Origin of the sequence: Solitalea agri (assembly GCF_023914155.1) — a bacterium.
GTDB lineage: Bacteria > Bacteroidota > Bacteroidia > Sphingobacteriales > Sphingobacteriaceae > Solitalea > Solitalea agri.
On the sequence record NZ_JAMWYS010000003.1, the window covers coordinates 115343 to 173013 of the forward strand.

The following is a 57671-nucleotide window of genomic DNA, read 5'->3' on the forward strand; positions in this document are numbered from 1 at the left end:
CTGCTTACAAAGCCATTATGCTTTAGCTCCAGGAGAATAGCTTCTAAAAACTTTTTAGGAAGCTGTTCATTTTTGGCTATGTCCGCAATCAGCATTGGCTGATTAGAATTGTTTTTTGCCAAAGCTACTAGCGCTTTAATCGCGTATTTTGTCTTTTTAGATAACAATTTCTTTAGCGTTTTATAAGGTTAATAAATGCAAAGTAACCAAATGTATCCCAAATAAGAAAAAAATACTTAGTCGATTAATTTTATAGTTTGATTTTTTAGGAATATTCTTACAAATATTTTCCTATCATCATTAAAATAATGCGCAGTGATACAAGAATAACCACAATACCAACCACTAACATTATGGTTTTAACAGGCAATTTACTTGATAATCGGGCGGCTATAGGGGCTGCAATAGAACCACCTATAATTAATCCTGCAATAACCTGAAAATGATCCAGGCCTATCATTAGGATAAATGTAACGGAACTGGCAAATGACACAAAGAACTCTGTTAAATTCACCGAACCAATTGTATAACGGGCATTTCTTCCTCCGGCAATCAATGTTGAAGTTACAATTGGCCCCCAACCACCTCCACCTACTGAATCCATAAAACCTCCAAACCCAGCTAACCAACCAATTTTCTTCAGTTTTTTCTTTGCTTTTGATTTATTGATCACCTTTCTGATGATGATAACCCCTAAAACAAGTGTATAACAAGCTACAATTGGTTTCATTACATAGGCATAATCCTGCAATGAAGAAAGAATATAAGCACCTGCAATCGCTCCTAAAACTCCAGGAATAACCAAGGTTTTAAATAACTTGTTGTTTACATTACCAAATTTCAGATGACTGATACCTGAAACTCCCGTAGTGAAAATTTCTGAAGCATGCACACTGGCACTAGCAGCTGCGGGCGTAATACCAAAAGACATTAAGAATGTTGTGGCACTTACACCATAGGCCATTCCTAAAGCTCCATCAATCATCTGTGCAATAAATCCACCAATGATAAAAATAAATATTTCAGAGGTTACATGGGTTTGTGCCCAGTTTCCAACAGAAGTAAAATTATCAATAGTAGCATATTTACCCGCTAAAAAACCTAAAACCACCAGACCTACCGCCGAAAACACATAAGTTAACACGTTTACAATCTTGCGTCTTTTAGGGGTTTCGGGTTGTGTTCTTACCGCCAAAACAGACGTAATATCATTTAATTGACGTACCTTGTCAGCGAAATCTCCATTAAGTTTCTTACGGATAATCTCCATGTTGCTCAGCACATCGTCTATTTCATATGGGAATGCATCATTCAATAACTCTTTTACTCTTTTAGCAATAGTTGGTGATTTACCATTGGTTGAAATTGCTAGTTTCAAACTACCTTTCTGAACAACCGAACTCAGATAAAAATCACAATGTTCAGGTGTATCGGCGGCATTTACTAATACATTATTGCGCTGCCCTAGTTGGTAAATCTCCTCACTTTTAGCCCTATCGTTTACTGCAGCAATTACAAGATCTTTACCATCAAGATCCGTTTCTTCGAATTCTTTAATTCTAAATGGAATTTCATATTCTTCCAAAAACTCTTTAACCTCTTGATTAAATTCTTTGGAAATCACTTCGATTTGAGCATCTGGACTATTACTCACTACTGCCCGAAGTTTCTCCAGTGCTACATTTCCTCCACCTATTATTAAGGTATTTAATTTCTCAAGTTTTAAAAAAACCGGAAAAAGATTGTTTCTTGGACGATCATGCCCGATATATGGATGATGCGAAGCCGATTCTTCTGCTTGATTTGTTTTTTCGATTTCTGCTATTTCCATCCTTGTTCAGTCTTAAGTGATGCTAATTGCTCAAACAAATGAGAATTTCGGCCCAAACGAACCACTTCTCCAATAATTATTATTGCGGGATTTGATAACTGTTGTTCCTTAGCCATTGTTACCATTGATTCAATAGTGCTGTAACCCGCCTTTTCGTTTGGTAATGAACCATTTTGAATAATGGCCACAGGAGTATCCTGTTTATTATTCGAACTAAATACTGCGGCAATTTCAGCCAGCTTGTGCATACCCATTAAAATAATTACGGTAGCTGATGATTGCGCAGCATGAATAATATCCTTTGACAGCTCACCAGCTGCAGTAGTTCCGGTTACCACCCAAAAACTTTCATTTGTACCACGAGCTGTAACAGGTATTTTTTGAAGCTCAGGAACTGAATAAAAAGAAGAAATACCAGGAATAACAACGGTTTCAATACCAAAAGCCTCGGCGTAATCGATTTCTTCATAACCTCTCCCAAAAATAAACGGGTCACCTCCTTTTAATCGAACAACATGCCCTCTTTGAAAAGCTTTTTTAACGATCAATTGATTGATTTCATCCTGTTTCATTGAATGCTTACCGGCTCTTTTTCCTACAGATATCAACTCTGCATGTTTAGAAGCATATTTCAGTAGTTCTTCATTTGCCAGTGCATCAAACAATATTACATCAGCCTCCGCAAGTGCTTTAAAACCTTTTATGGTAAGTAGGTCCGGATCACCCGGACCTGCGCCAACCAAAGTAAGCTTAGGGAATATATTATGAGTTTTTTGCATTTCTCTTTCTTTTAGCATGAGCCTATTGTACTAAAGCACCCTCGCGATATTCTTTCACCAAATCGGTAAAGCCACGTGCCTGATCTAAGTAATATGCTGCAAAATCAGCTGAAGGCTCAGTTTTGTTAATTTGATACACTAGCTCTTCAAAACCAACCTGCAGTTTCAACTTGCCTGCACTTACAAAATTCTGGTCGAAGTCTCTAACTATACCGCTCTGCGTATTTGTTTTCACCCCTTCTGAAGTCAATAAAGCTTTTGCCGTATTGATGAATGAGGTATATGCATAATAAATACTATCGGAATAGTCTGCTTTTTCGAATGAATCTTGAGCATTTGCCAATTTCTCTTCCGAATCGAGTAATAAAGTAGCTACTAAATCAATGGTTACGCCAGCACACTCACCCACTCCTATGGCTTGTACATAAGGAGCAGTTTGTCCCCAATCGATAAAATCATCATCAGTAACCTTGTTTAAATCAGCTAATGGATTTAACAAGTCATAGAAATAAATTTTCCCTTTGCGTTGATAGTAGCTTAGGAAATACTCACCATTTTCTCTATTTTCTTGGTAATCATTCAATAAATAGCGTAATACATCAGGTCCTCTTTTACTTGGTACTTTAATAACTTTATCTGCAACAGAACCTAAACCATCCCCCAGAACACCACCACCGATCAATACCTGCAAAGCTGGTAAAACCAGTTTATCTTTCTTCAGACTAGAGCCATGAAATCCAATTGCGGCCATGGCATGCTGTCCGCAAGAATTAATACATCCGGAAATTTTAATGGTAATATCATTACTGTAAACAAACTCCGGATATTCTTCAAAAACTACCTTTTCAAGCTCTTTAGTAATCTCCGTTGAGTTTGAAATTCCCAGATTACAAGTATCAGTACCCGGGCACGAAGTAATATCAGCAGTGCTCTCAAAGCCTATTTCAGCCAAACCTAGCTGTTCAAGTCTAAAGAACAGATATGGCAAATGCTGAGCAGGAACATATTTTAATATTATCCCTTGAGTATTAGTTAACCTGATTTCATCAGCTGCTAATTCTTTAACTACCTCAATTAATTTACGAGCAACAGGAGTTTTAATATCGCCGTTTATAATTTTCAGACCTACAGCAAAATAACCTACCTGCTTTTGTTTATAAACATTTGTAGTAAGCCATTTTTCATATTTTACCCAATCAGAAATTTCAAAATCAGGTAAATCAATTACTGAAGGTGGCTGAAGTTCATTTTTAACAGTTCCATCTATTTCAAACACCTTGGTTTTAATCGCAATTCGCTCTTCTTCCACCAGCTTCATAAAACCATCAAAACCAAGATCTTGCAAAAGATATTTCATACGAGCTTTATGGCGTTTAGTGCGTTCTCCATAACGATCAAAAACACGTAAAACAGCTTCAGAAAAAGGAATGATCTGATCAACTGGCAAAAACTCATAAGCTATTTCAGCAAGATATGGCTGTGAGCCCAATCCTCCGGCTAACATTACTTTAAAACCCCTGATCTCTTTACCATCCACAATTTTTATCTTCGGAATAAACCCAAGGTCGTGCATAAATGTAAAGGCGGTATCCGATTCAGAAGATGAAAAGGCAATTTTAACCTTACGCCCCATTTCCTGGCAAACTGGGTTCCTAAGAAAATATTCAAATGCTGCCTGAGCATAAGGCGATACATCAAATAACTCAGCCGGATCAATACCAGCCATTGCCGACGCTGTTACGTTTCGAACAGTGTTTCCACACGCCTCACGCAAAGTAATATCGTCCTGCTCTAGCTCGGCCCATAATTCAGGTGTACGATCTAAGCTTACATAGTGAATTTGAATATCTTGACGAGTAGTAATGTGCAAGTTACCACGTGAATATTCATCTGAAACCTGACAGATACGCTCTAGTTGCGCCATACTTACTTTGCCATAAGGCAATTTAATACGCACCATTTGAACTCCTTGCTGACGTTGGCCATAGACTCCTCGCGCCAAGCGTAAACTGCGGAATTTCTCTTCATCAATCTTCCCCTCTCTGTATAAACGTATTTTTCGTTCTAATTCAATAATATCACGTTCTACAATCGGGTTCTCAAGTTCTGTCCTAAAGCTTTGCATATCCTATTTATATAGTCTATAGATTTTATGGATTATAATACAATTATAAGGCCTTTATTTGATTAATCAAAATCGAATGTGGAAATATAACAAGAAAGGACTTGTCTTTTTATTAAATCATTAATAATATGTATAAATATTTAACACATTATTAATTACAAAAAGAATCTAATATATTATTTTGATTAAGGAAGGGAAATGGAATAAATAATTGACCGTAGCAAAACGTCTTCAGAATATAGGGAAATCTGAACACAAAGAGTTTTGTTTTGAAATAATAAATTTAAAAAACCATAAGGTTTAAAACCACAGTTGTTAAAATACCGGCTAACAATAAGATATGTCGTTCATCAAATTCTAGTTTAACTTCAATAGTAACTTCTTCGCCTTTTTTTAAAGCCTGAACTATTTCTCTGAAATTTCTCATGCCCTTTTGTACGAGCATAAAAAATAAAAGTTGTCTTTTAGATGTAAAAAACTGCATAACAACAACTTAGACTCAAAAGAACTAACCCTTAAAAAAAGCATAATCGATATTATTCGATTATGCTTCTGTTATCAACCAATCGTAATTAATTACGCTCACGTAATTAAAAACATCTTTATATAGATGATCCGAAGTTGATCAAGCTTAGCGCTTTTCTACTCCTCCGGAATTCAATTTATTTATTAAGCAATCCATCAAATGAAACCGCTACATAATACAAGCCACCTAGGGTAGGCCCACCTGCATATTGCAAATATTTGTGGTTGAAAAGATCAGTACCACCTACTTTTACCAATGCTTTGGCCTGAGGAATAGCTAGCGAAACCTGGGCGTCAAAGTTATGGATAGCATTTATCTGCCCTGTAACCAATGGGCTTTCCCATAAAAACGAGGTTTGCCATTTATAAAGAATGCTGAATCCTACGTTTTTAATCACTTCACGATTACCGAATGATACATTACCTGACCATTCAGGAGTATTAAAGCCTGTTACAAATATGTCGGACTTATCATTCGCTTTCATTTTATTGTAACTTACATTACCTCCAACCGTATATTTTTTATAAAAATTGTACGTCAATCCTAATGCTGATCCATAGTTATTGTAAGTATTTTTGGCATTGGTATAAACACGATAACGGTCTTGGCCTTTACTTGCAGCATTTCCGCCTGTACCAGGATTTGGGTCACGGTTTCTGTCTACCATAGCCAAAACAGCAGCATCCGATCCAACTGTTTCACCTTTAGGAACATACACCTGAACCTGACCTAAAAAGCCTGTATAATTATTTGTATAAGCATCAAAATCCACTACTACCTTATTGTCGAACAATATGCTCTTATAGCCTATTTCAAATGAGTTAATCCGCTCAGGACTAGCATCAGGCAAATTTGCTACTTTTAATAGATCCCTGTTTGCCAAAGCTGCGGCATCAGTATTTCCTGCTGCTTTAACAGCTGCATTAAAGTTAACTACTGATGATTGAGTGTAACTATTATCTAAATATCCAAGGCCTTCGTTAATGTATGGCAAACTACCAACCCGTTTAACCCTTCCGTTATTCACATATGATAGTGCTTCAAACAATGCAGGGAACCGGTACCCTTGTTGAAACGTTACCCTGATATTATGCTTTTGGGCAAGGGTATAAACAGCAGCAATACGTGGGGTCAATTTCGGATCAAACTCTGGATTATAATCAGCTCGTAATGAACCAAATATTTTTAATTTATCTTGAAAAAAGGTTTTTGTTACCTGGGCAAAACCTCCAAACTTTTTATAAGAAACATCATTACCAAAACTTCCATCTGGTAACGGTTTATTACGCTCTTCAATTGAACGAGAGAAATCTACAAAGTTGTTTCCATCAGGAATTATATCGTAAAAACGAGCATCTGCTCCAATTAATAAATTGAAATATTTAACTTGTTTTGATAAATCCCATTGGCTTTCTAAATTATACATACGGCTATTTTGAACCAAAGCTGCACCACCTGTTTCAGGTGCATCCGGAATAGTTGCTGATTTAATGTCCCAATTATTAATTGAAATGATTTTATTTTTCAAATCCTGAAAAGCCTGTGTTCCAGCCTGAACCCTACTTGCATCAGCAACCTGACGAGCATATTGAGTAGCTTCGGCTAAAATATCAGAAGTTAGCGCTCCTCCATGTTCTGCAGTATAATTAGCCAAGGCGGCTTTATATTTAGCACCCCAAACACTTGCACTACCTCCGCTGTATAAATCCATGTTATCAGCCAATGGTTTTACGTTAAATGAATCTCCCGTATCTTCCAATGACAAATATCCTCTTACCAGGAAGTTACTTCCCTTCACTTCCAATTTGTGATTTTGGACGATCACATTATCCAGTTGGATTTTATTTCCGCGTTGAAAAACACCGTCCATTTTACCAATACGGTATGAATAGGCAGCTTCTATTTTATCATTGATTCGATAATGCAGGGCTGCGTCAAATTTCAGATTATCCACTTTTGGGCTTACCAAATCCTTTTCCCAGTAACCTGTTCTTGCCACTGTTAATGTTTGATTAGCCTTTCCATCAATAGTTAATCCGGTAATAGATACGGTATTACTTCCTGCCAAAGCATCATCTCCATATTTATTCCAGCCATCAAATACGGTATTATTAGGCCCATCCAACACAGGATAACCAGGGTTAGCTGTTTTTAAATTATTCGGATTTTGATCTAAGCGGGTATCTGACAACCAATCAACCCCTTGCATATAACTGGCGTTAATCTTAAATGCCCATTTATTATTAAATGCCTTAGCATAACGGATTGCTGTTTCGGTTAAATTGCTTATATCTCTACCTGTACCGTCTCCTACGTGGTTTAACCCTGAGCGATTATAAATGCTCAATCCTTGATAAATAAAAGGGCTTTTAGTTAACAGGTTAGACATACCATTAATGGCATTCATACCATACAATGCTGAAGCTGCTCCTGGAGTGATTTCCACACTTTGAATATCCAATTCAGTTGGACCTATCGCATTTCCGAGTGGAACACCTAAAGTAGCTGCCTGCATATCTACTCCGTCGACCAATTGCATGAACCTAAAGTTATTCGGGATGTTAAAGCCACGTGTATTAGGCACTTTAAAGGTTAAACTCGAGGTAGTCATCTGAACACCCTTTACATTCTCCAATGCATCATAGAATGTTGGAGCAGGTGATTGCTTAATGGCCCGTATATCCAGCTTTTCAATCGCTACCGGAGATTTCAAAATACTCTCCTCCACCCTTGATGCTGTAACAACAACCTCATTTGCTTGAATATTAATACTAGAAAGATTGAGAGCTATCGATTCATTAAGACTTTTAACTTCAAATTCTTGTGTTTGAAAACCGACTAATGAAACCTGCAATACAAATGGAAGTTTTTGGCGTGTTTTTAACTCAAACTTCCCTTCATTATTGGTTGCAGTTCCTGAATTTGTTCCTTTAATGTGAACTGAAACGCCACTTAAGGCATCATGGGAATCTTTATCTTTTATTGTCCCACTGATCACTATCGCATCTTGGGCGAAAACACCCAGCGAAATGGTCAAAAGAATAGCTACTAGTAATGATTTTTTCATTCTATTAAGTATAAGTTGATTGTTAATAAGTTGATTTACAGAAAACTGTTAAACGCCTCTGTTACAAAGGATGGATCTTTGTCAGCAGCAACAACAGGATAGTTTATAATATTGCAGTTGATTGTTTTTCATCTTTAAGCTTCTTATAAAAACAAATATATATAAATTCTACAGATTTAGTAGACTATTTTAAAATTTTTTTAGGGTAATTTAAAAATCACCCTAAAAAACCGTTTTTAAGCGATTTGAAGCTTAGAAACTTCTAATGCTTGTTCAATATCATGCAAAATATCGGCAATATGTTCTAAACCAATTGACACTCGAATAGCACCCTGACTTATACCCACTTGCAGGCGCTCCTCTTCGGTAAGTTTCGAATGCGTACTTGAAGCCGGATGAGTAGCTATAGAACGAGTATCGCCCAAATTAGCTGAAATGGAGAACATCTTCAATGAGTCCATAAATTTACTTGCGCGCTCGTATCCACCTTTAACAACAAACGTTACAATCCCCCCTCCCGCTTTCATTTGCTTTTTAGCAATTTCATATTGCGGATGAGATTTTAGTAATGGATACTTAACCAATTCTATTTCTTCATTTTGTTCTAAAAACTCAGCCACTTTCAACGCACTTTCACAATGACGATCCATACGAACGGCAAGTGTTTCAAGACTTTTCGACAAGATCCAAGCGTTAAATGGCGACATCGCTGGCCCTGAATGACGGGCGAATGCTTCAATTTCACCAATTAACTTATTGCTACCCAAAATTAAACCACCAAGAGTTCTTCCTTGGCCGTCTATAAACTTAGTAGCAGAATGTATTGATAAATCAGCGCCTAATTTTATCGGTTGTTGTAAATATGGAGTAGCAAAACAATTATCAACCACCAATAAAGCATTATGCTTTTTAGAAAGCTTCGCAAGCCATTCCAAGTCAATAATATCAATACCTGGATTAGATGGCGTTTCAACGAATATCAATTTGGTATTCGGTTGAATTAGGGATTCCCATTCTTCCGGCTTATCTAAATCGGCATAGGATGAAGTTATACCCCATTTTGGAAAAATATTAACCAATAACTGGTGAGTGGAACCAAAAATAGAGCGGCTCGACAGCACATGATCCCCTGATTTAAGCAAAGCTGCAAAGGTGGTAAATATAGCTGCCATTCCTGTCGATGTAGCCCAACCGGTTTCAGATCCTTCCAAAACAGCCATTTTCTCAATTAATTCAGAAGTATTTGGATTTGAGTAACGACTGTAAATATTCCCTTCACGCTCATTGGCAAATAAAGCACGCATATCCTCTGCGTCATCAAACTTATAACTAGAGGTTAAATAAATAGGTGCCGAATGTTCTTTAGCTCCTGATCGCTCTGCTTGAATTCTTATAGCGTTGGTTTCAAAATTTGACATATATTCTTATAAATGAGTGAATGATTGTTTGTAAGGAATACAAAATGAACACAACAGCTCATTGCTATTAAGCATAAGCGTGTAAATACTCGGAAATGAAATTTTTGCTGTGATCATTATCGTGTAATTTTTATAGTTCCTGAATCAACTGATTCAGGCAGGAATTGGCACCTTTCCATTTTGGCGGTTGCCAGAGGGTCATAGAGCCTGTTCTCTCGCCTCTTCTGTATAAGAATTACAATTACTTAGAACAAGTAAAGGAGTAATTCAAAGTGTTTGCAAAGATAAAAGCCTTATTCTAAACCGCAAACAATATTTTAGAATTAGGATTATTAAAACTCCCTCCCTTTTGGAGAGGGTGTGAAAATCTTTTTAATTCAATTTATAGCTATAGCTCAATTTGGCAGATTTACCTAAAATTTGAGCTACAGAACAATATTTATCAAAAGTCAAAGCCAATGCACGTTCAATCTTATCGGTGTTTAAATCACCAAAAAAATGATATTCTACATTAATTACTTCAAATAACGATGGAACCTCTCCTTCTACTCTCTTCGCATCAATATTAATTTTAAGATCTTTTAAGGGCTCCTTTTGCTTAGTAAGAATAGAAATCACATCAATAGCACTACATCCTCCTAAACCAGCTAAAAGTGTCTCCATTGGACGAAAACCTTTATTCTCACCCCCTATTGCTGGATTAGCATCCATTGATAAAATATTCCCTTGCTCGTTAACAGCATCAAAATGATAAGCGTTATTTCTACGTTCTAATTTGATATTCATTCTTTATTCAGATTATGGGTACAAAGATATTTAGAACAATGAATTATTGATAAGTGTTAATAAATTCAATCATTAAAAAAATTACATTCTTCAATCTTCGACCTCAGTTTTTAGCACTTTATCTACAAAATAACACCGGCTGCAACAGTACTCTTTGTGCCCTCATCTATAATAATAAATGATCCGTTCACTTTGTTTTGTTCGTAAGAATCAAAAAACAATGGCTGAGCCGTTTTAATCTGAACCTGGGCAATATCATTCAATTTTAATTGCTTACGCTCTGTATCTTTTTCTAAAGTGCTGGTATTTACTATGAATTCAACATCTTTCAACATTGCTTTTACGCGATTATTGCTGTGTTGAATAATGTATTTACCTCCAGGTATAGACGCAGTAGTGTCCATCCAGCACAATTGTGCAGTGAACTCTTTTTCAACTCTGGGTCCGTTTCCGGCTTTAGCAATAAGATTTCCGCGTGTAATATCAATTTCGTCTTCTAATAGCAATGTTACAGACTGTTTTGCTTCGGCAGTTTCTAAATTACCGTCGAAAGTGGTGATTTGCTTAATTTTAGAAGTTAAGCCTGAAGGAAAAGCAACAACCTCATCTCCTACATTAAATTTACCGCTGGCTACATTACCGGCATAACCGCGATAATCATGATATTCTTCAGATTGAGGGCGAATTACATATTGAACAGGGAAACGAGCATCGGTAATATTAACATCCTGATTCACCTGTACGTTTTCCAAATATTCAAGCAAGGTTGGACCATTATACCAGTCCATGCTTTCACCTTTGTTTACAATATTGTCGCCTTTTAACGATGAAGCCGGAATAAAAGTTAAATTTTGATGGAGGCGATCAAATCCTCTAACGAATTCTTCAAATTCAATACGAATATTATTAAAAGTATCTTCGGAGTAGTCAACCAGATCCATTTTATTTACACACACAATTACTTCGGGAATTTGAAGCAAATTAGCAATAAAGAAATGGCGGTGCGTTTGTTCTATAACCCCTTTACGAGCATCAATAAGAATGATCGATAACTGTGAATTGGAAGAACCTGTGACCATGTTACGAGTATATTCAACATGCCCAGGAGTATCAGCGATAATGAATTTACGTTTGTCTGTATTAAAATAAATATGAGCCACATCAATGGTAATACCCTGTTCCCGCTCGGCGCTGAGCCCATCAGTAAGTAAAGAAAGATCTAAATAATCGAAACCTTTGCGCTTGCTGGCTGCTTCTACCGCCTGGATCTGATCAGTAGTAAGTGAATTCGTATCGTATAATAAGCGACCGATTAATGTGCTTTTTCCATCATCAACACTTCCTGCAGTCGAAAATTTAAGTAATTCCATGTTTTATATGTTTTTGCAGCTCATTTTATACGCCGCATCTGTCATCAAATTGTTTTGCTTTCTTTTCTCTGGACCATCGTCAATGGTCAATAGACTATGGTTTAAAAGTACCCCGCCAATTTTCTTTTTTCCATCGCCGCTTCCGAACGTTTATCATCGAAACGGGCGCCACGTTCTGAAATAGTGGAAGCTTTGATCTCTGTAATGATATCATCAACATTATCAGCGGTTGATAATACAGCCGCAGTACAACTCATGTCACCTACGGTTCTGAAGCGCACATCGGTTTCAAAAATATCCTCTCCATCCATATTGATATAAGGCGAAGCTGGAAAGATCAATCCATCACGCTCAAAAACATTACGTTTATGAGTGAAATAGATACTTGGAAGATCCATATTCTCTTGTTTAATATAGCTCCAAACGTCTAGTTCAGTCCAGTTGCTGATTGGGAAAACACGCACATTTTCACCAAAATTGATCATACCATTCAGGTGATGCCAAATTTCCGGACGTTGACGCTTAGGATCCCACTGACCAAAATCATCACGAACTGAGAAAATACGTTCTTTAGCACGGGCTTTCTCTTCATCGCGACGAGCTCCGCCAATACAAGCATCAAACTTATTTCTCTCAATGGTATCTAATAATGTAACTGTTTGCAAAGCATTTCTACTGGCATACTTGCCAGTTTCTTCGGCTACTTTCTTTTGATCGATACTATCCTGTACCGAACCAACAATTAGTTGCGCCCCTACTTTATTTACCAGCCAATCACGAAAAACAATAGTTTCTTCAAAATTGTGTCCGGTGTCAATATGAACTAGTGGAAATGGAAACTTCGCTGGAAAGAACGCTTTACGCGCCAAATGAACCAACGTAATAGAATCTTTTCCACCTGAAAACAATAAAGCCGGACGCTCAAACTGAGCCGCCACCTCACGTAAAATGTAAATCGACTCTTCTTCTAATGTTTTTAAGTGATTGTTCATACTTTTTATTTTTATCAACCGACCACAATTAATGGTCCATTGTTATTAATTTTTCTTGCTCAAAACTTAACTTTAGTGGTTACTAGTGTGTAAACCGCATTCTTTTTTCGAATCTTCCCACCACCATCTTCCGGCTCTTGGATCTTCACCAGGTTCAATTGCACGGGTACAAGGTGCACAACCTATGCTCACAAAACCTTTATCGTGCATTCGGTTATAAGGAACTGAATTAGCTTTCACGTAATCACGTACATCTTGATCGGTCCATAACAACAATGGATTAAACTTGATCAGGTTAAAACCCGGATCGTACTCAAACAGGTGAAACCCTTTACGATTTTCTGATTGCTCAGCTCTAATTCCTGTAATCCAAAGTTCAGCCCCTGCTAATGCTTTTTTTAAAGGTTCAATCTTACGAATCCGACAACATTCTTTTCTGTTTTCTACTGATTCATAAAATGAATTAATGCCTTTATTTAACACAAAAGCTTGTATTTCATCCTGATTCGGATAGTATGGCACAATAGGCAATTTATAACGTGCAACGGTTCTTGAATACACTTCATACGTTTCTTCGAATAAGCGACCGGTATCAAGCGTAAATAATTTAATGTTTGCTTTAGCTCTGAAAATACCATCTGTTATTACCTGATCTTCGATACCGAAAGAGGTCGAAAAAACTGCTTTCCCGGCAAATTTATCAGCCACGAATGCCAATGATTCTACCAGGCTTAAACCTTTTATTTCTTCCTGAAGTTTATCAATCAACTCGTTGTACATAAATCCTATTGGCTTAGTAGTTTAATTGCAAAAGTATTAAAAAAATCGTTCCAAACAAGAGTTACTTTTAAGATTATACGCAAAAAATGAAAAATTCACTAAAAAACATTACTGTCAATAAAAATATAACACTAAAAAATAGCTATGATTAAAAAGTTTAAAATTGATTATTTCTGTGACTGTCTTAAATCAAGAACATCATACTTTAATGTTAGGAATTAAAAATTAAAAAAGGCGTCGTACAAAATCGACGCCTTACACATTAACAAATTAAAAGATAGATGGATTTAGAAATATTTAATTTAGCGCAAAACGAATTGGTAAACTAAATCGAACTTTTACCGGCTGTCCGTTCTGACGTCCCGGCTTAAACTTCAACAGTTTCACAACCCTAACAGCTTCTTCATCACATCCACCTCCTATTCCTTTTAAAACGGCTGCATCATAAATGCTACCATCTTTATCTACAATAAATTGCACAGTCACTTTTCCCTGTATTTCATTTTCAACAGCCATGCTTGGATAATGCATGTTTCTACCTATAAACTTGAACATTTTCTGAAACCCGCCCTCATATTCAGGCATTACTTCAGCATGAATGAAAGTTGTTTCTGTAGTAGCTTCGGACGAACCATTACCTCCTCCATTATTTCCAGTCTTTTCATCGGGCATAACATTCGTTGCCTGACCACCGTCCGGCACCTCAATAGTGGTCGTATCGCTAACCTTTCCTTGCATTTGATCGGTTGTTGGAGGAACATCTGTTGCTTTATTGTCGGGAACCACTTCAGGAGTAAGATTCTTCATAGTGGAAGCCATTGGTTTTATATCGGCTTTATGAGGCAATTCAACTTCCTTAGGCTTATCAGGTACTATTTCATATTGTTTAGTTAAGTCAACTACCTTAGGAAATGAATCAACTATAGAAACTTCATCAGCCTTTGATCGAAAAGAAATTGCAATAATGCCCAAAATGGCCAATGATCCTACTGAGGTAAATAAGGAACGACGCATAGTTTTGTCGTAACGGGCACGTAACTGGTAAGCACCATATTCTTTATGGCGATTTTCGAAAACAATTTCAGTTAAGTCGTTTGAATTAGTGAACAGGTTCTTCATGGCTATAAGAATTAAGTTTCTCTTAAGATGCGCGCACGAAACTTATTCCATAAAGCAATGAAAAATATTTTGAGACAATAAGCTAATTAACTGTAAATCAGATTAGGTGAATTTTAGAAATAATACATAAATAGGATTCACTTAGACTCCGTAAAACACTTTATGATCATTTTCAAGGTTTGGTAACTGCACCGGTTCATGAAAAATTCCAAAAACAGATGATCCGCTTCCGCTCATACTGGCGTACAAAGCTCCGTTTTCATAGAGTTCTTCTTTAATTCGGGCAATCGCAGGATATTTAGGAAACACCGTAGTCTCAAAATCATTTATTACTAAACCTTTCCATTCGGTAATTGGCAAGTGCAAAAGCATTTGTAATGAAGTTTTAGGTTTTGAAGGGGCACATCCACCATAAGCATCGGCAGTTGAAACATGAATGGCTGGTTTCACCAACACCAGAAAATGATGCTCCAGATTTATCTCCTGTCCGGTAAACTCATCACCCTTTCCAAAAGCAAAAACAGGCTTGTTCTCAATAAAAAAAGCGCAATCACTACCTAATTTTCGGGCATATACCTGCATTTGTTCAATTGTTAAACCTAGTCCAAACTTTTGATTTAGCAATTTGATCATAAAAGCACCATCTGCCGAGCCTCCACCTAAACCCGCTCCCACCGGAATATTCTTTAATAAATGAATTTCTATTGGAGGAAGGTTAAAATCGTGTTTTAGCAAATCATAAGCCTTTAAGCAGATATTATCATGATTGTCCCCCGGAATTTCAATACCATGAGCGAAAAACTCTGTATCAGCAGCTTCTATGATTTCTAGTGAATCATTGATTTTAATCGGATAAAAAACGGTTTCGATATTATGGAAACCATCCCACCGTTTTTCAACGATATTAAGACCGAGATTAATTTTTGCGTTAGGAAATAGGATCATAAGAAGAATCTGGCACGAATTACACGAATTAATCCCAATTTATAAACAGGAATTAAGAAAATGTTATAACTAATTTCACGAATTGTTTAAAAGTATTTTGGCAGAGTTTGAAAGCTTCCGTTACTTTGCAGGACGATTTGCCGGAGTTATTTTATCTCAATACACAAATCTCAATACTCAGATCTAAGTCAATGAAACAATACCACGATTTAATGCAGCATGTGCTCGATAACGGAGTTGAAAAGCATGACCGTACCGGAACAGGAACTATTAGTGTTTTTGGTTACCAAATGCGTTTTGATTTGAGCGAGGGCTTTCCCTTGGTTACCACTAAAAAGGTGCATTTAAAATCGATTATTCATGAATTGATCTGGTTTTTAAAGGGTGAAACTAATATTGCTTACCTGAAAGAAAATGGTGTAAGTATTTGGGATGAATGGGCGGATGAAAACGGCGAATTAGGTCCTGTTTATGGATCACAGTGGCGCTCATGGCCTACTCCTGATGGAGGAAAAATTGACCAGATTGAAAAAGTAGTGAATCAAATCAAGAACAATCCTGATTCACGCAGAATTATAGTAAGTGCCTGGAATGTTGCCGAAGTAGATAACATGGCATTGCCACCTTGCCATAGTTTCTTTCAGTTTTATGTGGCTGAAGGAAAGCTTTCTTGCCAGCTATACCAGCGTAGTGCCGATATATTTTTAGGCGTACCCTTTAACATCGCCTCTTATGCTTTGTTAACCATGATGATGGCCCAGGTTTGTGGTTTAAAACCTGGCGACTTTGTTCATACCTTTGGCGATGCGCATCTTTACCTCAATCACTTAGAACAAACCAAATTGCAACTCAGTCGTGAGTTCAGACCATTGCCAAAAATGGAGTTAAACCCGGAAGTAAAGAGTATTTTCGACTTTAAGTTTGAAGATTTTACTTTAACAGGTTATGATCCTCACCCACATATAAAGGCGGCGGTGGCAGTCTAAGGACAGCCTGAGGTATCCGATCTGCAGTCGACAGTAAACGTAATTAATCGGCAATCTATAGTATAATAGCGACTTGGAACTGAATTCTGAGAGCAATAAATAAAATACAAAAAAAATGACTTTAAGCATTATTGTAGCTAAAGCTGAAAACAATGTAATTGGCAATAACAATACACTGATTTGGCACTTACCTGCTGATTTAAAATATTTTAAAAATTTAACTACCGGAAACACGATTATAATGGGTCGTAAAACATACGACTCCATTGGCAAGCCACTACCTAACCGCAGAAATATAGTTATCAGCAGAAATACAGACTTAAAAATAGCTGGCTGCGAAGTTGTCAATTCTCTCGATGAAGCATTGAAGATGAGTGGTAATGAGGAGCATGTTTTTATTATTGGCGGTGCCGAAATTTACAAGCAGGCGCTTAACAAAGTCGATACTTTATACATTACCGAAGTAAAGTCAACATTTGAAGGAGATGCATTTTTAGATGAAATTTCACCAGAAATATGGCATGAAGTTTCACGAGAAGATCATTTAGCCGACGAGAAGAACAAAGTTAATTATTCATTTGTAACCTACAAAAGAACACTGATTTAGTCTTCTACCGTTATTTCATACTCGACTGTGTCAACGGGATTGGAAGATTGTTCCCAAGGCCTTCGTTGCTCAAAATGTATTTTTGCAAGGCCTTTCTTTTTACCAACTACCTTAAATACCTCAGGAATTGAGGAACCAACAGGAATATTTTTGTCAATCGCATGCACATCACCTTCATAATCTATTTTTTCCACCTCAATAATTCCTTCGATATCAATCTTATATTGCCAAACTAAGCCGGATGTACCTTTTCCTGGAAGGGCAATAAAAACACTATCGTTTAACTTAACAACTTTAGTTTCCATAATCTTGTGAGGTTGTTGTATTACACCCTATATCGAGGAAAAAATACAATAAATATGCCCATAGCAGAAAAGAATTCCGGGATGAGGATCACACTCTCTTCCCGGAATCATGAATTAAATCAAAATTTTTAATCTCTTTTCAAAGAATTTCGCTGAAAAAGATGTTTCTAGGCTTTAAAGTTTCCTGTATTGATCCAGTCGTTTTTAAGTATTACCCACCAATCAACAGCAATGCCATTGAGTACATAATCATAAGGTAACCAGCCATAACCATTTTCACCCCATGATTTACCCCATGAATTACGAATAAGTAAGGCCCCTTTGGTTTTCTTAGCTCCATCTGCAGTTGGTATGTCCATTTTGTCGTCATAACCAACTGTAAAAATAGCATGGCCGCCCACCATAGGATCAGAAGCTGATGGATAAGGGATACGACCATCTACAGCAGAATAAATAGAATTGTAAACAGAAAAGCCAAACATACTTGGTATGCCCGAATTTAGATGAGTCTTTATAGATGTAAGCAAGTCGGTTGTTTTGGTTCCAACCGGATCGAGACGATAATAGGTAATTGATTTATAGTTTTGGCCAAATGCATAGCAAAAGGCCGTAGGTTCAATATCATAGTTAGTGATCAGGTATGGCCAGTAATCTTCAGGCGGAACTCCGAAAAGTGTCATTGCTCCAATGGTTGATCGTAAATAAGCCCCTGTATCTCCCGTCCATTTAAGAAGATTACGGGTCACCTTATATAAGAAAAGGCGGGATGCATCAATATGTTTTCCGAATGCACGCTTCTCATAATATTCAATCATCCCAACACCTGCGTGAGCTGTACACGAACCAATAGATTGTTGATCTTCTATAGGCGAGCACCATTTGCGCAAATCTTTGCTTGCTGGTAGTGCAGGCTTAGAGGCCGTTACTCCTGCCGATTTTAGCATATTTTTAATAGAATCAGCTTCCCCTAAGACTTTTAAGCTGTTTGATACTTCTTTAGTATCAGGAGTATAATCTTTGAAGCTTGGAAGGTCTCTTAACCATCCTAAGGCATAATTTTGAGTGTTTTCCATTTTAAGTATAGGTGGAGGTTTTGGTGTATTTAAAGTTAGAAAATATATTTTCAATATTAAATATAAAATTCTGTTTTACTGATACTTACAAAAGTAAGTTAAGGGTTATTTTTTTCGACTACTTCAAAATATTTCAAAATAATAAGCATTATAACTTCTTAAGAATATTTAATGGAATTAGGTTAATCTTTCACATAAACTTGCGTAGAATCAAAATTTATTTAGATTTGCGACTTCGTAAAAAAACCAAGAAAACTTTATAAACAAACGCTTTATTTAAAATTAACCGCATTATGCAAGGAAAAGGTGTCATCAGGTTTGTGGCAATTGCACTAGCGCTTGCTTGTCTTTACCACATTTCATTTACTGTGGTAACAAGCAGAGTGGAAAAAAAGGCAAAGGAATATGCCAACGGCAACGCAGCCAAAGAGAGTTATTATTTGGATTCGATTGCTACCGAACCAGTTTATGATTTGGGTATTAAATCGTTTACCTACAGAGATTGTAAAGAAAAACAGTTAAACCTGGGTCTTGACCTTAAAGGCGGTATGAACGTTACTATGGAAGTTTCCATGGTTGATCTTATCCGTTCAATGTCTGGCAACAGTACCGATGCTGCTTTCAATCAAGCGCTTGAACTGGCTAAACAACGTTCATTAAAAGGTGGTTCAAAAGATTTCGTTGAGCTTTTCGTTACAGCTTACAACGAAGTAGCCCCACAAGGTAAATTAGCTACCATTTTTGCTACAGCAGAAAACAAAGGACGTATCGATTATAATACTTCAAATGAAGATGTTGTTAAGGTATTGAAAAAAGAATCGGAAAGCGCATTCAACCGTTCATTCGAAATTCTTCGTACCCGTATCGATAAATTCGGTGTAACTCAGCCAAATATTCAGAAAATTGGCGGTAACCGTATTTTAATTGAACTACCGGGTGTTGATGACAAAGAGCGTGTTCGTAAGCTTTTACAAGGTTCTGCTAAATTAGAATTCTGGGAAACCTATGATAACGGTGAAGTTTATGGAGGTTTAGTAGCTGCTAATACAGCTATAGCTTCACAACAAGCTTTAATCGACAAAGGTAACGCTAAAGTTGATTCAACTGGTAAAGCTGATACTACCCAGAAAAAAAGTGATTTAGCGCTTTTAAATAAAATGAAAACTGAGGGTGGCAAAAAAGACACTGCTGCTGCACAGGCTTTATTTGCTAAACAAAACCCATTATTCTCAGTATTAATTCCAAGTACTTATCAGGCTCAAAATGGCCAACAGTCATTGGCTCCTGGTGCAGTAATTGGTTATGCTGCATTAAAAGATACTGCTAAAATTAACCAGTACCTTTCTAACCCAACGGTTAAAGCTAACTTCCCATCAAACATCAAGTTCGCTTGGTCGGTTAAATCGGTTAATGAAAAAAATATTTTCCAATTATTTGCATTGAAATCTAGCGGTCGTGACGGAAAAGCGGCTTTAGGCGGAAATGTAATATCAAATGCGCGTAACGACTTCAACCAGGATGGTTCTCCGGAAGTAACCATGTACATGAATGCTGACGGTGCTAAAGAATGGAGAAGAATTACTGCAGAAGCTGCTGCTGCTAACAAACGCCCAATTGCTATTGTATTGGATGATGCAGTTTATTCAGCTCCTAATGTTCAAAATGAAATTTCAGGTGGTGTTTCATCAATCTCTGGTAAATTCACCCCGGAAGAAACATTAGACTTAGCTAACATTTTAAAAGCGGGTAAATTACCTGCTCCTGCTAAAATTGTTGAAGAAGCAACTGTTGGTCCTACTTTGGGTCAGGAAGCTATTAACAATGGTTTAATTTCATGTTTAGCTGGTTTAATCGTTGTGTTCATCTTCATGGCGGTTTATTATAACAAAGCCGGTATTTCTGCCGATATCGCGTTAATTGTGAACTTATTCTTCATGATTGGTGTATTGGCTTCATTCGGCGCTGTATTAACATTGCCTGGTATTGCGGGTATCGTTCTGAACATTGGTATGGCGGTAGATGCCAACGTATTGATTTACGAGCGTATTAAAGAAGAGCTTGACCATGGTAAGAGTTTACGTATGGCTATTACCGATGGTTTTAAACATGCTTACTCTGCCATTATCGATGCTAACGTTACCATCTTATTATTAGGTATCATCCTGTACGTATTCTCATCAGGTTTGATCCAAGGTTTCGCTACCACATTGATCATCGGTATTTTCACTTCATTGTTCTCAGCTATCTTCATCACCCGCTTAATTTTTGAGGCACAGTTAGCTAAAAACAAAGTGATTAAATTCACTAATGAGTTCTCTAAAAACTGGTTCAAAGACACTGATTTCGATTTCGTATCGAAACGTAAGACCTTTTATATCATTTCTGTTGTTATCATTTTAGCAGGTGCTGTTTCATTGGCAACAAGAGGATTAAGCTTAGGTGTTGATTTCCAGGGAGGTAGAACTTATACTGTTCGTTTTGATAAAGATGTTAAAGTTGGTGAGGTACGTGAAGCTTTAAAACCAGCATTTGGTGGTGAGGCTCCTGAGGTTAAAACCTTTGGTGGTTCAGGAATCGGAGACAACAGACAAGTTCGTATAACCACTTCCTATCAAATTGACAATCAATCTGACCAGGTTGACCAAGAGGTTGAATCAAAATTAAAAGATGGTTTAGCCAAAATTGGTGGTAAATCGGAAATCATGGATTCTCGTAAAGTAGGTCCTACCATTGCAAATGATATTAAAGTTTCAGCGTTCTGGTCAATTGGCTTAGCGTTGGTGATTATCTATATCTATATTTTAATCCGTTTCCGCAAATGGCAGTTTGGTATTGGTGCAACTGTTGCCCTATTCCACGATGTGTTAATTATCATTGCTGTTTACTCAATTTTTAACGGTTTGTTGCCATTCTCTTTAGATGTCGACCAAACCTTTGTGGCAGCCATCCTAACCATTATGGGTTATTCAATGAACGATACCGTAGTAGTATTTGACCGTGTACGTGAGTATATGGGCTTACACCATAGTAAAAACGAATCAATGGGGCAGGTTATAAATAGTGCATTGAACAGTACCTTAAATCGTACCGTTGTAACCGGCTTATGTACCATGTTGGTGTTGATCGTATTGTTCATCTTCGGTGGTGCTATTCTTCGTGGTTTCTCTTTCGCATTACTGGTAGGTATTGTGGTAGGAACTTACTCATCACTGTTCGTTGCAACTCCAATTGTTGTTGACTTTATCCGTAAAGACGATAAAAAATAATAATACTGCTTAATGTAGTTTAAAGGCGCAAATCGAAAGGTTTGCGCTTTTTTATTGAAATGTTATTCCAATACATCGAATAATAAATCTCTGATTTTTCACATTGTTCTCAGCTTATTCCCTGTTTGATTTTTCACCACTAAACATCTTTATTTTATGACTAAGAACCCGTAACTTATTGACTGAAAGCCTCTAAATCAACCCACTATGAAAAATTTATTTATCAAATCCTTAATCACTGCTGGCTTTCTTTTAGTTTTAAGCAGCTGCCAGAAAAATGATGATGAACCTCAAGAAACCCAAACCGGGGCCAATACCATGAGCTGCAAAATAGATGGTAAACGTTGGAAAGCCACACCTTGTAATGTATGTATAAATGGAGGGAGTGGGTTAGAAGTATTTTTTGATGAAACAATAAATACTTTTGGAATCGACGGTCAAATGAGTGAAAACAATAAACTTAAAACCATTCGCATTTACATTCCTTTATTAATAAAGACCAACACTCTAAGTGAAAATAATTTTGCATTTTATGCTGAACTAAACAAGGAATTCAAAACCAACAATACTTATCAGGGTACAGTTATAATTACAAAACTGGATAGAGCAAAGAAAATCATATCGGGTCGTTTTGAATTTACCGGAATAGACACATTTAATCCTTCTGATAGTGTTAAGGTCACAGAAGGACTTTTTGATGTTAAATATTAGTTTAACTACCTCAATTTCATATCAATCTATAAACACATTTGTAATGAAAAATTATTTATTAAGCATGTTATGCATAAATCTATCTGTCAGCTTACAGAAAGACCATAAAAAAATACTGCTTAATGTAGTTTAAAGGCGCAATTCGAAAGGTTTGCGCCTTTTTTAATTAACTGTCTAGAGCTATGTTTTAACTTTTATTAAAAACTTAATCGCAGGTTCGAGGGTTTTTATTTAATATTGAATAACTCTACTAAACAAGCTATGTCAGTTGATATTCCAGAAACAAATTTCCCAAGGGTTGTAATTATTGGTGGCGGATTTGGCGGTATTCAGGCTGCTAAAAAACTAAACAGCAAAGAAGTACAGGTAATTATGATCGACCGTCACAATTACCACACTTTCCAGCCCCTACTCTATCAAGTTGCCACCGGTGGTTTAGAACCCGACTCCATTGCTCACCCACTACGTAAGATCTTCAAAAATCAAAAGAACTTTATATTTCGTGTTGCTGAGGCCCAGGAAGTTATTGCAGATAAAAAAGTATTGGTTACCAATATTGGTGAAATTCATTACGATTACCTCGTTATAGCTACTGGCTCAAGTTCTAACTACTTTGGCATGAAAGATCTAGAAAAGCACACCATGCCGATGAAAACGATTCCGGAAGCATTGGATATGCGCAGCCTTGTTTTACAAAACCTAGAAAGCGCCTTACTAACCGACAGTATAAATGAGCAGGAAGCCTACATGAACTTTGTGGTGGTTGGCGGTGGACCAACAGGTGTTGAAACAGCCGGTGCGCTTGCAGAACTAAAAAACCATGTTCTGCCACATGACTATCCGGAATTGGATATCAGACGCATGCAAATTAACCTGATTGAAGGTGGAGACCGTTTACTTGGGGCCATGTCGGTTCAGGCTTCTGAAAAATCAGCTGATTTCTTGAAAAGCATGGGTGTAAACGTTCGTTTGAATGAACGTGTATTAAGTTTTGACGGTGAAAGAGTGCAATTAGGCAGTGGAAAAGGACTTGAAACAAAAGTGGTCATCTGGTCGGCGGGAGTTAAAGGCGTTACCTTACCTGGAATAAATAAGGAGGTGATTGTTGGCGGTAACCGATTTAAAGTAAATGTATTTAACCAGATTGAAGGTTATGACAACATTTTTGCAATTGGCGATGTGGCGGCAATGATCACCGATGAGTTTCCCAAAGGTCACCCGGGAGTTGCTCCAGCGGCAATACAACAAGGACGATTATTTGCCAAAAACATTATCAAAAAAATCAATGACATTCCCATGGAGCCTTTTAAGTATTTTGACAAGGGCTCAATGGCTACCGTTGGCAGAAACCGGGCAGTAGTTGATATGGGCTTTATCCGTTTCCAGGGGACGTTTGCCTGGTTTGTATGGATGTTTGTTCATTTGATGACTTTAGTAGGTTTCCGAAATCGTGTGGTGGTTTTCGTGAATTGGGTATGGAGCTATTTCAGCTACGACCGTGGAACACGTTTGATCATAAGAAGGTTTGAAAAAGAAAATGATAAAAAATTAGAACAAGTAGAAGCATAATAGTCCATAGTTGATAGTCCATAGACCATGGTATAATCTACCTCATTCACTATGGACTATGGACCATGGGCCATGGACTATAAAAATGAACAACCATCCATTAAAACTCATAGAATGCCCTCGCGATGCGATGCAGGGTATTGATGAATTTATCCCTACGGCTTTAAAAGCCGAATACATTAACAAACTGCTGAAGGTTGGATTTGATACCATTGACTTTGGCAGTTTTGTTTCGCCAAAAGCAATTCCTCAAATGCGTGATACACGTGAAGTTTTGGAGCAAATTGACTTGAGCAGCACTTCTTCAAAACTATTAGCCATTATAGCCAATTTAAGAGGCGCTGAGGAAGCTATCCAGTTTGATAAGATTACTTACCTTGGATTTCCCTTTTCAGTCTCAGAAACGTTCCAACAGCGTAATACGAACAGCTCAATTGCCGAGTCATTTGACACCGTAAAACAAATTCAATCACTATGTGTAAAAAACAATAAAGAGCTTGTCATTTATATATCTATGGGCTTTGGTAATCCTTACGGTGATGAATGGAACTCCGACATTGTTTCTAAATGGGTGAATGAAATAAGTAGAATTGGGGTAAAAATTATAGCCTTATCTGATACTATTGGTGTTTCCAATCCCGAAAACATTAGCTATCTGTTTAAAAACCTTACGAATGAGCATCCTAAAATTGAACTAGGAGTCCACCTCCACTCCACCCCAAGTACACGACTGGAGAAAATAGATGCTGCCTGGCAAGCAGGTTGCCGAAGATTTGATTCGGCATTAAAAGGATACGGAGGCTGTCCGATGGCCAAAGATGACCTTACAGGAAATATCTCTACCGAGAGCATAATTTCCTACTTGAACGATCATCGCATCAATACAGAGCTTAATATGAATAATTGGGCAGAAGCTATGGAATTCTCTAATCGTATATTTCATTAGTCTTTTTTAGGATCATTGAAACTATGGCTGATTTTCATACCAGTTTAAAACGTAATCAGCCACCTTTTCCCAGCCAGGTTCTCCACAGATAAAATGACTTTTGCCTTCAAAAATTTTCAAATCTACGCTACTGGCTTTATCTGAATATTTGTTGGCTAGCGTTTGGGTTAGTGTTGGAGGAAAGAGTTTATCGTCACCTCCTCCAATAAACAATAAGGGAACATGTGGTTTTTTAAAATCTATATTCGAAAAAGAATTTAAAACTAATTCGCGGCTTACTTTAAAGCTTTCGGGAACAGCAACCTGTTCAAAGGCCTTCGCCCTTTCTTCTTTAGGTAACGTATTGAAAAAACACTTATCATACCATTCTTTGCTCCCCATAAAATAATCCTTCCCCGAAAAAAAACCGAACGCAGAGATCGCTGATTTAAGGGTTGAAAATGGAGGGAAAACATTTTTAGGCGGAGCACCATCAATACTGGCACCAGCTGCTGCCTTTCCCATTTCAACAAGTTTCATGATTGCCATTCCGGCCATAGAATGCCCAATCACCAATGGTTTTTCAGGTAAAGTATCGATAAGTTTAACAATATTGTTGACCACATCAACAAAGCCTGTCTTTACCAGATCGGGATGGATTTTAGCCCTCAAATCTGCAGGTTTACCTTCATGACCCGGATTCGGAGGTGTATAAACTGAATAGCCTTTGTTTTCATAATATTGCTTCCATCCTGTCCAGCTGGTATTATTCACAAAATTGCCATGGATAAGAACTATTGATCTGGATTTTGCCATATTGATTGAGAGTTAAAAATTAAAAACAACCTGATTATTAAAAAAGAAGATCTTTTTAGCCAAAATTACTTGCACAAACAACAAATACCTTTTTACTTATAGAAATTTTATACAAAAAAAACTAAAAAACAAAAGGATTTATTTAAAACAATAAACTAAAATAAAACGAAGGTAGCTCCAGGTAAATATCAGTAGCAATATACTAAATAAACTCTCGTAAAATAGTTCTGTTTATATTAAGTTTATATAAAATTTAACAAATGAAAGATCTGGCCCCTCAAATTTTCAGGAAAAGACTATTAATTGAAGGCTTTTTTACTACTGAAGTGAGCGACAAGACCTTGATTGATTTTTTCAAATTTATCACACAGAATCTCAACCTCAGAACCTATGGAGAGCCAATTATTCATGCCACCGGAGGCCAGGGAAAGGAAGAAAATCAGGGTTACGATGCCTTTGTTCCATTGATAGATTCAGGTATTTATATTGCGGTTTGGTCGGGGTATAAATTTCTTTCGATGATCATTTATACCTGTGCTGAATTTGATGAGCAGATTGCTCTTATTAAAACCCAACTTTTTTTTGAAATGACTGCAATTGAGCATTCTTTATTTTAAAACTGAAAATAATCTTCCACGACTATTTTGGATTTCATTCCTACTTATTAACTTAAAAAGAAAAAAGTTATGCCACAAAGTAGAACAAGAAACAAGCACCACGGTTATCATCCACACCGCGCTCATCAAAATCAATCATCTGCTACTTCCCACCGTCCTATTACCCCCTCAAAAAGTAATACAGAACTGTTCTTTTCTAGTTTTATCGGCTTTATGGGAGCAGTAATTGGCTTCTTTATGTTCGACAATCACTGGGTAGCAGTTTTAGGAGGAACTATTATTGGTGCCGGTATTGGTTATTTTATTGGACGTATAATTGCAAAAGCACGGGTTTAATGGTTTATTGAATTATCGCAGAACTCTTTAATAGATGCATTACTGATTTTTACCTTTTTGGATAGGCAATTAATCATATAATCCTATTTTACTATCCCCTTATTTTTCAAGAATTTATTCTCAAACCAATACTTTGAAATATAGGAGATGATTATTACTCCTGTCGAAATTATTCCATAGAATAAAAGAGTCGATAAAACCGGAGATAAGCCAATGAGGTACTTTTTGAAAACTAAAATTACTCCAAAGATTACCAGCATTTGGTACATATAAATTCCGTAGGAAACATCACCTAAAGAATTCAACCACTTTTTATCGAACTTGAACCAGGCTATTGGATTTAAGGCTGTATTTAAAATCAACCAAAGGAATAATACGTACAATATTAGGTTGGCTAAAATAGGTATATTAAACATAAAGTCAGAAATGGTTCCTAAAGCTGATCCCGAATGAACCAGTTCCCAATGGAAGGCCAAACGCCAGGTAATTAATCCATAGCCAATCAGCTGCAACGGATGGGTGAAAATCTTCCAGTTGGAAAATGATTTGGTACCATGAAAAACATAGTAGGCTCCAATTCCACCAATCGCCATTGCTTCAAACTTTAATGTATCAATTACCTGCTGAATAATTGAAAGTGTTGAACCTTCTTCAATATTCATTAATTGAAAGACAATGACCAGCAATATTTTAATGAAAATAATAAGCCCGAACAGCATTAGCATATGTTGACGGAAGAATTTCATCAGCGGCGCCCAAATTATGTAAAACCACTCTTCTACTCCAATAGACCATAAAGGCTCCAACAAACTACTACCAAAAACGATGTTTACCAGGAAAGGAAAAAATAAAAGGTACATCCACCAAACCTGGCCGGCTTGATAAGGCATCTCATACGCAAAACCAATAGTTTTAAGTGCAAAAGGAACTAACCAGACACCAATTATCACTAAAAGAAAGTAGAGCGGCCATATACGAACCACCCGGCGCCAATAAAAGCCTTTTACGCTTATATCGCCCTTCTCATTATCTTCCTTTAGTAATAAGTAACTGATTAAGAACCCGCTTAAAACAAAAAAGAAAGAAACTGCAGTGCTCCCATTTCTAAAAAGTGAATATTCTTCGAGATTGAATAATGAATATTTCTTACGAATCGTCTCGGTATGATGCATTAACACTAAAAAAGCCGCGAAAAATCGCAGCGCACTCAATCCGGGGAAATACTTAATGGTTTTTGACATAGTTCGCCGACAAAGATGTTAATTGTAACCGCTACAAGCAAGTATCAGACACAGATACCAAAACAAAAGCCCCCAGATTTACTGAAGGCTTTTTAAGCTTTGGAGATTTATCCGTATTACTTTTTACTCAATATGTAGTAATCATAAGGCTGCAAGGTTAGTGTAGCACCTAAAGCCATATCTTCATTCTTCATCACATTGCTCCAACTTGCACTAGATACTGATGTCGGCACATTGTAAGTAACTGCGGAATTATTGGCATTCACAATTACCAGCACTTCCTTGCCATTATAAATCCGTTTAAAAACCACAATTGAAGGATCTGCGATTGTTTCTATGCTTCCACGCTTAACTGCATCGCTTCCATTCTTAAAAGCAATCAACTTTTTATATTCCACTACCATGTCCGGGTTTGTCGTCCAATCAATCGGATCGTGTTCAAAGAACGACAACTTTTTAGTGCTTCCTACCTCCTGGCCATTATATAGCAGTGTACTTCCACCCATATACGAAGCCAACACAAATGCCGCCATGGAGCCTTTTTTACCACTAAATAAACCCATTGGGGTATCGTCCCAAGCTGTTTCATCATGATTGGTGGTGAATCTTAGTTTGGTAAATCCTTCAGGAATATTCGTTAATTCCTGAGCATTGGTGGTAAATAAAGTCGCATCAGCCTGAGTTCCCTTAAACACATCTTTCAAGGTTTTATAATAATCCCAGCCATAGTTCAACTGAAAACCTGCATTAAAGTGGTTGGCCCTGCTTCCTTCAGCAAGCAAAACCAGCTTACGGTTATCAAACTTCTTTAAGGTATCAATAGCTTGTTTCCAGAAGTCATAAGGCATAAGATCAGCCGCATCGCATCTGAAACCATCAATATTTGTCGCTAATACCCAATATTTCATTGAACGGATCATTTCCTTGCGCATATCCTGATTGTTATAATCAAGAGCAGCCACATCTGTCCAATTAGTATTAGGAGGTGGGATAATATTACCGCTCGCATCCTGTTTATACCAATTTTTGTTGGCGATCCATGGGTTATCCCAAGCCGTATGATTAGCCACCCAATCAATAACAACGGCCATATTGCGGTTATGCGCTTCTTTTACAAGTGTTCTAAAATCTTCAAGGGTACCGAACTCAGGATTTACTTCCTTGTAATTTTTAACCGCATAAGGCGAACCCAGACCACCGGCCGATTTTAATTGACCAACCGGATTGATAGGCATAAGCCATATTACATTTACGCCTAAATCTTTAATTTGATCTAAACGATTTTGAACCCCTTTAAAGTTCCCTTCGGCGCTGAAACCACGTAGATTTACTTCATACATTACCACATCTTTGGTATCAGGTATTCCTTGGTAAGGAGCTGCATATACAGGTGGATCAACAGGTTGCTGCACCGGAGGTTTTGTCGGCGGTACAGGATCATCTCCTTTTTTGCAATCGAAAAAAGAAAATGATAACGCGAGGATTGCGTATACAAAAGTCATTTTACTTGGCATGGCTATATATTTCATATAAACATTAAGGCTTATTAGTATAAAGATCTATTTATAAGAAATAACAATGTTAAACAATAATTTAAAAAAGGGCGGGTCACAGCCAGCGAAACCGCCCTCACATTACACTAATTCTTTAAAACAGTGTAGCTGTACTTGTAAGGAGCATTAGCTTTGCTTAGGCTAATGGTAACCGTATAATTTCCATCTTCAGGAATACTGATAGCATCATTTGTTTGAATCAACTCCCCTACCAGATCGCCACTTGCAGCCGGACCAAAATTGATATCCCAACCATCATTTGCACGGAATTTCAACGCTCCTGCTTTTAAGTTAAGTTTCACCGACCACTCATCTTTGTTCACATTGTAAGTCATTGGTGTGGATGCGTCCCAATTACTTGGAGTAGCAGTACCAATTACCCCCCATGTGCTTATCAAAGTGATCTTGTAAGTAAGGTCGTTTATGTTTGCTTCAAGCTTATAAACCCCTGCTTTATCAACTGACATACTACCAGCTCCACCATCAGTGGTTAATTTTCCGTCAGATGCATAGCCGTAATTGATATGGTTCCAGTCAGGTGCTGAGGTAAATTTCAAATCAGTTCCAGAGCTGATATACACATAACCTTCGAACTTACCGTCTCCAATATCTGTCATTTTTGGCGCCTGATCAGGTTTATATCCCTGATAACCACCAGGAACCCATAAACGAACCGGTTCAGGAATTGGAGGTTCTTCGACGATTGCTTTGAAAGGAGTTACTGTTAACTTAACAATCTGTGATATAACTGATTTTTGATTATTGATCGACGCACCTATGCGAAGTTCAATTTCCGAAGCCTGATTCTCAGGCAAATGAAGCTGATCCAATAATTTTTTATTCAGATCGCTCATCACTATTGCTAATTGACCACTATTGCTTGAACCTATTGAAATGGGTTGCGAAAATTGTCTCGAAGCCAAATCGGCTTCTACATTATAACTTACTGCGGTTGTAACCCCATAATCGGCTTGCTGCCACTTAATTTTTACAGTATCAGTAAGGTTAGTTTCCGTTATTTCAACAACGCTTCCAACTGAAGGATTGGTAATTACAGGAGCTTTAATGTCTTCTGCAATCATTGGCCCTACTGCTTCTTCTTTCTGACAAGAGAAAAGTGCTATACTCAGAAGCAACAGTGTATAAAATTGCTTTTTCATCTTTATATCTTTTTTGATGTAAATCGATGATGGCGTTTTATTTCGTTAAGTCGAGGGAGAAAACGCCATGCATCTGCATTTATCTTAATAACCCTGATTTTGAACTAAATTAGTATTGATGGCCATATCGGCAGCAGGAATTGGGAACAGGTTAAAATGTGCATCAGTACCAGCTCCAGCTTTAACATTTCCTTTCCAGTCCCACAAATACGATGAGCCGGTAAACTTCTCAAAGCGAATTAAGTCGGTTCTGCGATGACATTCCCAGTACAATTCTCTTCCTCTTTCATCCAAAATGAAGTCCAACGTTAACCCTGCCGCTCCAATGTTTCCAGTAGTGTTTCCATAAGCACGCTCACGAACTTTATTTACCAACGAAACTGCAGTAGCCAAATCACCTCCTGAACCGCCTCTTTTCACTGCTTCAGCATACATCAGATACACATCTGCCAGGCGGAATAGAGGAAAGTCGGTATCAACGAATGTTCCGTTCTGACCCGGCTGACCGGTTGAGGTAACGTTTCTGAACTTGGTACATAAATAACCTTCTTTAAACTGGTTAGGGTGCTCAATCTCCAATGAAACTTGTCCATCGGTATGGATCATGGCACGTTTATCAGCGGCACCGGTTACATCAGGGAATTTGCTCACAAAAGCACCTGTAAATCGGTTACCTGCCCAAGGACCAGCCGGAATTCCGAAGACATTGGCGTAATCCATGTTACCTCCGGTTTCGGCATGAATTATATAGGTCATACCTCCATAATTGCGGGTATTGTTACCATCCTCGGCAATTGGGAAAATGATCTCATTGCTCCATTTATGGTTATCGGCGAGGAATAGTTCATTGTATTTAGGGTGAAGTGTGTATCCTGCCCCGATAATTTTATTACAGTAGGTTAAGCACTCGGTATATTTCGGATGTCCTTTACCTAAATACACTTCAGCGTTTAAATACATTTTAGCCAATAACATCCAGGCAGCAGCCTGATCAGCCCGAGCATATTCGTTGGTTTTAGGTGCAGCCAGCGTTGGGATAACAGCCTCTAACTCCGATTCGATGTATGCGAACAATTCTGCTCTGCTGATTTGCTTAGGGATAAATGCACCGGTTTTATCTGCATCAGTTACAAAAGGAACATTTCCCCATAAATCCATCGCATAGTAATAATACAAGGCTCTAAGGAAACGGGCTTCAGCCAGATACTTGGTAACATCACTTTTTAATGGATCTGAAAGACCATCAACTCGTGGTTTTACCGAACGGATATATTCATTACAGTAAGAAATATTGATGAATATTCGCTGATACATTAAGTTCACGTAGCTATTGGCATCAGACCAAAGCATGCCATGATACTCTACCAAACCACCGTCGCCCCATGCGTTGATACACTCGTCGGTAGTTACTTCCTGCACGTTGAAATATCCGCGCAAGAAAGAAGTGGTTCCTTCATCAGGAGCCGAAAGTTCCGGCTGCCCAAATTCGCCTCTCTGACCTGTTAAAGTAAGACCACCGTATAACTTTGCCAGCACCTGTTTGTAGGCTTCGGGCTTGTCATAGAGAGAGGCTGATGAAATAATCTTTTTATCTGTTGGAACTGTATCCAGATCATTGATACACGACGACATCATCAGTCCTGTGGCCATGAATGCGATCGTGAGAAATTTATATTGTTTCATTTGGAATAAGCTTTTTGATGATTAAAAATCACAATTAAGACCTAATTGGAATGTTCTTGAACGTGGGAAGAAATTATTATCCAAACCACCACTGATCTCAGGGTCTAATCCTTTATAATCAGTAATTACAAAGGCATTCTGAACATTTACATTAAGACGAAGGTTAACCTTTTGGTGGTACATAGCCGGCAAACGATAACCCAGACTAACATTGTCCAAACGGAAGTATGATGCATCCTGAATGTAATAATCAGAGGTATTGGTTTTTAAAGCAGTGGTAAAACGAGTATCTGAAGCCGATAATGTTTGATTTCTTAAATAACCTAAGGTCGAATAGAATCCATTATAAGTACTGTTAGCTGCTACGTTGTTGTAGTTCCAGTTCCCTAAACTCCATCTTCCAAATGCGGAGAAATCCCAACGTTTGTAGTTTAAAGTGGTGCCTATACCCATCAAAACAGCTGCATCAGGTTTATGGAACACATATAAATCGCTGGTATTAACTACACCGTCATTGTTTCTATCTACATAAACATCTTCCATTGGTCGGCCATCACGATCGTACACCTGCTCATATACATAATAAGAGTTAATCGGATAACCTACTTTTTGCACCTGAATGGTTCCTGAGGTTGTTCCAGCAATACCGCCTACCATTACTTCGTAGTTAGGATCACCTGTTAAACTCAGGTTGGTGATTTTGTTCTTATTGTAAGAAATGTTATAGCTAACGTTCCATTTTAAGTTTGGTTTCGAAACAATTTTTGCATTAGTTGTAAACTCAACCCCACGGTTTTCCATATCACCAACGTTAGTAAGTACACGCGCCGAAAAATTGGTTCCTGCCGGAACGTCAACAATACTTAAAAGATCTTCCGTTTTTTTCTGATAGAAATCTAAGGTACCAGTGATTCTGTTATCCCATAAACCGTAATCTAACCCGATGTTAGCTGTTTTCGTCGATTCCCATTTAATATTGGCATCGTATCCATCGGGACGTAAAGTGTTATAAAATGAATTACCAAACTGATAGCGGGCAGCATTATCACTAATGGTGTATTTGGCTAAATAAGGATAATTGTTACCGTTATTTAAGTCCTGTTGACCGGTAGTTCCATACCCCACACGTAATTTCAAGTCCGAAACTGTTTTACTGTCTTTGAAGAAATCATCGTTCATTTTCCAGGCAACAGCCACTGATGGGAATAATCCCCAACGGTTTTCAGATGAGAAACGTGAAGTAGCATCATCACGCAGGGTGAAAGTCACTAGATATCTGTCTTTAAACGTATAGTTTAATCTTCCGAAGAAGGATACTAAGTAATACTCAGAACTATAAATATTAGGTTCGGTTTTAGCAGTTGCTGCAACATTTGTTGACGAATCAGCACCTTCTCTGTAGAAATGCGACCATGAATAACCACCCATTACTTCCACTTTACTCTGAAGTTTTTCTAATGGTTTCGCGTAGTTTAAGTAGAAGTCAAGCAGTTGATTTCTACGCGTTTCTTCATAAGGGTTAATTCTTCCACCTGAAACGGATGGAGAATTTATCCACTGAGTATTATCTTTTACGTTATTATGACCTTGTGATCTTGCATAATCATAACCTACGTTCAGGTTGGCATGCAATTCTTTCAAGAACGGTATTTGATAATCAGCCTGTGCATTACCTATACTTCTTTTAACTACTGAGGTATTATCCGTTAATTCTAACTGGGCAACCGGATTAGCTGTAGCCAATGGCACAGGATCTCCGTTTAAGGTATTATCCTGGGTCCAGGTGGTATACCCTCTCCAACGGTCGTTACCATTTAAAACAGGCTTGGTTGGATCATAGAAGACCGCGTTAGCAATGGCTCCCTGATCAGCAAAGTTGTTAGTGTTATACAGTCCCTTTACATTGAAGGTCATTTTCAACGTATTTTTCAGGAAATTTGGTGTCGCATTCAACGCCAAGGTAGTTCTTTCGAAATTATACGTTTTCAGTGTTCCATCGGTATTATTATAACCAAACGAAACACGATAAGGCATTTGCTTTAATTTGCCCGAAAAAGCCAAATTATGATCCTGTCCAAAAGCATTTTGGTAAATAGCGTCCTGCCAATTAGTATTGGCGGTACCTAACAATGATAATACTGGAGTTTGGCCGGCATATAATTGATTAACCAAGGCACGATATTCATCACCGGTATACACATCAACCTGATTAGGTACAGTGGCTAACGACGTGGTTAAGCCGTAGCTTAATTTAAATTTATCACCGCCTTTTTTAGTGGTAATTAAAATAACACCGTTTGAAGCTCGTGAACCATAAATTGCTGTTGCTGAAGCATCTTTTAAAACCGTTACATTTTCAACGTCATTCGGATTAATTGATGATAAGATGTTGGGCGCCCCACCCATAGGTGTGTTATCAACCGGAACATTATCAATAATGATTAAAGGATCGTTACTGGCGTTTAAAGAAGCTCCTCCACGAATACGAATAGTTGAAGTATTACCGGGAGCGCCACTTATTGAAGTAACCGAAACCCCTGCAATTCGGCCCGAAATCGCATCCTGAACCGAGTTTACAGCCCCTACGTTAAAGTCTTTATTAGAAAGGGTTCCAACAGCTCCTGTTAAGTCTTTTTTCTTGGCAGTACCATAACCTACCACCACCACCTCGGTCAGCATTTTAGATAATGGTTTTAGGTAAAGATAAATTTGGGTATTTGCATTAACCGTTATTGTTTTTTCAATAACCTCATAACCCAAAACTGTCACGATAACAGTAGATTGACCAAGGGGCAAACCCGAAATCTTAAAATCTCCATCGGCGTTAGTAGCCGATTTAATAGATGTGCCCTTAATTGCTACTCCGGCAAAAGGCATTGGTAAGTTTTCATCGTCGAAAACACGGCCGGAGAGTGTTCCCGTTTGTGCAAATGTTATCAGCGAAACTAATAACAAGCACAAGGTTGCTCCGTACTTAAAAAGGTAAAGTTTTCTCATTGGTTGTAATACATTAATAAAATTGGTCGAATAATTTATTGCAAGCACTACTGGCTATGCTTAGCAATGTCAAAAGAAGGGAGGTTACGGATTGATTACAATCAATATAAAGGGCAATATTGATGAATTCAGAGAAATATAAAACTATACCACTGAATGTCAATTACTTATAACGATACTCAATTCTGGGAATATCGATTTTTAAAATGAAAATATTGTTCTATACAGACTGGATTTTCATAATTTGAGCTTCAAAATCGTCGTTAATTACCAATGATTTTTTCTTTATGCGGGTTTTATAGGCGTAAATAGTATTCACCGAGTAATCCAAAATTTTAGCAATACGGTCATTATCGGTAATGCCAATTCTAATTAATGCAAAAATGCGGAGTTCAGCATTCATTAATTGGCCATCTTCCAGCTTGATTTTATCTTCATCTTTCAATAGAGCATTAAAGCCTGAAACGAAATTCGGGAACAGTTTTAGGAATACTTTATCAAAGCTTAGGAATAAACCTTCGCGCTCCTTATGCAGATCAACTTTTGATAAAGTGCTTTTAAGATCATCGCCTTTACCTAATAAAAGCTTCTGTTCAATTGATTTTTTAAAGCGTTCTAGCTTATCAATGTATTCAGAACAGATGTTAAAGTAGTAAACAATATATTCGTCTTTAATTTTATTGGCCTCCTTCAACAAATCATTGGTATGCTGAAGGCTGGCATTAGCCATTTTAATAATCTTATCAGCTGCTTTTAGCTTTTTAAGCTGACGAATGGTGATGAAAATAAAGGCAACAACGGCTAGGAAAAGAACAGTTGCAAGTATAGAGTAAACTAACAGCAATTTCCGTTGATGTTCAACTGTGCTTAGCTGCTGTCCTTCAATAATCGGCAAAATGGCCCCAATCTGTATTTCCCGGTGACGGGCACCATAATAGGTGGCATCGGCCAAAGCCTGCTTAATATACTGATAGGCTGTTTGGGTATCTCCTTTTTTGTATAAAATATCTGCCAGATTTAAAATCGCTACCGTTTCCTTGGTTGCAGATTTCACGTCGGCGATGGCTGCTTTTACCAATAACTCTATCGATTCTTTTTCATGACCAGAGTTGGCATAGATAAAACTCAAACTGCTAGCATTAATTGCGTATTGATGGGGAGTTAGATTTTTAAACTTTAAAATTTGCTCATAATTTTGAGTAGCTCCTTCCATATCACCATTTCGAAGGTTTTTTAGTCCCTGTAATGAGAGATAGTCATAAGAGTTCTTATTGCAGATGGCCATTGCCGAGTCGGCTAGCGCATTACCTTGTTGATTATAATTGATTGTATAGTATTTGTCTTTATGAAAATCGGCTAAATCGAAATAATAGCGTGCAAATAATGAGTAATACTCCACTTTTGCTTGTTTCGTCAACTCATTAGGATGAATCGACTGTAACACATCAAAGGTCTCTTTAAACATGCCCGATGAAAGCAAAATAAACCCCAGCTTAAGTTTCACCTCTTCTGTTTTCTGCTTATCGTTAATTTGTAATGAAACCTCCTGAAGTTTTTTAGCATAACAAAATGCCGAATCATAATTAAAGGTTTTGTATTCTTCGTATAAATCGGAACAAACAGCATAAAGGCGTGCCGCTGTTAACTCTGAGCCTTTCTCAAGCTCGTTTTTAGTTTGCTCAATCCTTTTGAGCTTGATCGATTCATACGCTGATTTCTTCTCTAAAGCATTATTCAACTCTTTGAATAGGCTATCGGTGGTATCGGCAAAAACGGTTTGTGAGCATAAAAGTCCGACAGCGAGAAAAAACAAATACTTCATATAATCAATCAAGTGATAAACTGGTTAGAAAAAATTAGAGGCCTAAATTAAAATCCTTTTAATAATTCTATTAATATTTTTTTGTTTCAGGTTGATATTTATCATTTACATTATCATGCTTTAACATTAACTTACCTTCATTTCTGATCATCTTTTTCGAAATTAATTCTAGACGTAAACCCTTTCAACAAATACCTAAATGCAGCAAACACCGCTTCCCGAATCAGGCTTAACCGATGAAGAAGTAATTAACTCAAGAAAATTGCATGGAACCAATAAAGCAGAGCATAAAGAATCATCAGGCTTATTGATGGCTTTGAAAGAAGCTGTACTTGAGCCAATGTTTTTGATACTTGCTGTTGCCACCTTGTTGTATTTTTTGATGAATGAACCACGTGAAGGCTTCTTCTTGTTGGCAGCCATTGCAATGGTAGCAGCAATATCTATATGGCAAGATTACAAGAGCCGTACTGCCCTAAATGAATTAAAAAAGCTCACTTCAAACAAAGCCAGTGTGATCAGAAATGGCGAAAGGGTAAGCATTGATATCGAAGAAATTGTGATCGGGGACTTACTGGTTAGCGAAGAAGGTGATCTGGTAGCTGCCGATGCCATGATCATACAATCAAATGATTTTTCTATCAACGAATCAATTTTAACCGGTGAAGCCTTTGCTATACAAAAAAATAGTGACGATGGAAACTCACAACTGTTTCAAGGCACTACGGTAATATCAGGTTTGGCTATTGCCCGAGTGAATGCTATTGGTTCAAATACCCAATTAGGGAAAATTGGAAAATCCCTTACTACCATAAAAACAGATTACTCTCCGCTCCAAAAGCAAATTCAAAACTTTGTTAAAAAGATGGCAATTGCCGGAGTTATTGTATTTGTGTTGATATGTTTGGTCAATTATGTACGCGGAAACAGCATTGCTGAAAGTTTGTTGAAAGGACTCACATTGGCCATGTCCATTCTTCCCGAAGAAATACCGGTTGCCTTTACCACTTTTATGGCTATTGGAGCCTGGCGCTTAATAAACATGGGTATTGTTGTTAAACAAACGCAAACCGTTGAGACCTTAGGCTCAGCAACTGTTATTTGCACCGATAAAACCGGAACCATCACCGAAAACAGAATGGAACTCGCTCGGGTTTATGCATTTAACTCGAAAAAGGTATTTCTTGAGAATGAGTTTAACCAAGCCGATGCAATTACTGTAATTACTTATGCGATGTGGGCCAGTGAGCCAATTCCGTTCGACCCAATGGAAAAATCGCTGCATACTGTTTATCAAAAGCTTAGTTCAACTGATGTTCGACCCCAATACAGTATGTATCATGAATATCCTCTTTCGGGAAAACCTCCAATGATGACGCATATTTTTGAAGATGGATCGAAAAACAGAATTATTGCCACCAAAGGAGCGGTAGAAGCAGTTCTGGCATGTTCCATTCTTTCAGAAAAAGAAGCAAACGAGGTAAATCGTATAACACGAGGATTATCGGCGCAGGGTTATCGTGTTTTAGCGGTGGCTACCACCGATTTTTCGCCTGATACCTTTCCGGAAACGCAACAGGCATTTAAATTCAATTTCATCGGATTAGTGGCATTTTTCGACCCTCCCAAAGAAAACATTAAACAAACCTTTGAAAGCTTCTATAAAGCTGGCATTAATGTTAAAATAATAACCGGCGACAATGCAGAAACAACAGGAGCTATTGCCCGTTTAACCGGTTTTAAAGGAGTCGAAAATGCTCTTACCGGAAATGAATTGATGCTATTAAATGATGCCGAAGTACGAGATCGGGTTAAAACTACCAACCTGTTTACCCGAATGTTTCCTGATGCAAAGCTTAGAATTATTAAAGCGTTGAAAGAAAACAATGAGATCGTGGCAATGACAGGCGACGGCGTAAACGACGGACCAGCCTTAAAAGCAGCGCATATTGGAATAGCTATGGGTAAAAGAGGCACCGAAATAGCGAAAAAGGCTTCTTCCTTAATTCTCGTAGATGATGACTTAAATAAGATGATCGATGCGGTTGCTATGGGAAGGAAAATTTATAACAACCTGAAGAAAGCTATTCAATACATCATTTCAATTCATATCCCTATTATTTTAACGGTTTCAATACCTCTTTTTTTAGGATGGAAGTTCCCTGCTATTTTCAGTCCGGTTCATGTAATTTTTATGGAACTAATCATGGGACCAACGTGTTCGATTATTTACGAAAACGAACCCATTGAGAAAAACCTGATGGTGCAAAAACCAAGAAAAATGACAGACACATTCCTTTCTATCAAAGAATTAAGCATAAGCATTTTCCAAGGCCTTATGATTACGGCAGGCTCACTTTATATCTATCAATTCGGGGTTCACCACCAGTTTAATGAAAACTTAACCCGCACATTGGTATTCACTACATTGATCATCGCCAATGTATTTCTTACCCTTTCTAACCGCTCATTTTATTATTCATTTATTTACACATTACGCTACAAAAACAAGCTGATGCCCATTGTAATAGGTGTTACGCTAGCACTCCTATTCTTCTTATTAAACATTCAATACCTGATCGATCTTTTTCATTTCGAAAAACCCGACAATCAACTTTTGATCAAGAGTTTCTTAATAGGAATGCTCACTGTAATACCTTTTGAATTGTACAAGCTTGCAAAACGATTAAAAATTTCGGCCCCAACCAATTAGGAACTTTCTTTTAGGAATGATTTTTATGCTAATTTCCATTACCAATCAATTATTAAAATTATGACGCTCACAAAAATTAATGACCTATTAGGCGAAAAGGCCGAATTTCTGTTAAACCATCAACCTAAAATTTCAAAAGAAACTCTTCATCTTCCGGGCCCTGATTTTGTTGACCGGCTTTTTACTGGAAGTAATCGATCAAATCAGGTTTTACGAAGTATTCAAACCCTTTACGGGCATGGCCGATTATCTAATACCGGGTATTTATCAATTCTTCCGGTAGATCAGGGAATAGAACATACTGCTGGAGCTTCGTTTTCTCCTAATCCAATTTATTTCGATCCGGAGAATATTGTAAAATTGGCTATTGAGAGTGGCTGTAATGCAGTTGCTTCAACTTTTGGAGTATTGGCCTCTATTTCCCGAAAATATGCACATAACATCCCTTTTCTGGTTAAGATCAATCATAACGAGCTGCTCACCTATCCCAACAAATTTGATCAGATTTTATTTGGAAGTGTTGAAGATGCCTGGAATATGGGAGCTGTTGCAGTTGGCGCCACTATTTACTTCGGTTCAGAAGAATCTTCACGTCAAATTATTGAAATTGCTGCGGCATTTGAACGAGCACATGAATTAGGGATGGCTACAGTTCTTTGGTGTTATGCCCGTAACAATGCCTTTAAGAAAGACGGAATTGATTATCATGTATCGGCTGACATTACCTCACAAGCCAATCATTTGGGAGTTACCATCCAGGCTGATATTATCAAACAAAAACTCCCTGAAAACAATGGTGGGTTTACAGCCATCAACTTTTCTAAGAGTAATCCAAAGATGTATTCCGATTTAAGTTCCGATCATCCAATTGATTTGTGTCGATACCAGGTGCTGAACTGTTATTCCGGAAGGATTGGTTTGATAAACTCAGGAGGAGAATCTAAAGGTGCGAGTGATATGGCCGAGGCAGTTTCAACTGCTATCATCAATAAGCGAGCTGCCGGACAAGGACTGATCATGGGCCGTAAAGCCTTCCAACGACCAATGAAAGAAGGAATTGAATTACTGAATGCTGTGCAGGATGTTTATTTGAATAAAGAAATTACGATTGCGTAAAAATGTCTGGAGAAAGTACAATATTCAGCGGTAATCTACGCGATCAGCGGATGTATATTCTCCCGCAGATAACGCTGATTACCGCTGATCACATAGAAATCCTATTTGAGCTTAATACATTATTTCTGCGAAAATCTGCGCGATCAGCGGGAGTATATTTCTCCTCAGATAACGCTGATTATCGCTAATCAAATAGAAATCTTATTTAAGATTAAGTCATTATTTCTGCGAAAATCTACGCGATCAGCGGGAGGTATATTTTACTATAGATTGCACTTATAGGTAATGATTCGAGATAATCGGGTATGAATGCTTACCTATTTATTAATTTCTTCTTTCAATTTATTATTAATATCAACAATCATTTCGCTTGAGAAATTATCTTTTAGCGAATTCAACCTAAACATTGGCCCCCATTTCTTTTCAAATATGATTGTATACGTCCTTTTACCAAACCAATTGAAACTACTCATTTGATAAATAAGTTCTTCAAACTGAAAGTTTATTGAATCCTTACCTACAAAAGGCCTATAATAATTAATAGTAAGTATTTTCTTTTCCCGATCAACAATAACCTCTTCAATACGGTCCTTTCTAAGTTCAGTTATAATACTTACCAGAAAAACTCCGCCGCTTATATGGATTTTTTCATAAACCGAAACTCCCAATCTATAAAGCAATACATTGACACAAAAAATAACACAAAGAGAAATTGCCATATTAACTAGCAAATAGAGGTAAAATTTATATCTGGATGGTGTTAAGGTTAGGTAGATACTCATATAATTACAAATAAACCTATTAACTATCTGATTATTTCCTGTTTCAACCAATCCCCTAATAATTGCAAAGCCTTTGGTGAAAAGGTTTCCTCTAACGTACTGTATTCATCAACAGTTCCCTTATTGGCTGTTTGGAACAAATGATTTAAACCTTCCATGGCTGCAAAAGTGCAGCGTTTATTTCCTCCTTTATCAAGTGCATTTTTCAGCGCTTCCAAATTTTCTTTGTAATAAACCTGAATATCTTTTGTACCATTCATGGCCAAAACCGGGCATTTAACTTTTTCTAAATAAGGTTTCGGGTCGAAGTTTACAAAGGCAGAAAACCAGGGAGAAAGCCATACACGAATCCGGCTTCGTACAAAAGCATCTTCAGATGGAAAGGCGGTTTTCTCTACTTCCGAAACTTTTGTCCAGTGACGCTCAAAAATCGGCTTCAGCTCCATTGCTTTAGCTAATGAATCTTTAGAAGATGCTAAAACCTCTGCACTCTCTTTGATTGTTTGCAGTTCGGCATCAATACGTTCTTTCCCAATATTATTGGCTTCTAAAATTTGTCGATTTTGTGTTTGGAGCACCTCTACGCCTTTTACTCCAGGGCCAGCTAATAGGACAATTAAAGCTATATCTTTTGATTTTGAAGCAATCATCGGAGCAATATACCCACCTTCACTATGCCCTATTAAAATGATCTTTTTTGCATCAACATCGGTTCTGGTCTTTAAATAGTCAATTCCTGCCACCACATCACCAGCGAAATTATATAACGAAGAATTGGCAAAACTGCCCGTAGATTTCCCAAAACCACGATCGTCAAATCGCAATACGGCAAAACCCTGTTTTGTAAGATAATCGGCTATTACCAGAAAAGGCTTATGCCCGCTAATATTTTCATCCCTATCCTGTGGACCAGAACCTGAAATGAGTACTACAACAGGGTATTTTCCTTCTTTTTGCGGACGGCTAAAAGTTCCCGACAGGTTAACCTTATCCTTCGAATTCGTAAAGCTTACGGCTTCGGAATGATAAGCAAACGGAGGCAATGGTTCTTGCGGAAAATGTTTTTCAGCAACCTCTTTAGATTCGTTCCTGCTTAAATTCAACTCTTTTACCAAACCTCCTTGAGAAAATTTACCTTCAATGATCTGTTTATCTTCTGAATAGATACCCGAATAAGTAAAACCGATCCTATTAATTTTCAATTTGAGTGTATCGGCCTTCAAATTAATTTCATCAACCTCAATACCGTATGCTTTTTGATCTGGACTGTCCATGGTTGCTTTCAATAAGCCGGCTTCATTACTTATGTGAAAGTCGATACGGAGCTGTATACCTACATTAACCGCACCATGCCACGTTCCGGCAATGGTATTATTTTGTGCCCAAGCATGGTTAAAAAAAACAGCAACTAAGGCAATAAGGAATAAGGTCTTTTTCATGGTAAAGGTGAAGGGAATTATTTTAATATCATTTTATAGTGTCCAATTCCAGCTTCTTCAAACCTTTCTCCTTCGGTCACAAAATTATGTTTAAGGTATAAGCCTACAGCTGACTCCTGTGAGTGTAAATAAATCTTCTTTCCATCTTTAGGAATATCTTCTAACACTTTGATCACTAATGCCGAACCAACCCCATGACCCCTGGCATCAGCAATAACAGCAAATCGTTGCAGCTTATAACCTTCATTGGTTTCTATCCAACGTGCAGCACCCACATGTTTACCGTCCAAATCAGCAAGGTAGTGAGTTGCTCCTTCATCGTCATAGTCATCATACTCTAAATCAGCTGGAACGCCTTGTTCTTCAACAAAAACATTTCTCCTGATCTTAAAAACTTCTTCCAGATCGGTACGCGAATGAGCTTGCTTTACTGTTATCATGGCTTAAAAATATAAAAATTGGACGCTTTATCTTCAGGTTACACCATAAAAAACTCGACAACTATAACTCTCAACTTCATATTTTCCTTTTCCTAGAATTCGCATTAATTGTAATGAATTTATATCCCTTATTGAATTCCAGGAAAACAAGTCAAAAAGAAAACCGTCACAAGTGACGGCTTCCTACCAATTATTCAATAAACTTATGAAGTTTCACTATTTAGCTTCGTCAACATCGTCGACAAAAAGGACAAGCAATGAAGCCAATATCATCAGGCCTCCTCCTAATACTAACGTATAGATAGCATGGCCACCGAAAACATGTTTGGTAAGGTATCCCAATAACACTGCACTGATTATCTGTGGAATTACGATAAAGAAGTTAAAAACCCCCATAAAGAATCCCATTTTCTTAACTGGTAAAGAGCCTGCCAGAATTGCATATGGCATGGATAAGATACTTGACCAGGCAAGCCCTACTCCTAACATTGATACCAATAAAAGCTTAGGATCATTGATAAAGAAAACCGAGATCAATCCAATACCACCAGCAAGCAATGAAATAGCATGTACTTGTTTCCTACTCATTGATTTTGCCAACATAGGTAACAAGAAAGCCATAACTGCAGCAAAACCATTATAGGCGGCAAAACAAACCCCAACCCAATCAGCACCTTCGTTATAGGCAGCCGATGTGGTATCGGTGGTACCATAAATTGAACTGGTCACTGCAGAGGTAGTGTAGATCCACATAGCAAACAAGCCAATCCAGGTAAAAAACTGAACAATTGCCAACTGTTTCATGGTTTTTGGCATTGAAAGAACATCTTTAATAAATGATCCTTTTTCTTCAACCATCTCTTGCGCCGCATAACTTTCAAATTGTTCAGGAGGATACTCCTTCGTATTTCCAACCGTCCATAAAACTGCAGCAAGAAAAACTATTGAGCCTAAATAAAATGAATACTTAACAGTTTCAGGAATTTCACCTACACCAGCAGTATTTGACATACCAAACACATTATGGAGCAGATAGGGCAAGGCTGACGCTATTACAGCACCAAGGCCAATAAAGAAGCTTTGCATAGCAAAACCAACGGTACGTTGAGATGATGGCAACATATCGCCTACAAGGGCCCTGAAAGGTTCCATTGAAATGTTAATTGAAGCATCCAGGATCAATAAACAGCCGGCAGCCATCCATAAAACCGATGAATTTGGCATTATGAATAAAGCGAAGGATGATAAAATGGCACCAAGCAAAAAATAAGGCTTTCTGCGCCCCAATCGCCCCCAGGTGTTATCGCTCATATAACCAATCAGGGGTTGAACAAGTAATCCTGCTAAAGGGGCAAAAATCCAAAGAATTGGAATGTCATCCACTTTGGCTCCTAGCGTTTCAAAAATACGGCTGACATTTGCGTTTTGTAAGGCAAAGCCAAACTGAATTCCTAAAAAACCGAAACTCATGTTCCAGATTTGCCAAAATGTGAGTTTTGGTTTTTCTACTAATACTTTTACACTCATAATTAGATTGTTTAGGTTAGCAGAAAATAGCTATTGACATCGCCTTAATTCCCCACAACTATAATCTTTGCTACTTACTGCTTAATGATAAATTGGTTATTATTTGTTTAAATCTGATAGTTTAGATTTTCTGAAATGGTCGAGGCTTCAGCTTCCTATCAACTATCATTTGTTGTTTAATTCATTTTCAAAATCATGCTATTCATAAAAGACATACTTATAGGAATCCCTTTTTGAGCATCATTACTTATTAAATCGGCACCACTTACAGTTACCTTAAATCCAGAGCCTAATAAATCGGTAAATGTGTAACTCTTATTTACGTCAAGTTTCAATAAATCAAAAGCTTCTTTACCTAATTTAATACAAGCATTCATGTTAACCGCTGTATCAAATGAGTTAACTACCAATATACATTCCTTATCAGTATAGCGCAGATAGGAATAGTTCAAATATTGATTATAACCGGCACTCTTTCCTCCTCCGTTTTCAAACTGAAGTTCATAAAAACCACCCGAACGAATTGCATTTTCAGTTTTACAAGTGTTTAGCAGATTACTATAATACTTACGTAGCTTCTTCTGTTCGTCAGATAATCTCCCACCATCAAACTTTCCATTGTTCATCCATTTCTGATGTTCAGGTACTCCCCAGTAATCAAAAATAGTGGTTCGTCCGTCTTCACCACCGAAACCTTCTTCTCCAGAACCGGGCTCGCCTACTTCTTGTCCGAAATAAATCATTATAGGCCCCGTAGAAACAGTTGCGGCAACAGTCATCATCGGAATGCCTTTTTTAGCCTCGCCGGCAAAATCTTTGCTTGCAATACGCTGTTCATCGTGGTTTTCAAGGAAATTGAGCATATGAGACGATATTCCTTTCACATCTTTATTTAATGATTGAGAAATAGCATCGACATTTGTTTTATGCTGAATAACGTACTTCAAGGTATCATATAAGCCGACTTTGTCGTACAGATAATCAAACTTCCCTTTGTCTAAATACAAACTGTAAGCCTTAGGATTATAAGCCTCTCCGATAAACCTTATTTCAGGCTTCGCAGCTTTCACTTCAGAAATAGCATAGTTCCAAAACTCCACTGGAACCATTTCACACATATCACAACGAAAACCATCCACACCTTTATTTGCCCAGAAGAGTAAAATATCCTTCATCTGTTTCCAGGTATTTGGAATTGGTTCGAAATGTGAGGTTCTGTTGTTTTGGTAGTCAACACCATAATTTAGCTTAATGGTTTCAAACCAGTCATTAACAGACGGAGTGGCCGAAAAAACATCATTTCCGGTTGCTTTAGCCGGTAATTCCTTAAACTTTCCATCCTTTAACGGATTCGTGAATCCTTCGCCCCCTGGATTATATCCGGCAGGAACTACAAACGTTTGTTCAGGAAAATAATAGAAATTGTTGTGAGGGTCGAAGCTTTTTGATCGATCATCTTTTTCACCCAAATCGATCACATTGGCAGGTTTAGCATCTGATTTATAAGTGCGGGCAACATGGTTAGGAACAAAATCAAGAATTACTTTTAATCCTTGCTGATGTGTGCGCTTAACCAATGCATCAAATTCATGCATCCTTTTTTTAACATCAACCGCCAAATCCGGATTTACATCATAATAATCTTTGATTGCATAGGGAGAACCCGCCTTGCCTTTAACCACATCCGGATCATCAGGCAGAATGCCATATTTTGAATAATCGGTCATGGTGGCGTGCTCAATAACTCCAGTATACCAAACATGTGAAATACCTAGTTTTTTCAGCTCTGAGAGGGCTTTTTCATTGATATCATTAAACTTACCAACTCCATTTTCTTCAACAGAGCCATTCGTCTTATTTGTTGTAAGTTTATTACCGAACAAGCGGGTCATCATTTGATAAATAATCAGTTTATCATCTGATGATACAGGTTGTTTGTTCATTGTTTGAGCGTAGGTTAGGTTAGCGCCTAACACCAATAGTAGAAGAGCGAAGGCACAAAACTGTTTCTTCATTATTTCTTTTGGCATTTATTAGGAGAGTTGTAAAGGCCGTCGAAACGACCTTTCAACTATTCCCTTTAATAATTACATACTTACAGTTTCAATTAACTCTTACTTAGAAGATACCAGATCTTCTTTTCTGACTTCAATCTCACTGTTTGCAGCTACGGTGTATTCATGTTCATACACGAACAACGAAATTTCTTTATCACTTTGATTTTGAATGGTGGTACCATTCTTATGAGATTTCACTTTAAGTAATGAACCACGGAATCCAACTTTAAACGAGAATGAGTTCCATTTTCCAGGAATGAACGGAGCAAAGTGTAATTGTCCGTTTCGCACCCGCATACCACCAAAACCTTGCACCACCGACATCCAGGTTCCGGCCATACTAGTGGTGTGGCAGCCATCTTCAGTATCGTTATTGTAATCGTCAAGATCAAGACGTGAAGTACGCAGATAAAACTCATAGGCACGTTTTTCATCTCCGAGTTTTGCAGCTAAAACCGAATGCACGCAAGGTGATAAAGAAGATTCATGGACGGTACGAGGTTCGTAAAAATCAAAGTTTCTACGAATGGTTTCTATATCAAACTTATCTTCAAAGCAGAATAATCCTTGCAAAACATCTGCTTGCTTGATAAAACACGAACGAAGGATACGATCCCACGACCATTTTTGATTCAATGGGCGGTCAGATACCGGCAAATCTTTGACAAGAATCTGTTCCTTATCTAAATATCCGTCTTGCTGTAAATAAATGCCCAAGTTTTTATCCTCTGGATAATGCATATTTCCAACTATATGCGACCATTTTTCAAGCTCTGTGTTTTTAAAATTAATCTTTGCAGTAAGAGCCGCATATTTTTCCGGAGACTGCTGACTTACATATTTTAAAGCATGGGCAGCATACTCCATACACCAGCAAGCAATGTAATTGGTGTACCAATTGTTATTAACGTTGTTTTCGTATTCATTTGGCCCGGTAACACCCAACATCACATACTTTTGGCGTTCTGACGACCAATTAACTCTTTGTGACCAAAAACGGGCGATGGCTGTTAGCACTTCTGCTCCGGCTTCTGTTAAATAACCTTCATCACCTGTATAACGGATATAATCATAAATCGCAAAAGCGATAGCCCCATTACGGTGAATTTCTTCAAAGGTGATCTCCCATTCGTTATGACACTCCTCGCCATTCATGGTAACCATAGGATATAATGCAGCTCCCTCTTTAAAACCTAGCTTACCCGCATTTTCAATAGCCCTATCTAATTGTTTATAACGATATAACAACAGGTTTTTAGCCACCTTTTGATCAGCAGTAGCAAGGTAGAAAGGAATACAATAAGCCTCCGTATCCCAATAAGTACTGCCTCCATATTTTTCTCCAGTAAAGCCTTTAGGACCAATATTCAATCGCTCGTCTTCACCGGTATAAGTTTGGTTTAATTGGAAAATATTAAAACGGATAGCCTGCTGTGCAGCAGCGTCTCCTTCAATAACAATATCTGATTCTTCCCATTTGGTAGCCCAAGCTGCAGCCTGCTCTTGTAAAAGTGTTTGGAAGCCTTTTCTTTCAGCAATATCCAAAGCTTTCTTACAAGCAGCCAATAAGTCTTGTGGAGTATGATTTAATGAAGAAACAATAGCGGCATATTTAAACAATACAATTTCTTCACCTTGTTTAGCCTGTACAGTAACTTCATTGGCTACGTATTTTTCCCGTTCAATTGGTTTGCTTTCAATTGCTACAGTTTGCCCGTTTTGAGAAACAGAAAAACGCATTCCGGTACAAACTTCAAAACCTGTTTTGCGGGTCTTTAATGTTAAATAAGCGGCCGTCTTAGTTGCAGATTTATTTACTTCATCCCAAAATTTTTCATCATAATTGGCATCCTGGTTTTTAATATCCCCATCTAAATAAGGAGTTAGCTTAATATTTCCTGAAAAATTTAAAGGAGTTACTGCGTAGCGAATAGCCCCTAAATCATCATTAACAATACTGCAGAACCGTTGTGCAACAACTTTAATTTCTTTACCGCTTTTGAGCTTGGCTATAAAACTACGCTGAAGGTAGCCTTCGCGCATATTTAGCTCCCTGTTAAAGTCTCGTACTTCACAATGTTCAAGGTCGAAGTTTTCCCCTTCAACCTCAACCTTAATACCAACCCAATTAGTGGCATTCAATACTTTGGCAAAGTATTCAGGATACCCATTTTTCCACCACCCTACACGGGTTTTATCAGGATAGTAAACACCGGCAACATAATTCCCCTGCATTGTTTCACCGGCAAAATCCTCTTCGAAATTGGCGCGTTGACCGAAACGACCATTACCCAAACTGAACACACTTTCCGAAATCTTATTGTGTTCACGATGGAAGCCGTTTTCCACTATGCTCCATTCGTTAATTTCAAGATACTGTTTCATGATTCTTTTAATTGAGAGTAATCAGTAACCAGATGTAGCTATCATCAAATTCGATACCTATCCCTAAGTTACTGAATTACTCATTCTTAACTGGCTGTTTATAAATATTTTACTTTACTTAATGTGATCTCAGCTAACGACGAAACAACTGCATTCGCTTCTGTAAGTACCGCTGGCTGTCCGATACCTACGCAGCGCATACCTGCGTTATTAGCTGCTTCAACTCCTGCAATGGCATCTTCAAATACCACACAGACCGAAGCGTCAACATTTAACTCTTTAGCTGCATTTAAAAATACTTCAGGGTCTGGTTTAGCTTTAGTTACTTTATTACCATCAACAATAGCGTCAAAATGTTTATCCAATCCTATTTTGGATAAAATTGTTAACGTATTCTTACTTGCTGAACCAATAGCGGTTTTTATTCCTTCAGCTTTACAGGCTTCAACAAACTCTTTGGCTCCTGGTAAAATATCCTCAGGGGTCATTTGCCCTATAAGCTCAAGGTACCAATCATTCTTTTGAGCGGCCATTTTTTCTTGCTCTGTTGCTGTTGCCGAATAACCACCAATTGCTAAAATGATCTCTAACGAACGAACCCTGCTTACGCCTTTTAATTGTTCATTTTGCTCTTCTGTAAAATCAAAGCCCAATGAATTAGCTAATCGCTTCCAGGCTTTATAGTGATGCACTGCGGTATCTACAATCACTCCATCAAGATCGAAAATGCAAGCTTTTAACTCTTTCATAACTTCTTTTAATTCCTAGTCTCCTGATGATGATTCACAAAGTGTTTCCAATCGCTAACGCTCCGGAATCATCATCCATTAACTAAATTTATTTTCCTAATTCCAACACAACAGTAGTTGTTGCCGAAAGCTTAATTTTGTTTAATTGATTTAATGACTCACCGCTAAGGACATTTTTAGCTTTGGTAAACCCTAACAAACGATCGTTAAAACGACCTGTTTCCAAAATTTGTGGCGTATCATTTGAATTGACAATCACCATTACAGTTTGATTATTGGTATAACGGAAATAGACATAGATCCCGTTTTCTGGTACGTAATGCATTAATTTACCATTTTGTAATGCATCGCTATTTTTTCGGTAGTTAGCTAACGTTTTGAAAAAGGTAAATGCCTCATTCTCACTTGCAGTACGACCTTCGGTAGTAAACTTATTATGTTTATCTTCTGCCCAGCCTCCCTGAAAATCTTCACGAACCCAACCGTCTGGATTAGAAAAATTCTTCATCAAAATCTCAACACCATAATATACCTGTGGAATTCCACGTGTGGTCAATAAAATAGATAAACCAGATTTATATTTATCAAAGTTCTGCCCCACCATTGAAAAATAACGGCTCATGTCATGGTTATCCATAAAGATTACATTCTTTGATGGATCTTTATAAATGAAATCCTGTGACAAAACATCATACAGCTTGCTAACACCGCTCATCCATCCGAAATGACCGTTTAATGATTCATAAATACCTTCCTTTATTGCCACATCTGTAACGCCTGACAATTTGGTATCAAACTTTTGATTGATGGTTGCTCCTCCAGTATAAAACGCCTGACTAACAACAGAGTTAACCAACGCTTCTCCAAAAATACTAAACTGAGGATATTCTAAGTGTACGGCATCCATCCAATTGGCCATAAACTGAAGGTCATTGTATGGAAAAGTATCGATACGAAAACCATCCAAACCTGCATATTCAATCCACCAGATATAATTTTGGGTAAGGTAAGCGGCTACAAACGGATTGCTTTCGTTCATATCAGGCATAGTTGGAACAAACCAACCGTCAACCTGAAGTTTCCAGTCCATATCATTACGGTAAGGGTCCATCGCTGGCTGATCCTTATAGGTTGTTTGTTGGTATTTAGGCCACTGATGCACCCAATCTTTAAATGGTAGATCATTCATAAACCAGGCTTCACTACCACAATGGTTAGGAACAACATCCTTAATAACCTTTAAACCTCTTGAATGACATTCGTCAACATAAGTTTTATATAAATCATTAGTTCCGTAACGTGGATCAATTTTGTAAAAATCTGTTGCTGCGTAACCATGATACGAAGCATTCTTCATATCATTTTCTATTTCAGGAGTCATCCAAATAGCTGTTACACCTAAATCTTTAAGATAATCAAGATGATTAATTACTCCTTTAATATCACCACCATGGCGGGTATAAAGAGAATCTCGGCTCAATGATTGGTCGCGCATACCAGACACTTTATCGTTGCTAGGGTCTCCATTAGAAAACCGGTCAGGCATAATAAGGTAGATAAGGTCTTTATTGGTTACCCCCATCAATTTTTTGTTTGTGGTATTGCGCTGTTTCAGCTCATACGCATAACTCGCCTTACTACCATTAGGAAAAGTAAGTGCAATATCGAACTTGCCTGGTTTAGCAGCAGCAATATCGAAATCTACAAACAGGTAGTTTGTGTTTTCAACTTTATTTACCTTTTTTAAAACTAATCCAGGATATTTAACAGATACGGTAGCAGTGGCAATGTTATCACCATACAGCAAAACCTGCAATTTGGAATTTTTCATTCCAGCCCACCAGAAAGCAGGATCGACCCGCTTTAATGCTGGCGCTTGGGCATAGGCATTAAAGGTTACCCCTGCCAAAAGGCATAGGAGTAAATTATTCAAATACTTCATTACTGGCTGTTATAAAGTTATTAATGGGCCTAAGATAGAAATATAATTTAAACGCCATGCTATTTTTATTTTTTTCAATAAGGTTTTATTAAAAATACAAAATAAAATTTGGATAACTCACTAACACACAATATCTTTTAAAATCGCTTACACCAAAAAAAACAAAAGCTTCCCGTTAATACAGGAAGCCTTCATTTATATAATAGTTGCTGAAATTTAAACGCGACCGTGTACGTCTTTAGCGTTCAAATCTTCAAATGCCTGAATCAAACGTTTAACAAAGGTTTCTTCGCCTTTACGTAACCAAACACGTGGATCATAATATTTCTTATTAGGAGCATCTTCACCTGTCGGGTTACCAATCTGTCCTTGTAAGTAATCTTTCTTATCATTATAGAAAGCAAGAATACCTTCCCAATACGCCCATTGAAGGTCAGTATCAATGTTCATTTTAATTGCACCGTAAGAGATAGCTTCGCGAATCTCTTCTTGCGATGAACCTGAACCACCATGGAATACAAAGTTTACTGGTTTTTCAGCCGTCAAATTGTGTTTCGCTTTAATATAATCCTGTGAGTTTTTCAGAATTACTGGTGAAAGTTTCACATTACCTGGCTTATAAACACCATGAACGTTACCAAATGCAGCAGCAATAGTAAAACGGTGGCTGATTTTGCTCAATTCAGTATAAGCATGATCAACTTCTTCCGGTTGTGTATATAGTTTCGAGCTATCTACATCCGAATTATCAACACCATCTTCTTCACCACCTGTTACACCTAATTCGATTTCTAAAGTCATACCCATTTTGCTCATACGCTCAAGGTATTTTTGACAGATTTCGATATTTTCGTGTAGAGGCTCTTCAGAAAGGTCGATCATGTGTGAAGAGAATAGTGGTTTACCATGCTGAGCATAAAATTTCTCTCCTGCATCAAGCATACCATCAATCCATGGCAATAATTTCTTAGCAGCGTGATCGGTGTGTAAAATCACAGAAACACCATACATTTCAGCAAGTAAATGCACATGCTGAGCAGCGGAAACTGCACCAGCCACACAAGCTTGCAAATTGTCGTTGTTTAATGACTTACCAGCATAAAACTGAGCACCACCGTTAGAAAGCTGGATAATAACAGGAGAATTAACAGCCTTAGCAGCTTCCATAACTGCATTAACGGTGTTAGTACCAATGGTGTTTACAGCCGGTAAAGCAAACTGATGTTGTTTTGCTAATTCGAATAATTCCTGCACTGCGTCACCGTGCAAAACGCCTTTTTTAATGGCTGTTTGAGTCTGGTCTGACATAGAGAATAGTTTTAATAGAGGATTTAAATTGAGAGGCTAAAGATAGTGATTAAAACCATTTTACAAGCGCTTTTTTGATATTTTGACAATGGTTTTACGACACCCAAGCTATATAATACTGATTAATTTTGAAGCTAATGAATGTCGAGTTATAGATTTTTACTATTTTGCAGCCCTTTTTAATAAAGGCAGATTTTCATGATTAACCTAAACTAAACCAATCATGAAAATTAATTAAACTTAAAAACAAACACATTCCATAAAGAAACTATGAGTTGGTTTAAACGAAAAAATGAAGGTATTACCACAAAGACCGAAGAAAAGAAGGAAACGCCAGATGGTCTTTGGAACAAATGCCCTTCATGCAAAAAGGTATTACACAATTCTGAACAGACAGAGCACAAATATGTTTGCCATCATTGTGGTTATCATATAAGAATTGGCTCTAAAGAATATTTTGAAGTATTGTTTGATGATAATCAGTTTACCGAACTTTTTTCAAATTTAACTTCAGGGGACCCTCTTCACTTTGTCGACAGTAAAAAATATACTGATCGTATTATTGAGACAATGGCCAAAACCGGATTGAAAGATGCAATTCGTGCTGGAGTTGGTAAGATTGAAGGACAAGACCTTGTTATTGCCTGTATGGATTTCGATTTTATCGGTGGTTCTATGGGTTCGGTGGTGGGTGAAAAGATTGCTCGCTCAATTGATTATTCTTTAAAAAATAAAATTCCGTTCCTAATGATTTCTAAGTCAGGAGGAGCCCGTATGATGGAGGCGGCTTTTTCGCTTATGCAAATGGCTAAAACTTCCGCCAAACTAGCCCTTCTTTCTGAAGCTAAGATTCCTTATATCTCTTTATTAACCGATCCAACTACCGGAGGTGTTACAGCCTCTTATGCTATGCTGGGAGATATTAACATTTCTGAACCGGGTGCAATGATCGGCTTTGCAGGACCACGTGTAATTAAAGAAACCATAAAAAAAGATCTTCCTAAAGGCTTCCAAAGTGCCGAATTCGTTTTAGAACACGGCTTTTTAGATTTTATTGTTGACCGTCGTCACATGAAAGCGAAGATTGCTTCATTCTTACGCATGGTTGCTAAATAGATATTTACACAAAAAAATAAATCAAAAAAACGGATAAGCCTATTAAAACTTATCCGTTTTTTTATGAAATCATAGATAGCATTGTATTATCCTTATACAGCAGAAACAATAACCAGCGGTAAACAATTAAATTTTAATAACTGGCATTTTAACGTTTCCAGATATTCTTGCAAAGCAGCAGTACTGGGCGTTTTTTCAATTACCTCGTTTCGTAATTGAGGTGTTTCGTCCAAAAACAAATATAGTTCAGGACAAAGTTCTTCCATCTCAACTGATGCTACAATAATATCCTGCATTAAACTTTTATTTATATCGAGCGTATTCATAATTTTCTTTAGTTTATTTTTTAGGTAATCTCCTTAAGTTGTTCCTGATGGTCTTTTTTCAAGAGTTGCTGAAGCAATTTAATCTGCATTTCCTGTGTTTTCATCAGTTTATCAATTTGTTCTTCCATTAAAAGATTGATTTTTTGATGAAGATTTCGAATTTCAATTTCTGATTTAAGATTAATAAGATAATCATCTTCTGCCCTTTTTCGATCTTTATCTTCCTGCCTGTTCTGACTCATCATAATAATAGGAGCTTGAAGAGCAGCTAGACAAGAAAGGATCAAATTCATTAGTATAAAAGGATACGGATCAAATTCAGATGTTTCTCCAACTAAAACATTATATAAAATCCATACCGCTAAAATAAATCCAAACAAAATTATAAACTTCCAACTGCCGCCAAATTGTGCCACTTTATCAGAGAGTTTTTGCCCTTTTAAAATGAGTTCCTCCGGCGGGTGTTGGAGTTTATTAATGATCAATTTTTCTTCTTTGATAGCATCGTCTACTAACTGATGCAGTTTCTTCATTTGATCATTTTCTACACTGGATTCTCCCTGCCTTTTTTAGCCAAAGCATTCATACTACAATACTAATTAATCCTGCTTACGTAATTAATTCATCCTTAAATGGTACTTCTACCCTGAATCAATCTAATAACTACAACCACTAATGCAATTACTAACAGTAGGTGAATAAGGCCTCCGGCATGAAAACCCAAACCAATTAGCCATCCTACAACCAGCAGTACAGCTATTATATACAATAAATTTCCCATGATTTTAAAATTTTAAGTTCACTAACCAACCTATACTCAATACATTAAAAGGCTCACTTACTAAAAGTGAACCTTAAGTTTTACTTACTTCTTGGAGGTAAATCCTTTAAACGCTTTACCTAATTCGTACATGTCATGATTAAACTCTTGTTTAAATTGCGGCCAATCATTCTCATTATAATTGTAATTGGCTATACGTTTCCGTAAATCGTCATTTTTACTTTCAAGAGCTACTATTTTTTTATGATACCTGCTATCTGCCTTGGCGTTACCCTTTACCATTTTTGCTTTTAAAGCAGCAATATCTTTATCGTTACTTGTAATCTTTTGTTGAGCGTCTGCCCTAAATTGGGTATAGCTTGCTATAGAATCAGTATTTGTTACTACTTTAACACTTTGTGGTTCTACCATTTCTGGTTTTCCCTCTTGAGCGAAAGCCAGCATGCTAATTCCTGTTATAAAACCTGTTATAATTAAGGATGGCATTAACTTTTTCATATTATTTAAATAAAATTGTTTAAAACATTTATTTAACTATTACTTAGGCCCTTACCATACCTTCTTAGCGTTTAAGAAATAGTTTTAAAAACAATGAGCCAAAAGGCATTGACTCATTATTGAAATACTTACAATTTTTGAATAATTAAATTCAATTCTTCTTTGGTTTTACCCAATTTGGTTTCAATTTTTCGCATCATGTCTTCTTTATTGCCTTGTTCATAATGCACATCGGCGTCTGTAAGTACAGGATATTTCGCAATAAGCTTAACTTTTTGCTCGCTCCACTTTTGCTGTCCGAATGTTCCTGTTGGTCTTGATGATGATGGTGTTGTTCCCATGATTTTAATTTAAAAGGGTGGTTTAACAATTACAACATAAATGTACCCATATAAACCGCGAAGAATGTTACATAACTAAAGCTAATAGTTACATAATTCACACATTATCAAGGCCAACTATACCTTTCCTTTTATGTTTTAATTGTTTAAAATAAGAAGGGGTTAATCCGGTGATTCTTTTAAATTGATTAGAAAGATGAGCAACGCTGCTAAAGTGCAACTTGTAGGAAATTTCCGTTAAACTAAGTTCGTCATACACCAATAGTTCTTTTACCTTTTCTATACGATGTGTGATAAAAAACTTTTCAATTGTGATGCCTTGGACTTCTGAGAACAGGTTAGCCAGATAAGTATAGTCGTGGTTGAGTTTTTGACTGAGATAGTCAGATAGATTTACTTTCAATTGATCATCTGTATAATGTACTAATTCAATTATTGTACTTTTGATCTTTTCAATAAGCATACTCCTTTTATCATCCATTAGTTCCAGCTCATATTTTCTCAATCCTTTATCGAGCTGTTTTAATTGATCCTCAGAAATGCTCCCTTTTATCTCAACCTCCCCTAATTCGAGCTGAGTGTACTGCAAGCCAAGTTTTTCCAATTCGGACTTCAATGCCATTTTACATCGAATACAAACCATATTCTTGATAAATAGCTTCATGGCAGCTTTTGTTTATAATACATTTCTTGAGTGCTTCATATAAATTTACAAAAACAATACGCTTGATAGGACTACCCCAGGT

General features: G+C 37.4%; 48 protein-coding genes and 1 riboswitch (1 of these 49 cut by a window edge). Of the genes, 11 read left to right on the top strand and 37 right to left on the bottom strand.

Annotation, left to right across the window (positions count from 1 at the left end):
- From NF867_RS00915 to ispE, 13 genes are all read right to left on the bottom strand, one after another.
- A protein-coding gene (locus NF867_RS00915) for an RrF2 family transcriptional regulator (RefSeq protein WP_252585652.1) crosses the window boundary here: on the bottom strand, nt 1-167 show its 5' end (the start). 280 nt of this gene lie to the left of the window's left edge; only the first 167 of its 447 coding nucleotides appear in the window; it begins with the start codon at nt 165-167; its stop codon lies off the left edge, out of view.
- A 110-nt stretch (nt 168-277) separates the two neighbouring features.
- The gene (locus tag NF867_RS00920) at nt 278-1831 is read right to left on the bottom strand and encodes a TSUP family transporter (protein ID WP_252585656.1); all 1554 of its coding nucleotides are present in this window, start codon (nt 1829-1831) and stop codon (nt 278-280) included.
- Complete coding sequence (gene cobA, locus NF867_RS00925; protein WP_252585657.1) at nt 1822-2610, bottom strand: uroporphyrinogen-III C-methyltransferase; 789 nt, start codon at nt 2608-2610, stop codon at nt 1822-1824. Before cobA ends, NF867_RS00920 begins: the two co-directional genes overlap by 10 nt.
- Before the next feature lie 22 nt (nt 2611-2632).
- Nucleotides 2633-4735 (bottom strand): HEPN domain-containing protein, encoded by a 2103-nt coding sequence (locus tag NF867_RS00930; RefSeq protein WP_252585658.1) that lies wholly within the window; start codon nt 4733-4735, stop codon nt 2633-2635.
- 283 nt (nt 4736-5018) lie between these two features.
- The gene (locus NF867_RS00935; protein WP_252585659.1) at nt 5019-5180 is read right to left on the bottom strand and encodes a hypothetical protein; all 162 of its coding nucleotides are present in this window, start codon (nt 5178-5180) and stop codon (nt 5019-5021) included.
- A 217-nt stretch (nt 5181-5397) separates the two neighbouring features.
- Complete coding sequence (locus tag NF867_RS00940) at nt 5398-8328, bottom strand: TonB-dependent receptor (RefSeq protein WP_252585660.1); 2931 nt, start codon at nt 8326-8328, stop codon at nt 5398-5400.
- Nucleotides 8329-8564: 236 nt separating this feature from the next.
- Nucleotides 8565-9746, bottom strand: a complete 1182-nt coding sequence (locus NF867_RS00945) for a trans-sulfuration enzyme family protein (RefSeq protein ID WP_252585661.1) — start codon at nt 9744-9746, stop codon at nt 8565-8567.
- Nucleotides 9747-9873: 127 nt separating this feature from the next.
- Nucleotides 9874-9981: riboswitch (SAM riboswitch) on the bottom strand.
- Between the two features lie 137 nt (nt 9982-10118).
- A complete protein-coding gene (locus tag NF867_RS00950) occupies nt 10119-10532 on the bottom strand; it encodes an OsmC family protein (protein WP_252585662.1) in 414 nt (137 codons plus the stop codon).
- A gap of 122 nt (nt 10533-10654) precedes the next feature.
- Nucleotides 10655-11902: a sulfate adenylyltransferase subunit 1 gene (locus NF867_RS00955; protein WP_252585663.1), complete on the bottom strand. Its 1248-nt coding sequence runs from the start codon at nt 11900-11902 to the stop codon at nt 10655-10657.
- Between the two features lie 101 nt (nt 11903-12003).
- A complete protein-coding gene (gene cysD, locus NF867_RS00960) occupies nt 12004-12894 on the bottom strand; it encodes a sulfate adenylyltransferase subunit CysD (RefSeq protein WP_252585664.1) in 891 nt (296 codons plus the stop codon).
- A gap of 72 nt (nt 12895-12966) precedes the next feature.
- Nucleotides 12967-13674: a phosphoadenylyl-sulfate reductase gene (locus NF867_RS00965; protein ID WP_252585665.1), complete on the bottom strand. Its 708-nt coding sequence runs from the start codon at nt 13672-13674 to the stop codon at nt 12967-12969.
- A gap of 297 nt (nt 13675-13971) precedes the next feature.
- Nucleotides 13972-14793, bottom strand: a complete 822-nt coding sequence (locus tag NF867_RS00970) for an energy transducer TonB (RefSeq protein WP_252585666.1) — start codon at nt 14791-14793, stop codon at nt 13972-13974.
- Between the two features lie 141 nt (nt 14794-14934).
- Complete coding sequence (gene ispE / locus NF867_RS00975) at nt 14935-15738, bottom strand: 4-(cytidine 5'-diphospho)-2-C-methyl-D-erythritol kinase (RefSeq protein ID WP_252585667.1); 804 nt, start codon at nt 15736-15738, stop codon at nt 14935-14937.
- 191 nt (nt 15739-15929) lie between these two features.
- Here ispE and NF867_RS00980 point away from each other — a divergent pair, with 191 nt between their 5' ends.
- Both NF867_RS00980 and NF867_RS00985 read left to right on the top strand, forming a co-directional pair.
- Complete coding sequence (locus NF867_RS00980; RefSeq protein WP_252585668.1) at nt 15930-16724, top strand: thymidylate synthase; 795 nt, start codon at nt 15930-15932, stop codon at nt 16722-16724.
- A gap of 115 nt (nt 16725-16839) precedes the next feature.
- Entirely contained in the window at nt 16840-17331 is a 492-nt protein-coding gene (locus tag NF867_RS00985; protein ID WP_252585669.1) for a dihydrofolate reductase, read from the top strand.
- Here NF867_RS00985 and NF867_RS00990 read toward each other — a convergent pair.
- Together NF867_RS00990 and NF867_RS00995 are read right to left on the bottom strand one after the other, a co-directional pair.
- On the bottom strand, nt 17328-17636 hold the full coding sequence (locus tag NF867_RS00990; RefSeq protein WP_252585670.1) for a protease inhibitor I42 family protein: 309 nt from the start codon (nt 17634-17636) through the stop codon (nt 17328-17330). The two genes, NF867_RS00985 and NF867_RS00990, sit on opposite strands and share 4 nt — an antisense overlap.
- Nucleotides 17637-17803: 167 nt before the next feature.
- Nucleotides 17804-18709 (bottom strand): C1 family peptidase, encoded by a 906-nt coding sequence (locus NF867_RS00995; protein WP_252585671.1) that lies wholly within the window; start codon nt 18707-18709, stop codon nt 17804-17806.
- A gap of 293 nt (nt 18710-19002) precedes the next feature.
- On the opposite strand from NF867_RS00995, the gene secDF reads away from it, so the two are divergent.
- The 4 genes from secDF to NF867_RS01015 all read left to right on the top strand — a co-directional run bounded on the left by secDF (nt 19003) and on the right by NF867_RS01015 (nt 25201).
- On the top strand, nt 19003-21975 hold the full coding sequence (gene secDF / locus NF867_RS01000) for a protein translocase subunit SecDF (RefSeq protein ID WP_252585672.1): 2973 nt from the start codon (nt 19003-19005) through the stop codon (nt 21973-21975).
- Nucleotides 21976-22182: 207 nt separating this feature from the next.
- On the top strand, nt 22183-22686 hold the full coding sequence (locus NF867_RS01005) for a Riean_0653 family protein (RefSeq protein WP_252585673.1): 504 nt from the start codon (nt 22183-22185) through the stop codon (nt 22684-22686).
- A gap of 261 nt (nt 22687-22947) precedes the next feature.
- Complete coding sequence (locus NF867_RS01010) at nt 22948-24255, top strand: NAD(P)/FAD-dependent oxidoreductase (RefSeq protein WP_252585674.1); 1308 nt, start codon at nt 22948-22950, stop codon at nt 24253-24255.
- An 85-nt stretch (nt 24256-24340) separates the two neighbouring features.
- A complete protein-coding gene (locus NF867_RS01015; RefSeq protein ID WP_252585675.1) occupies nt 24341-25201 on the top strand; it encodes a hydroxymethylglutaryl-CoA lyase in 861 nt (286 codons plus the stop codon).
- Nucleotides 25202-25222: 21 nt separating this feature from the next.
- Here the strand turns inward: NF867_RS01015 and NF867_RS01020 are convergent, their stop codons facing one another.
- Nucleotides 25223-25996 (bottom strand): alpha/beta hydrolase, encoded by a 774-nt coding sequence (locus NF867_RS01020; RefSeq protein ID WP_252585676.1) that lies wholly within the window; start codon nt 25994-25996, stop codon nt 25223-25225.
- A 260-nt stretch (nt 25997-26256) separates the two neighbouring features.
- Here NF867_RS01020 and NF867_RS01025 point away from each other — a divergent pair, with 260 nt between their 5' ends.
- Together NF867_RS01025 and NF867_RS01030 are read left to right on the top strand one after the other, a co-directional pair.
- Nucleotides 26257-26613, top strand: coding sequence for a hypothetical protein (locus NF867_RS01025; protein ID WP_252585677.1), 357 nt, complete (start codon nt 26257-26259; stop codon nt 26611-26613).
- Between the two features lie 69 nt (nt 26614-26682).
- Entirely contained in the window at nt 26683-26949 is a 267-nt protein-coding gene (locus tag NF867_RS01030; RefSeq protein WP_252585678.1) for a hypothetical protein, read from the top strand.
- An 83-nt stretch (nt 26950-27032) separates the two neighbouring features.
- Here NF867_RS01030 and NF867_RS01035 read toward each other — a convergent pair whose 3' ends face one another.
- The 6 genes from NF867_RS01035 to NF867_RS01060 form a co-directional block, all read right to left on the bottom strand.
- Nucleotides 27033-28190 (bottom strand): acyltransferase family protein, encoded by a 1158-nt coding sequence (locus NF867_RS01035; protein ID WP_252585679.1) that lies wholly within the window; start codon nt 28188-28190, stop codon nt 27033-27035.
- A 116-nt stretch (nt 28191-28306) separates the two neighbouring features.
- Nucleotides 28307-29719: an alpha-amylase family glycosyl hydrolase gene (locus NF867_RS01040; RefSeq protein WP_252585680.1), complete on the bottom strand. Its 1413-nt coding sequence runs from the start codon at nt 29717-29719 to the stop codon at nt 28307-28309.
- A 110-nt stretch (nt 29720-29829) separates the two neighbouring features.
- Nucleotides 29830-30903: a SusE domain-containing protein gene (locus NF867_RS01045; protein ID WP_252585681.1), complete on the bottom strand. Its 1074-nt coding sequence runs from the start codon at nt 30901-30903 to the stop codon at nt 29830-29832.
- Nucleotides 30904-30987: 84 nt separating this feature from the next.
- On the bottom strand, nt 30988-32586 hold the full coding sequence (locus tag NF867_RS01050; protein ID WP_252585682.1) for a RagB/SusD family nutrient uptake outer membrane protein: 1599 nt from the start codon (nt 32584-32586) through the stop codon (nt 30988-30990).
- 21 nt (nt 32587-32607) lie between these two features.
- On the bottom strand, nt 32608-35583 hold the full coding sequence (locus NF867_RS01055) for a SusC/RagA family TonB-linked outer membrane protein (RefSeq protein ID WP_252585683.1): 2976 nt from the start codon (nt 35581-35583) through the stop codon (nt 32608-32610).
- Between the two features lie 220 nt (nt 35584-35803).
- Nucleotides 35804-37405 (bottom strand): DUF6377 domain-containing protein, encoded by a 1602-nt coding sequence (locus NF867_RS01060; protein WP_252585684.1) that lies wholly within the window; start codon nt 37403-37405, stop codon nt 35804-35806.
- A 199-nt stretch (nt 37406-37604) separates the two neighbouring features.
- Here NF867_RS01060 and NF867_RS01065 point away from each other — a divergent pair, with 199 nt between their 5' ends.
- Both NF867_RS01065 and NF867_RS01070 read left to right on the top strand, forming a co-directional pair.
- The gene (locus NF867_RS01065) at nt 37605-40118 is read left to right on the top strand and encodes a cation-translocating P-type ATPase (protein WP_252585685.1); all 2514 of its coding nucleotides are present in this window, start codon (nt 37605-37607) and stop codon (nt 40116-40118) included.
- 60 nt (nt 40119-40178) lie between these two features.
- A complete protein-coding gene (locus NF867_RS01070; RefSeq protein WP_252585686.1) occupies nt 40179-41234 on the top strand; it encodes a class I fructose-bisphosphate aldolase in 1056 nt (351 codons plus the stop codon).
- Nucleotides 41235-41551: 317 nt separating this feature from the next.
- Here NF867_RS01070 and NF867_RS01075 read toward each other — a convergent pair whose 3' ends face one another.
- From NF867_RS01075 to fbaA, 9 genes are all read right to left on the bottom strand, one after another.
- A complete protein-coding gene (locus NF867_RS01075; protein WP_252585687.1) occupies nt 41552-42016 on the bottom strand; it encodes a hypothetical protein in 465 nt (154 codons plus the stop codon).
- Between the two features lie 23 nt (nt 42017-42039).
- The gene (locus NF867_RS01080) at nt 42040-43455 is read right to left on the bottom strand and encodes an alpha/beta hydrolase family protein (RefSeq protein WP_252585688.1); all 1416 of its coding nucleotides are present in this window, start codon (nt 43453-43455) and stop codon (nt 42040-42042) included.
- 17 nt (nt 43456-43472) lie between these two features.
- On the bottom strand, nt 43473-43895 hold the full coding sequence (locus NF867_RS01085; protein ID WP_252585689.1) for a GNAT family N-acetyltransferase: 423 nt from the start codon (nt 43893-43895) through the stop codon (nt 43473-43475).
- Between the two features lie 216 nt (nt 43896-44111).
- Nucleotides 44112-45422 (bottom strand): MFS transporter, encoded by a 1311-nt coding sequence (locus tag NF867_RS01090; protein ID WP_252585690.1) that lies wholly within the window; start codon nt 45420-45422, stop codon nt 44112-44114.
- Between the two features lie 176 nt (nt 45423-45598).
- Complete coding sequence (locus NF867_RS01095; protein ID WP_252585691.1) at nt 45599-47437, bottom strand: alpha-amylase family protein; 1839 nt, start codon at nt 47435-47437, stop codon at nt 45599-45601.
- A gap of 99 nt (nt 47438-47536) precedes the next feature.
- Nucleotides 47537-49864 (bottom strand): glycoside hydrolase family 65 protein, encoded by a 2328-nt coding sequence (locus tag NF867_RS01100; protein ID WP_252585692.1) that lies wholly within the window; start codon nt 49862-49864, stop codon nt 47537-47539.
- Nucleotides 49865-49962: 98 nt separating this feature from the next.
- Nucleotides 49963-50613 carry a beta-phosphoglucomutase gene (gene pgmB, locus NF867_RS01105; protein ID WP_252585693.1) on the bottom strand — a complete coding sequence of 217 codons (651 nt, stop codon included), beginning with the start codon at nt 50611-50613 and terminating at the stop codon, nt 49963-49965.
- A gap of 88 nt (nt 50614-50701) precedes the next feature.
- Nucleotides 50702-52555, bottom strand: a complete 1854-nt coding sequence (locus NF867_RS01110; RefSeq protein WP_252585694.1) for a glycoside hydrolase family 13 protein — start codon at nt 52553-52555, stop codon at nt 50702-50704.
- Nucleotides 52556-52771: 216 nt separating this feature from the next.
- A complete protein-coding gene (fbaA, locus tag NF867_RS01115; protein WP_252585695.1) occupies nt 52772-53863 on the bottom strand; it encodes a class II fructose-bisphosphate aldolase in 1092 nt (363 codons plus the stop codon).
- A 270-nt stretch (nt 53864-54133) separates the two neighbouring features.
- Between fbaA and accD the strand changes: the two genes are divergently transcribed.
- Nucleotides 54134-54979 (top strand): acetyl-CoA carboxylase, carboxyltransferase subunit beta, encoded by an 846-nt coding sequence (accD, locus tag NF867_RS01120; protein ID WP_252585696.1) that lies wholly within the window; start codon nt 54134-54136, stop codon nt 54977-54979.
- A gap of 92 nt (nt 54980-55071) precedes the next feature.
- On the opposite strand, the gene NF867_RS01125 is transcribed toward accD, so the two are convergent.
- The 6 genes from NF867_RS01125 to NF867_RS01150 form a co-directional block, all read right to left on the bottom strand.
- Nucleotides 55072-55305: a hypothetical protein gene (locus NF867_RS01125; RefSeq protein ID WP_252585697.1), complete on the bottom strand. Its 234-nt coding sequence runs from the start codon at nt 55303-55305 to the stop codon at nt 55072-55074.
- Between the two features lie 20 nt (nt 55306-55325).
- Nucleotides 55326-55838, bottom strand: a complete 513-nt coding sequence (locus NF867_RS01130) for a DUF1003 domain-containing protein (RefSeq protein ID WP_252585698.1) — start codon at nt 55836-55838, stop codon at nt 55326-55328.
- A gap of 95 nt (nt 55839-55933) precedes the next feature.
- On the bottom strand, nt 55934-56086 hold the full coding sequence (locus tag NF867_RS01135; protein WP_252585699.1) for a lmo0937 family membrane protein: 153 nt from the start codon (nt 56084-56086) through the stop codon (nt 55934-55936).
- A gap of 84 nt (nt 56087-56170) precedes the next feature.
- Nucleotides 56171-56584 (bottom strand): sll1863 family stress response protein, encoded by a 414-nt coding sequence (locus NF867_RS01140; protein WP_252585700.1) that lies wholly within the window; start codon nt 56582-56584, stop codon nt 56171-56173.
- A 128-nt stretch (nt 56585-56712) separates the two neighbouring features.
- Nucleotides 56713-56925 (bottom strand): general stress protein CsbD, encoded by a 213-nt coding sequence (locus NF867_RS01145; protein ID WP_252585701.1) that lies wholly within the window; start codon nt 56923-56925, stop codon nt 56713-56715.
- A gap of 97 nt (nt 56926-57022) precedes the next feature.
- Nucleotides 57023-57589: a helix-turn-helix domain-containing protein gene (locus tag NF867_RS01150; RefSeq protein ID WP_252585702.1), complete on the bottom strand. Its 567-nt coding sequence runs from the start codon at nt 57587-57589 to the stop codon at nt 57023-57025.
- Nucleotides 57590-57671 lie beyond the last annotated feature (82 nt).

What these genes read in the sequence shown, in the direction of transcription:
- NF867_RS00920 (WP_252585656.1), bottom strand. Translation starts at nt 1,831, where the DNA reads ATGGAAATAGCAGAAATCGAAAAAACAAATCAAGCAGAAGAATCGGCT.
- cobA (WP_252585657.1), bottom strand. Translation starts at nt 2,610, where the DNA reads ATGCAAAAAACTCATAATATATTCCCTAAGCTTACTTTGGTTGGCGCA.
- NF867_RS00930 (WP_252585658.1), bottom strand. Translation starts at nt 4,735, where the DNA reads ATGCAAAGCTTTAGGACAGAACTTGAGAACCCGATTGTAGAACGTGAT.
- NF867_RS00935 (WP_252585659.1), bottom strand. Translation starts at nt 5,180, where the DNA reads ATGCTCGTACAAAAGGGCATGAGAAATTTCAGAGAAATAGTTCAGGCT.
- NF867_RS00940 (WP_252585660.1), bottom strand. Translation starts at nt 8,328, where the DNA reads ATGAAAAAATCATTACTAGTAGCTATTCTTTTGACCATTTCGCTGGGT.
- NF867_RS00945 (WP_252585661.1), bottom strand. Translation starts at nt 9,746, where the DNA reads ATGTCAAATTTTGAAACCAACGCTATAAGAATTCAAGCAGAGCGATCA.
- NF867_RS00950 (WP_252585662.1), bottom strand. Translation starts at nt 10,532, where the DNA reads ATGAATATCAAATTAGAACGTAGAAATAACGCTTATCATTTTGATGCT.
- NF867_RS00955 (WP_252585663.1), bottom strand. Translation starts at nt 11,902, where the DNA reads ATGGAATTACTTAAATTTTCGACTGCAGGAAGTGTTGATGATGGAAAA.
- cysD (WP_252585664.1), bottom strand. Translation starts at nt 12,894, where the DNA reads ATGAACAATCACTTAAAAACATTAGAAGAAGAGTCGATTTACATTTTA.
- NF867_RS00965 (WP_252585665.1), bottom strand. Translation starts at nt 13,674, where the DNA reads ATGTACAACGAGTTGATTGATAAACTTCAGGAAGAAATAAAAGGTTTA.
- NF867_RS00970 (WP_252585666.1), bottom strand. Translation starts at nt 14,793, where the DNA reads ATGAAGAACCTGTTCACTAATTCAAACGACTTAACTGAAATTGTTTTC.
- ispE (WP_252585667.1), bottom strand. Translation starts at nt 15,738, where the DNA reads ATGATCCTATTTCCTAACGCAAAAATTAATCTCGGTCTTAATATCGTT.
- NF867_RS00980 (WP_252585668.1), top strand. Translation starts at nt 15,930, where the DNA reads ATGAAACAATACCACGATTTAATGCAGCATGTGCTCGATAACGGAGTT.
- NF867_RS00985 (WP_252585669.1), top strand. Translation starts at nt 16,840, where the DNA reads ATGACTTTAAGCATTATTGTAGCTAAAGCTGAAAACAATGTAATTGGC.
- NF867_RS00990 (WP_252585670.1), bottom strand. Translation starts at nt 17,636, where the DNA reads ATGGAAACTAAAGTTGTTAAGTTAAACGATAGTGTTTTTATTGCCCTT.
- NF867_RS00995 (WP_252585671.1), bottom strand. Translation starts at nt 18,709, where the DNA reads ATGGAAAACACTCAAAATTATGCCTTAGGATGGTTAAGAGACCTTCCA.
- secDF (WP_252585672.1), top strand. Translation starts at nt 19,003, where the DNA reads ATGCAAGGAAAAGGTGTCATCAGGTTTGTGGCAATTGCACTAGCGCTT.
- NF867_RS01005 (WP_252585673.1), top strand. Translation starts at nt 22,183, where the DNA reads ATGAAAAATTTATTTATCAAATCCTTAATCACTGCTGGCTTTCTTTTA.
- NF867_RS01010 (WP_252585674.1), top strand. Translation starts at nt 22,948, where the DNA reads ATGTCAGTTGATATTCCAGAAACAAATTTCCCAAGGGTTGTAATTATT.
- NF867_RS01015 (WP_252585675.1), top strand. Translation starts at nt 24,341, where the DNA reads ATGAACAACCATCCATTAAAACTCATAGAATGCCCTCGCGATGCGATG.
- NF867_RS01020 (WP_252585676.1), bottom strand. Translation starts at nt 25,996, where the DNA reads ATGGCAAAATCCAGATCAATAGTTCTTATCCATGGCAATTTTGTGAAT.
- NF867_RS01025 (WP_252585677.1), top strand. Translation starts at nt 26,257, where the DNA reads ATGAAAGATCTGGCCCCTCAAATTTTCAGGAAAAGACTATTAATTGAA.
- NF867_RS01030 (WP_252585678.1), top strand. Translation starts at nt 26,683, where the DNA reads ATGCCACAAAGTAGAACAAGAAACAAGCACCACGGTTATCATCCACAC.
- NF867_RS01035 (WP_252585679.1), bottom strand. Translation starts at nt 28,190, where the DNA reads ATGTCAAAAACCATTAAGTATTTCCCCGGATTGAGTGCGCTGCGATTT.
- NF867_RS01040 (WP_252585680.1), bottom strand. Translation starts at nt 29,719, where the DNA reads ATGAAATATATAGCCATGCCAAGTAAAATGACTTTTGTATACGCAATC.
- NF867_RS01045 (WP_252585681.1), bottom strand. Translation starts at nt 30,903, where the DNA reads ATGAAAAAGCAATTTTATACACTGTTGCTTCTGAGTATAGCACTTTTC.
- NF867_RS01050 (WP_252585682.1), bottom strand. Translation starts at nt 32,586, where the DNA reads ATGAAACAATATAAATTTCTCACGATCGCATTCATGGCCACAGGACTG.
- NF867_RS01055 (WP_252585683.1), bottom strand. Translation starts at nt 35,583, where the DNA reads ATGAGAAAACTTTACCTTTTTAAGTACGGAGCAACCTTGTGCTTGTTA.
- NF867_RS01060 (WP_252585684.1), bottom strand. Translation starts at nt 37,405, where the DNA reads ATGAAGTATTTGTTTTTTCTCGCTGTCGGACTTTTATGCTCACAAACC.
- NF867_RS01065 (WP_252585685.1), top strand. Translation starts at nt 37,605, where the DNA reads ATGCAGCAAACACCGCTTCCCGAATCAGGCTTAACCGATGAAGAAGTA.
- NF867_RS01070 (WP_252585686.1), top strand. Translation starts at nt 40,179, where the DNA reads ATGACGCTCACAAAAATTAATGACCTATTAGGCGAAAAGGCCGAATTT.
- NF867_RS01075 (WP_252585687.1), bottom strand. Translation starts at nt 42,016, where the DNA reads ATGAGTATCTACCTAACCTTAACACCATCCAGATATAAATTTTACCTC.
- NF867_RS01080 (WP_252585688.1), bottom strand. Translation starts at nt 43,455, where the DNA reads ATGAAAAAGACCTTATTCCTTATTGCCTTAGTTGCTGTTTTTTTTAAC.
- NF867_RS01085 (WP_252585689.1), bottom strand. Translation starts at nt 43,895, where the DNA reads ATGATAACAGTAAAGCAAGCTCATTCGCGTACCGATCTGGAAGAAGTT.
- NF867_RS01090 (WP_252585690.1), bottom strand. Translation starts at nt 45,422, where the DNA reads ATGAGTGTAAAAGTATTAGTAGAAAAACCAAAACTCACATTTTGGCAA.
- NF867_RS01095 (WP_252585691.1), bottom strand. Translation starts at nt 47,437, where the DNA reads ATGAAGAAACAGTTTTGTGCCTTCGCTCTTCTACTATTGGTGTTAGGC.
- NF867_RS01100 (WP_252585692.1), bottom strand. Translation starts at nt 49,864, where the DNA reads ATGAAACAGTATCTTGAAATTAACGAATGGAGCATAGTGGAAAACGGC.
- pgmB (WP_252585693.1), bottom strand. Translation starts at nt 50,613, where the DNA reads ATGAAAGAGTTAAAAGCTTGCATTTTCGATCTTGATGGAGTGATTGTA.
- NF867_RS01110 (WP_252585694.1), bottom strand. Translation starts at nt 52,555, where the DNA reads ATGAAGTATTTGAATAATTTACTCCTATGCCTTTTGGCAGGGGTAACC.
- fbaA (WP_252585695.1), bottom strand. Translation starts at nt 53,863, where the DNA reads ATGTCAGACCAGACTCAAACAGCCATTAAAAAAGGCGTTTTGCACGGT.
- accD (WP_252585696.1), top strand. Translation starts at nt 54,134, where the DNA reads ATGAGTTGGTTTAAACGAAAAAATGAAGGTATTACCACAAAGACCGAA.
- NF867_RS01125 (WP_252585697.1), bottom strand. Translation starts at nt 55,305, where the DNA reads ATGAATACGCTCGATATAAATAAAAGTTTAATGCAGGATATTATTGTA.
- NF867_RS01130 (WP_252585698.1), bottom strand. Translation starts at nt 55,838, where the DNA reads ATGAAGAAACTGCATCAGTTAGTAGACGATGCTATCAAAGAAGAAAAA.
- NF867_RS01135 (WP_252585699.1), bottom strand. Translation starts at nt 56,086, where the DNA reads ATGGGAAATTTATTGTATATAATAGCTGTACTGCTGGTTGTAGGATGG.
- NF867_RS01140 (WP_252585700.1), bottom strand. Translation starts at nt 56,584, where the DNA reads ATGAAAAAGTTAATGCCATCCTTAATTATAACAGGTTTTATAACAGGA.
- NF867_RS01145 (WP_252585701.1), bottom strand. Translation starts at nt 56,925, where the DNA reads ATGGGAACAACACCATCATCATCAAGACCAACAGGAACATTCGGACAG.
- NF867_RS01150 (WP_252585702.1), bottom strand. Translation starts at nt 57,589, where the DNA reads ATGAAGCTATTTATCAAGAATATGGTTTGTATTCGATGTAAAATGGCA.